The sequence below is a fragment of the Enterobacter sp. 22452 genome (assembly GCF_052045065.1).
Lineage (GTDB): Bacteria > Pseudomonadota > Gammaproteobacteria > Enterobacterales > Enterobacteriaceae > Enterobacter > Enterobacter mori.
On sequence record NZ_JBQEOB010000003.1, the window covers coordinates 115,344 to 171,484 of the forward strand.

A 56,141-nucleotide genomic window follows, 5' to 3' on the forward strand; every position below is an offset into this window, starting at 1 on the left:
CACACAGGGTCTGCTCGATGATCGGCTGCTCGTCCGGGATCAGGCGAGTCTGGATCTCAAACGGGGTGGTCAGCGCGCTGCCCAGCCACTCTTCAAGAGCGGGGATGCCTTTATCCTGATAAACACCGCTGGAGGCGCGGTCAGAAATCGACACCAGGCCGATGCGTAAGGTATTCATATCCATTCCATTCAAAAAGTACTGTTTAAGGGAATGATACACGCAGAGAGGAAATTCAGACAGAAGCGGGGGTAAGAGGCGTGACCGGGAGCCCGGTCACGCGGAATGATTACAGCAGGTCGCCGATCATTTTTTCCAGTTTGCCCTGGTCAACAGCAAACTTACGGATACCGTCCGCCAGTTTGTCTACTGCCATTGGATCCTGGTTGTGCTGCCACAGGAACTCGGATTCAGTGATGCGCTCTGGGCGTGCTTTCACTTCACCGGTGTAGGACAGTTTACGCTCAAGCGCGCCTTCGCTCTCTGCCAGCTCTTTCAGCAGCGCAGGGGCGATGGTCAGGCGGTCACAGCCAGCCAGCTCGATGATTTCACCGACGTTACGGAAGCTTGCGCCCATAACCACGGTCTCATAGCCGTGCTGTTTGTAGTATTCGTAGATTTCAGTAACAGAAACCACGCCTGGATCTTCAGCCGGTGCGTACTCTTTCTTGTCGGTGTTGGCTTTGTACCAGTCCAGAATACGGCCCACGAACGGAGAAATCAGGTATACGCCTGCTTCTGCACATGCGCGCGCCTGCGCGAAGGAGAACAGCAGGGTCAGGTTACAGTTGATACCGTCTTTTTCCAGCTGCTCTGCAGCGCGGATGCCCTGCCAGGTAGAAGCCAGTTTGATCAGGATACGGTCGTTGCTGATGCCAGCATCGTTGTACATTTTGATCAGACGTTTCGCTTTCGCGATAGACGCTTCGGTGTCGTAGGAGAGACGTGCATCCACTTCGGTAGAGATACGGCCAGGAACCAGTTTCAGGATTTCCAGACCGATGTTCACTGCCAGCTTGTCGGTAGCGTCCACAACCTGCTGCGCGCGGTCGTTGCTCTGTGCTTTCGCCCAGGTCACAGCGTCGTCAATCAGTTTGCGATACTCAGGGATCTGTGCGGCGTTAAGGATCAGAGAAGGGTTGGTTGTGGCATCCTGCGGCTGGTACAGCTTCATTGCCGCGATATCTCCGGTGTCAGCTACGACAGTGGTGAACTGACGAAGGGAGGTCAATTTATCCGTCATGATAGTGTTTCTCTTTTAACGTGCCCTGGATAATTCACGCTACCGACAGCATGCCTGCAGCGGAAAAATGACAGGTTTACTTGTTAGGGGGATGTAACCGGTCTGCCCTGATGATAACACGAGTGAGAGGCAGCGCAACCGCAGACAGTGCGCTTAGGCAGAGTATGATAAACTCAGAATATTAACAGGCTGCTAATCAACAGCATGTCCAATCAGTGGTAGCGCTTACATATTCACTTTGGCATCAACAAGAGGGACGTTAATGCCTGATTTCCTGTTCTTTATTAACGAAATTCTCTGGGGTTCGATAATGATATATCTGCTCCTGGGAGCAGGTATTTGGTTCACGCTGCGCAGTGGTTTTATCCAGTTTCGTTATATTCGCAAATTTGGCAGAAGTCTGAAAAATAGCCTCACCCCACAGCCGGGCGGATTAACCTCATTTCAGGCGCTCTGCACCAGTCTCGCCGCGCGGGTCGGAAGCGGTAATCTGGCGGGCGTTGCGCTGGCCATCAGTGCGGGGGGGCCTGGCGCCGTATTCTGGATGTGGGCCACGGCGATTATCGGCATGGCGACCTCGTTCGCTGAATGCTCGCTCGCTCAACTCTATAAAGAGAAAGACAAAAACGGTCAGTTTCGCGGCGGTCCGGCCTGGTATATGGCCCGTGGACTGGGAATGCGCTGGATGGGCGTCCTGTTTTCGCTCTTCTTACTGATCGCCTATGGCCTGATTTTTAACACCGTCCAGGCAAACTCCGTGGCGCATGCCATGCGATATGCCTTTGCCTGCCCGGAATGGATAACCGGTGCCGTTTTAGCGCTTCTCACCCTGCTGACGATATATGCCGGTCTCAAAGGCGTGGCCCGCCTGATGCAGTGGCTGGTTCCGATTATGGCCCTCCTGTGGGTAGCCGCCAGTCTGTTCGTGACCGTACTGCACATCGATCAGTTTCCGGACGTTATCGCCGCTATCTTTAAGAGCGCGTTCGGCTGGCGCGAAGCGGCCTCGGGCGCGCTGGGTTACACCGTCAGTCAGGCACTCACGGCAGGGTTTCAGCGGGGCATGTTCTCGAACGAAGCCGGTATGGGTTCAACGCCCAACGCAGCGGCGGCGGCGGCGTCCTGGCCTCCCCATCCTGCGGCGCAGGGCATTGTGCAGATGATTGGTGTGTTCACGGACACCATTATTATCTGCTCCGCCAGCGCGATGATCATTCTGCTGTCGGGGCCCCTTCCCCATCCCTCTGGCACCGTCGGGATACAGCTGGTTCAGCAGGCGCTGGTCAATCTTGTGGGTGGCTGGGGAGCCGGTTTTGTCTCATTGATCGTGGGTCTTTTTGCGTTTAGTTCGATCACGGTGAACTATCTCTACGCGGAGAACAACCTGATCTTCCTGAAGCTTGACTCGCGACATTCGCGCAACGTGCTTCGCGTAGGTGTCATCGCCATGATAATGACGGGCGCCCTGCTCAGCATGCCGGTGGTCTGGCAACTGGCGGACGTGATTATGGCGCTGATGGCGATCACCAACCTGACGGCAATTTTGCTGCTTTCTCCGGTGGTGACGCTCATTGCTCAGGACTATCTGCGTCAGCGCAAGCTGGGCCTTAAACCCGTGTTTGATCCCACCCGCTACCCCGAAATTGAGGCGCAAATTGCCCCCGGCTCCTGGGATGATTTGCCGCGGCAATAACAGCTATCGATCAATTCAGGGCGATTTTTTGCTAAAGTCGCTCTAAATTTCCTGCAAGGACTGGATATGCTGATTCTGATTTCACCTGCAAAAACGCTCGATTACCAGAGCCCGCTCGCCACCGAGCGCTATACCCAGCCAGAACTGCTGGACTACTCGCAACAGCTGATCCACGAAGCGCGTAAACTCTCTGCGCCGCAAATCGCCTCGCTGATGAGCATCAGCGACAAGCTGGCCGATCTGAACGCGACCCGCTTTCACGAATGGCACCCGGATTTCACCCCGGCTAACGCTCGCCAGGCGATTCTGGCCTTTAAAGGTGATGTCTATACCGGCCTGCAGGCGGAAGATTTTAGCGAAGCCGATTTCGATTTTGCCCAGCAGCATCTGCGTATGCTGTCAGGCCTGTACGGCGTACTGCGCCCGCTGGACCTGATGCAGCCGTATCGTCTGGAGATGGGTATCCGCCTGGAAAACACCAAAGGCAAAGATCTGTACCATTTCTGGGGCGATATCATTACCGACAAGCTGAACGCGGCGCTGCGCGCCCAGGGCGATAACGTGGTAATTAACCTGGCCTCCGACGAATACTACAAGTCAGTGAAACCGAAAAAGCTGGATGCAGAGATCATCAAACCGGTGTTCCTCGACGAGAAGAACGGTAAGTTCAAAGTGATCAGCTTCTACGCCAAGAAAGCACGCGGGTTGATGAGCCGCTACATCATCCAGAACCGCCTGACGAAGCCGGAGCAGCTGACCGGATTTAACAGCGAAGGTTATTTCTTTGACGAAGACGCGTCAGGGAAAGGCGAGCTGGTGTTTAAACGCCACGAGCAGTAAAAACAAACCCCGCCAGATGGCGGGGTTTTGCATTAATGGTGTTTCCAGTCCGGGCCGCGGTCGTCGCGGCGGTCATCGTGGTGATGGTCATCATGGCGATTGTCATGCTTACGCTTTTCATCATGCGGACGCCAGTGGTTATCGCGCCAGTCATAGTGCGCCTTCCACCAGTCGTGGTCGCGCCAGCGACCGCCGTCCCAGTAATGTCCGTTGTTATCCTGGTCGCCAATCTGCAGTTTTACCGCAGGGACGAGGGTGATTTCGGATGCCTGTACCGCCATGGGAGCGACCAGCATCAGTGAAAGCGCGATGAGTGCGGGTTTCAGGGTAGACATAGGTGACTCCTTCTTATACTTGCCCAACGTGGGCCGATGTAAGGAGATTACGCGAGGGGAACGGGGGATGTTATTCTCTGCAATCCTAAACGCTAAGTGACCGCATTTATTGGGAATTTCTACTTTTTTCCTGCTTTTTTTCTCCTTAATTTCTCCATAAAAAAGCCGGGTATCGGCTACGCCTTACCCGGCCNGTCGGGTAAGGCGTAGCCGCCACCCGACAAAAATCACGCTCGAACCATCATCAACTTACGCAGCGCGGCAAAATCTGCCGGCAATTCATGAGACAGCAGCGGCAGGTCGGCACGCTCGGCCAGCTCTTTCGGCAGCGACAGCGTTTCGCCCAGGATCTCTTCCACGCTCTCTTTGAACTTCGCCGGATGCGCAGTGCCCAGGAACAGGCCATATTCACCTGGATTGAGCTGATCGCGCAGCGCGCGGTAAGCAATCGCCGCGTGCGGTTCAGAGGTGTACCCCACCGCTTTTAACTCGCGCATGGTCGCTTTGGTGGTTTCATCCGTCACCGCAGCGTAACCCAGGTCACCCAGACGCCAGATCTTACGGCGGAACAGCTCTTCCACGCGCGGCCAGTTGTTTGGCTGCGATACATCCATTGCGTTAGAGAGTGTCGCCTGCGTGGCGTTCGGCGCCCACTTCCCATCTTTCAGGAAGCGCGGCACGGTGTCGTTGGCGTTGGTGGCGGCGATAAAGCGTTTCACCGGCAGACCCAGAGATTTCGCCAGCAGGCCCGCCGTCAGGTCGCCGAAGTTACCGCTTGGTACGGAAACCACCAGCTGGTTACGTGCTTCCTGCGGCAGCTGCGCCACCGCTTCGAAGTAGTAGCAAATCTGCGCCAGCAGACGGCTGATGTTGATGGAGTTAGCTGAGTTCAGCCCCAGGGCGACCTTCAGCTCTTCGTCGTCGAAGGCCTGCTTGACCAGCGCCTGGCAGGCATCGAAATCGCCGTCAATCGCCACGGTTTCAATGTTGCCGCCGAGCGTACAGAACAGTTTTTCCTGCAGCGGGCTGATTTTGCCTTTCGGGTAGAGGATCACTACGCGGACGTTTTTCAGTCCGTAGAACGCGTGAGCCACCGCCGCACCGGTATCGCCGGATGTCGCGGTCAGGATGGTCACCGGTTTGTCGCCGCTGATGTGGGTCAGCATCTGCGCCATGAAGCGGCCACCGAAGTCTTTGAACGCCAGCGTCGGGCCGTGGAACAGCTCCAGGCAGCCAACGTCAGGCTCAACCTGCTTCACCGGTGCCGGGAAAGCAAACGCCGCACGCACGCGCTCTTCCAGCAGCTCCTGCGGGATTTCGTCGCCGATAAACGCCGACAGAATTTTAGTGCTGCGGGTGACAAAGTCCTGCTTCAGCAGTTCGTCGATGTCGGTCAGCTGAAATTCCGGCAGGTCATGGGGAAAAAACAGCCCCTGATTTTTGCCCAGCCCCTGCGTTACCGCCTGCGCGAAGCTGACCTGCTCGTTATGATCTTTAAGGTTGTAGAGTTTCATTAATTATCCCAGTACTCGTGCGCCAGCCGTGTCCAGACGGCAAATATGAACAAAGCCTTCCTGATTTTGCAGGTAGTGTTTAGAGAGCCAGTCCGCCACGCGCTGCGCGGTGTCTGGCTTGTCGCACAGGGCGAACAGCGTCGGGCCGGAGCCGGAGATGCCGCACGCCTGCGCGCCGATATCCATCGAGGCCTGTCGCGCCTCGTTAAAGCCGGGCAGCAGCTTCGTACGGTACGGCTCGGCAATGACGTCTTTCATCAGCTTCGCCGCCAGCTGCGGCTGACGGGTGTAACAGGCGTGAATAAAGCCTGCCAGGTGACGCCCGTGGGCGATACAGTCCTGACGACGATACTGTGCAGGCAGGATCGCACGCGCTTCCGCGGTAGAGACCTTAATACCCGGATAGGCCAGCACCCACAGCCACTCATCAAACCCTGGCACCTGCTGGCTGATGATGCCATTTTCTTCGATCATCAGCTGCATGCCGCCAAGGAAGCACGGCGCCACGTTGTCATAATGAATGCTGCCGGAGATACGCCCTTCCAGCTCGCCCATCAGCCCCAGCAGACGGCTGTTGTTCAGCGGCTTGCCGCAGTGCTCGTTCATCGCCACCAGCGCGGCGACCACGGAACACGCGCTGGAGCCCAGGCCTGAGCCAATCGGCATACTTTTTTCCAGCGTCATGGCAACCGGCACGTTTTTGCCGATCTCCTGACAGAAGCGTTCCCAGCACTGATAAACGATATTTTCGCGCGGCTCAGACGGCAGCTTGCTGGCGAAGCGGCCCACGTTATTCAGGCTGAAGCTGTCTGCCGCTTCCACCGTAACCGTATCGCCCAGCAGCGAACCATCCACCGGCGTGACCGCCGCGCCCAGCACGTCAAATCCGACGCTCATATTGGCGCTGGAAGCCGGGGCATAAACTTTGACCATGTTAAACTCCTAACTTCCATGACAGGGTACGCAGCAGATCGGCAAACACACCCGCCGCCGTAACATCGTTCCCTGCGCCATAGCCGCGAAGCACCAGCGGCAATGGCTGATAATAGTGGCTGTAGAACGCCAACGCATTCTCGCCGTTTTTGACTTTGTACAGCGGATCGTTGCCATCCACTTCGGCAATCTTCACCCGGCACACGCCATCTTCTTCAATGTTGCCAACATAGCGCAATACCTTACCTTCATCACGGGCTTTCGCCACACGGGCGGCAAAAGCATCGTCAAGCTGCGGCAAATTCGCCATAAAGGCGCTGACGTCACCGCTGTCATCAAACTCTGCTGGCAGCACCGGCTCAATCACGATATCTGAAAGCTCAAGCTCGCGGCCCGTTTCACGCACGAGGATCAGTAGCTTGCGCGCCACGTCCATCCCGGAGAGATCGTCACGCGGATCCGGCTCGGTATAGCCCAGATCGCGCGCGGCGCGAGTGGCTTCCGACAGGCTCATCCCTTCATCCAGCTTGCCAAAAATAAACGACAGCGAGCCGGAAAGAATGCCGGAGAAACGCTGCAGTTCATCGCCCGCGTTGAGCAGGTTTTGCAGGTTCTCGATTACCGGCAGCCCCGCCCCCACGTTTGTGTCGTACAGGAACTTGCGGCGCGACTTGCTCGCCGCCAGACGCAGCTGGTGATAGTAATCCATCGACGAGGTGTTGGCCTTTTTGTTTGGCGTCACCACGTGGAAACCTTCGCGCAGGAAGTCGGCGTACTGATCGGCCACCGCCTGGTTGGAGGTACAGTCAACAATCACCGGGTTAAGCAGGTGATACTCTTTCACCAGACGGATCAGGCGGCCCAGGTTGAACGGCTCTTTCGCCTCGTTCATCTCGGCCTGCCAGTTTTCCAGGTTCAGCCCGTGAACGTTGGTCAGCAGCGCTTTTGAGTTCGCAATCCCGCAGACGCGCAGATCGATATGTTTCTTCTTCAGCCACGCCTGCTGACGCTTCACCTGCTCCAGCAGCGCGCCGCCTACGCCGCCCACGCCAATCAGGAACAGCTCGATCACCTGGTCGGTGTTGAACAGCATCTGGTGAACCACGCGCACGCCGGTGGTGGCGTCATCGTTGTCCACGACAACGGAAATTGAACGCTCAGACGAGCCCTGCGCAATCGCCACGATGTTGATATTGGCGCGCGCCAGCGCGGCAAAGAACTTGGCGGAGATACCGCGCAGCGTGCGCATGCCGTCGCCGACCACAGAGATAATCGCCAGACGCTCCTGAATGGAGAGTGGCTCCAGCAGTTCCTCTTTCAGCTCCAGATAGAACTCTTCCTCCAGCGCGCGACGGGCACGCAGGCAATCCGCCTGTGGCACGCAGAAGCTGATGCTGTATTCGGAAGAGGACTGGGTGATCAGCACCACAGAAATTCCGTTGCGGGACATGGCCGCAAAGACGCGCGCCGCCATGCCGACCATCCCTTTCATCCCAGGACCGGAGACGCTGAACATCGCCATGTTGTTCAGGTTGGAGATGCCTTTCACCGGCAGACCGTCTTCATCGGTACTCGCGCCAATCAGCGTACCCGGAGCTTGCGGGTTACCGGTGTTTTTAATCAGGCAAGGGATCTGGAACTGGGCAATCGGGGAGATGGTACGCGGGTGAAGCACTTTAGCGCCGAAGTAGGAAAGCTCCATCGCTTCCTGGTACGACATCGACTTGAGCAGCCTGGCGTCCGGAACCTGGCGCGGGTCGCAGGTATAGACGCCGTCAACATCAGTCCAGATCTCACAACAGTCTGCGCGTAAACAGGCGGCCAGCACGGCGGCGGAGTAATCGGAGCCGTTACGGCCCAGCACCACCAGCTCGCCCTTCTCGTTACCGGCGGTGAAGCCTGCCATCAGGATCATGTGGTCAGACGGGATTTTGCTCGCGGCGATACGGCGGGTTGATTCGGCAATATCAACGGTGGATTCGAGGTAGTGGCCCACCGCCAGCAGTTTTTCAACCGGGTCGATCACGGTCACGTTATGGCCGCGCGCTTCCAGCACGCCCGCCATGATGGCGATTGAGAGTTTTTCGCCCCGGCAGATCAGCGCCGCGTTGATGCTGTCCGGGCACTGACCGAGGAGGCTGATGCCGTGCAGGACGTGTTTGATTTGTGCAAATTCCTGCTCAACGAAGGACTTCAGTTGAGCGTGCGGGAAGCCGGGCAGCGCCTCTGCAAGCCCTTGCAGAAGGTCAGCGAAGATACGTTCGGCGTCGCTGATGTTCGGGAGTGCATCCTGGCCACCGATGGTTTTTTCAATCATCGCCACCAGATGGTTCGTGATTTTTGCCGGGGCAGAGAGCACGGTAGCAACCTGCCCCTGCCTGGCGTTGCTTTCCAGGATATCGGCAACACGCAGAAAACGTTCTGCATTTGCCACTGATGTACCGCCGAACTTCAACACTCGCATGGTTCTACCTCGTTTCCTTTAGCCGAAAAAAAAGCCCGCACTGTCTAGGTGCGGGCTTTTTTTTGTTTTTCCTGTACGCGTCAGCCCGCATCGTTACCCGTGGTAATGATGATGGTTGTGGTAATGGTGGTGATGCTGATGCGTTTCATGGATGTTGTGTACTCTGTCATTATTATCTGTCTGTGCTGTATTCTTTTAGGGTTAAAGGATCGGGCACCTTAAGTCAACGAATTTTTAATTTGATCACAATTCGGAGGACTCTCACGTCCCGCTGCCGTCGGATTTATTTTCATCCGAATACCCCAAAAGCAACCCTTAGCATCAGATGATTACACCATAATAAAAATGTATGACAGCACTTTACTCGGCCAATTTTTTTTCAATATCGTGCAGCAAACGGTGCAGCATTGCCGTATCGCGTTGCTCAAGACGGCCCAAACGCTGCTGTAGCCAGTCGACCATTTTTTGATCGTCAGCCACACCCAGCTGCATGAGCAGGTTTTCCACGCGCGCGCGAAGTGCAGCCAGCTGGTTTTCATCGGTACCTGTAACAGGCGGCTGCGGAATTTGTATTAAGGATGCTAATTGATAGCAATAGACCATCACCGCCTGGCCTAAATTGAGAGAAGGATAATCTGCAACCATCGGCGCGCCTGTCAGCACATCCGCCAGTTCCAGCTCTTCATTGGTCAGCCCGGAATCTTCACGCCCAAACACCAGCGCGGCTTTCTCCAGCCACTGGCTTTTCTCTTCCAGCATCGGCACCAGCTCCGCGGGCGTGGCGTAGTAATGGAACTTCGCCCGGCTGCGCGCCGTGGTCGCAACGGTAAAGGAGATGTCGTGCAGCGCGTCGGCAAGCGTAGCGTAAGTGGTTATATTATCGAGAATATCTCCCGAACCGTGCGCGACCCAACGCGCCGCAGGTTCCAGGTGCGCGGCGCTGTCCACAATACGTAAATCGGTAAAACCCATGGTCTTCATGGCACGCGCCGCAGCGCCTATGTTTTCGGGTCTTGCTGGGGCCACCAGCACAATCGACAGATGCATTTATGCTCTCTTTTTAAGCAGTTAGCGGGTAAAAATGTGATGCGCCTCAACATATTACGCAGCACGAATTTACAAAATTGCAACACAAATCACCGAAATAGCGTTTCATAACAAATTAAAAACGCTAAACTATTTTGTGGCTGAACAATCAGTTAGAATGTTAACAGACAGGTATTATCCCTATGTTTTATAATGATAATGACTGTGTGAATGCCTATTCTTAATTGGATTCGTATTGTTTATCAATCAATGTCCGCAACTAGTTGGTTTATTGAAAATTTGTGACAAAGGCTAGCATTCGGATACGATGATTTCATCAAACTGTTAACGTGCTACAATTGAACTTGATATATGTCAACGAAGCGTAGTTTTATTGGGTGTCCGGTGTCACTTAGCCTGTTATGTTGCTGTTAAAATGGTTAGGATGACAGCCGTTTTTGACACTGTCGGGTCCAAAGGGAAAGTACCCAAGACCAAGCTAATGATGTTGTTGACGTTGATGGAAAGTGCATCAAGAACGCAATTACGTACTTTAGTCACGTTAAGCCGATCATGTTAATTTGCGACATGCATCAGGCAGGTCAGGGACTTTTGTACTTCCTGTTTCGATTTAGTTGGCAATTTAGGTAGCAAACATGCAGACCCCGCACATTCTTATCGTTGAAGACGAGTTGGTAACACGCAACACGTTAAAGAGCATTTTCGAAGCAGAAGGCTACGATGTCTTTGAAGCGACCGATGGCGCAGAGATGCATCAGATCCTTTCTGAAAATGATATCAACCTGGTCATTATGGACATTAACCTGCCAGGCAAAAACGGCCTTCTTCTGGCGCGCGAACTGCGTGAACAGGCGAACGTCGCGTTAATGTTCCTGACAGGCCGTGACAACGAAGTTGATAAAATTCTTGGCCTGGAAATCGGTGCGGATGATTACATCACCAAACCGTTTAATCCACGCGAGTTAACCATTCGTGCACGTAACCTGCTGTCCCGCACCATGAACCTGGGAACGGTCAGCGAAGAGCGTCGTAGCGTAGACAGCTACAAATTCAACGGCTGGGAACTTGATATCAATAGCCGTTCACTGATCAGCCCGAACGGTGAGCAGTATAAACTGCCGCGCAGTGAATTCCGCGCGATGCTGCACTTCTGCGAAAACCCGGGCAAAATTCAGTCCCGTGCAGAACTGCTGAAGAAAATGACCGGTCGCGAGCTGAAGCCGCATGACCGTACCGTAGACGTGACCATCCGTCGTATTCGTAAGCATTTCGAATCTACGCCAGATACGCCGGAAATCATCGCCACGATCCACGGCGAAGGGTACCGTTTCTGCGGCGATCTGCAGGAGTAATCCCGCAGTTAACGCATTAAAAACGGCGCATTTGCGCCGTTTTTTTTATTTCCAGATCCGCATCGTATCGTCATCCGGTGCTGCGGGTGGCTCAGGTTGCTTCGGCTGAGAGAGCGAGTACCAGTCGAAATGACGGGTCAGGTACATGACGGCAAACAGCGCCAGCGCGAGAACCGCTGACCCCAACAGCAGCGCGCTGTCCTCCGAGCGCAGCAGGAACCACATCACCACGTCCAGCCCCAACAAGGCCAGCACAAATAGCCCGCTGCGCTTCCAGCTTTTCAACACGGCCTGCAGGTACATTCCGTTCATCGCTGCGCCCACCAGACTTGCAACAACCCAGGCTGGCGTAAACCCAACGTGTTCAGACAGTGCCAGCAACACCAGATAGAACAGCACCAGCGACAACCCCACCAGCAGGTACTGCATTGGGTGCAGACGCAGCCCGGTTAAGGTTTCGAAGACAAAGAAGGCCATAAACGTCAGCGCAATCAGCAAAATGGCGTACTTGATCGCCCGGTCAGTCAGCTGATACTGATCGGCGGGCGTGGCTACCGTAACGCTAAAGGCGGGGATCGACTCCCACGATGGCGATTCGCTCCCGCTGAACCAACTCTCAAGGTTGTTCGCAAACCAGCTGCTCTTCCAGTTCGCCTGGAAACCAGACTCGCCAATTTTGTGCTTAACCGGCAGATAGTTGCCCATAAAGCCCGGATGCGGCCAGTTGCTGTTGAGCGTCATTTCGCTATTACGCCCTACCGGTACCACTGCAAAACTGCCGGTTCCCGCCAGATTGAGTGACATCTCAAGTGCAAACGTTTTAGCTTCCAGCGCGTTGTCGGTCAGCGGGATGTGGATCCCTGCAAGCGCCCCGTAGACACCTGAACCGGGTTCCACACTTAGCGTCTCACCATTGATTTTAGAGATACTGACCGTGCCAATACCCCGCGCGTCGCCAACGCCCGTCACGATAAACGGCTGCCCTGTTGTTATCGTTTCCCCTCTCAACTGCTTCAGCTCTTCGGTATTAAACTGCGCTTTTATCTTCAGGTCAGTGTTCCAGATTTGCCCGTCGTAGATGCCAATATTTCGGGACTCCACGCGCTGGTTCCCTACCACAACCAGAGAGTCCGGCAGAATGAAATGCATATAGCTTTTCTTGTATTCGACCTTCTTCTCGTCCTCCAGCTTGTAAAAAATCTCCGTCACCGGAATGGCAATCAGCGGGCCGACCAGTTTTTGCGGTCCGCTGGTGCTCTGCCGAAGCGTATTTTCGACATCGTTACGATAGCTTTCACGCTCTGAAATGAGGTTACTGACCATAAACAGCGGGACTAACAGCAGCAGGATGCACCCCAACAGGGTGCTTACTTTCCAGAACAGGGGGGATTTCATCATTACGTCTCCTTTGTGATGAGGAGAGCGTAACCAGGCTGTGTGGGGTCAGTTTGAAGCTATGTGAAGGGACGGTGAAGTGCCAGCGTGGCCATCACGCCACCTTCATCGCGATTACGCAATGTAATCGCTCCCTGATGCAGACGCGCCACCTCCTGGACAAACGCCAGCCCGAGTCCGCTGCTCTTCAACCCGTTCTCGCGCGGCAGGGAATAAAAGCGCTCAAAAATACGCTCCAGCGCATAATCCGGGATACCGCTTCCGCTATCGGTCACCGTGAGCAGGGCCTGCGTTTGCGCTTCATACGCGGCCAGTGCAATAGCCCCACCGGGCGGCGTGAAATCGATGGCGTTATCCAGCAAATTACCCAGAGCCTGTTCGAGCAGTTCGGGATCGCCCGCAACACACAGAGAGGTGCTTTGGATCGTCAGCGTGATATTTTTCGCTGTCAGAACCGCCGAACGCGCGTCGGCCAGGCGGGTAAATAGCGTGTCGACGTCGACGCTGACCGGCACGATCTCGACCCGATTTTCAAGCCGCGCCTGGGTAAGCAGCTTTTCGACCAGCGACTGCATGCGCGCGTTTTGCACCAGAATATTATCGATAAACCGCGCAGCCACCTGCGGCGGCGGCTGCTCGGCGAGAATTTCCGCCGCGCCGCGTATCGCGGCGATGGGGCTTTTCAGCTCGTGGGTCAGCGCATGGACATAGTGTTCAATGTAGTTTTTCCCTTCCAGGCGAATGCGCATATTCTCCAACGCCTGGGCCAGCTTGTGCAGTTCGCTGCTGCCTGGATTAGGCAGCGGGAGAGGCGTATCCGTGGTCACCGAGTCGGCATAGCGCGATAACGTACTGATAGAACGATTGATCCACCAGGCGACGAGAAGACCGATCAGCAGGGCAATGCCGAGCAGCGCTCCGCCTGCCCACAGGATCCTTCGCTCGCTGCGGTGGATAACCGGTGCCATCGCGCTGTTAGGTTTCCCGACCGACAGCACGCCGATAATCTTGCCCTGCTCCACAACTGGCGCGGCAACATACATCACCGTGCTCTCCGGATCGTCGGGATGGCTCTGGGTACTGCGCGCGCCGTATTCACCGCGAAGCGTCAGCCAGACATCGTTCCAGCGCGAGTAATCTTTCCCCACGGCCAGACCGGCGGAATCAAACACTACTCTGCCCTGCGCATCGGTCATGTAGACGTGATACTCGTTACGCACTTTATGAATGCCGCCGATATTGGCGCGGAAAGGGCGCTGATGAAGCTGAGAAAAGGCCTGTGCCAGTTTGCCCTGCTGCGCATTGCCCGAAAGGAGATCCTCACGCCCGACTTCGGCGAGTAAGGTCGCAGTATCGATTAACGTACCCTCGGTTGCCCTGCGCACGCCGGGCTTTACTTCCTGAACAAAGATCGACAGCACAAACCACGCGGCGATGGCCACGATCAGGAAGTACCCCAGCAATAACCGCATCCCAATGCGCATCAGTAAAGGCCCAGACTGTAGCCCATACCGCGATGGGTGCTGATGGGTGAAAGTTCCTCGTTTACCGCCCGCAGCTTGGCGCGCAGGGTTTTGATGTGGGTGTCCACGGTGCGGTCGAAACTGTCGCCGTCTTCACCCCATACCATGTCCATGAGCTGCTGACGAGAAAAGACCCGTCCGGGGGCCTGTAACAAGGTTTTGAGCAGCAAGAATTCATAGCGGGTCAGGGGCAGTGCTTCACCGCACCAGCTAATCCGCGCGGCTGGCTCATTCAGCTCAAACTGCCCGATTCGGACGATGTCAGAAGGCGCAGCCGATTTTTGCATCCGCCGTAAAATTGTCCTTACCCGGGCGCACACTTCCCGTGGGGAGAAAGGCTTGGCAACGTAGTCGTCAGCGCCCATTTCCAGGCCGATGAGTTTATCCACTTCATCGCTGCGGGCCGTCAGAAACAGCACCGGCAGTGACGGATGCTGGGCCAGCAGCTGGCGGCACAGCTCAAAGCCGCTGATGTCCGGCAGCCCGACGTCCAGAATAGCCAGTGCCGGAGCCCGCTGCCGCGCCGCCTCCAGCACCGGTAAACCGCGCTCAAACGCCTTTACCGCAAATCCTTCCTGCTGAAGCATGTAGATCAGCGTATCGGCGATACTGGTTTCGTCTTCAACCAGCCAGACCACAGGTTGTTGCATGGTTCATCCCTGAATTAATGCCACGGCATAATCGGCACCGCGCTGATCGCGTTTTTCGGCGAGCCTTCCACCACTTTGTCGGAATAGGCCAGGTAAGCCAGCGTATTGCGTTTCGCATCGTAGAAACGCACCACCTGCAGCTTTTTGAATACCAGCGAGGTCCGTTTCTGGAACACCACGTCGCCCTGCGCTTTACCGTTTTTAATTTTATCGCTCAATTCAACCGGGCCCACCTGCTGGCAGGAGATCGCCGCATCGGAAGTATCTTCCGCCAGCCCCAGCCCGCCTTTGATACCGCCCGTTTTCGCGCGGCTCACGTAGCAGGTGACGTTTTTCACGTCCGGATCGTCAAACGCCTCCACCACGATTTTGTGGTCCGGACCAAACATTTTGAACACGGTATCGACGGAACCAATCTGTTCCGCCTGCGCGGCGCGGCCGACCATCAGCAGCAACGCGGTGAAGATCAAAGTCTTGTATTTCATATTGTTACCATTCTTTAAAATTGCACTGGGCGATTATTCAACACTTTAGACAAAAATGTAGCAAGATCACAGGATTAGAATATATTCGCCCAAAACGAGCCGTAAAAGGCATTAATGCGCAAAAAAAACACTGAATGCTAAAACATCAAAAAATGCTATTATCCGCTAACCTGTTATCAGGCACCTGCTGTTTTAAGGATGAGGATAGTATATGGATCAGGCTGGAATTATTCGCGACCTGCTCACCTGGCTGGAAGGTCATCTCGACCAGCCTTTGTCACTGGATAATGTGGCGGCTAAAGCAGGCTATTCCAAGTGGCATCTGCAAAGGATGTTCAAGGATGTCACCGGTCATGCTATCGGTGCCTATATTCGCGCACGTCGTTTATCTAAATCTGCTGTGGCATTGCGCCTGACCGCGCGGCCGATTCTGGATATTGCCCTGCAGTATCGTTTTGATTCGCAGCAAACGTTCACCCGCGCCTTTAAAAAACAGTTCTCGTTGACGCCAGCGCTTTATCGTCGTTCGCCTGACTGGAGCTCGTTTGGCATGCGTCCGCCGCTGCGTCTGGGCGAGTTCGCGATGCCGAAATATGAAATTGTCGCGCTGCCGGAAACCCATCTGATCGGCACAACCCAGAGCTACTCCTGTTCTCTGGAGCAGATTTCTGAGTTCCGTCATCAGATGCGCGTCCAGTTCTGGCGCGACTTCCTGAGCCATGCACCGGCAATCCCGCCAATTCTGTACGGTCTGAACGAAACGCGCCCAAGCCAGGAAAAAGACGACGAGCAGGAGGTGTTCTACACCACCGCGCTGACGCCAGAGATGGCGAATGGTTATATTCAGGGTTCGAAACCGGTCGTGCTGGAAGGCGGCGAGTACGTGATGTTCTCGTATGAAGGGCTGGGAACGGGGGTTCAGGAGTTCATCCTGACCGTTTACGGGACCTGCATGCCAATGCTGAATCTTAATCGCCGTAAAGGTCAGGACATTGAGCGCTACTACCCGGCGCAGGATGCCAAACCGGAAGAAGGCCCAATCAATCTGCGTATGGAATTCTTGATTCCTATCCGCCGTTAACGCTGCAGTTCGTCAAGCGCAGGGGCATCGAGATGCGAAATGTCCCCTGCCATCTCCACTACCCAGCCCGACGCCAGCCATGCGCTTTCCTGATAATCAATTCGGGAAATGGAGCAGTTGCGCAGACGCAAACGGCGCTCAGCGTAAGCCGGTAACCCCAGAATGGTGCTCACCAGGCAGCCCAACGCAATCCCGTGACTCACCAGCAGCGGACGGCTTCCCGCCGGGAGCTTCAGGCATTCCGCCAGTGCGGCATGCATACGCACGCTCAGCTCCTGCATGGATTCCCCCTCTGGAATACGGCCATCTTCGGTACCGTTCACCAACGTGCGACGCCAGCCCTCTTCCGTTTCCGTCAGCGTATCGATATGGCGTTTTTCCAGCACGCCCATATCCAGCTCGCGCAGGCGCGGCTCCAGCATGACATCACAGCCACAGGCATCTGCGATGATGCGCGCCGTCTGCTGTGTGCGACCTAAATCGCTGGTAATCACGTGAGTAATGCCCAGCGTTCTGGCGCGTTCTGCCACCTGCCACGCTTGCTGCACACCCTTTTCGGTGAGAGGACTGTCTGACTGGCCTTGAATACGTCGCTCGGCGTTCCACTGCGTTTCACCGTGGCGAACAAGGTAAACCTGTAACATGTTTTTTTCCGTTATACTGCGATGAGTTTTTTTTGAATCGAGCTTAATTATGCACCATGTCGTCTCTGCTACCACTAATCCTGCCAAAATTCAGGCAATTCTAAGGGCATTTGACGAGATCTTCGGCGCAGGATCCTGCCATATTGAGGCCATCGGCGTCGAGAGTGGCGTTCCTGAACAGCCGTTTGGCAGCGAGGAAACGCGCGCTGGCGCACGAAATCGCGTGGCAAACGCCAGGGCCGCAGCACCGGATGCTGACTTTTGGGTAGCGATTGAAGCAGGTATCGACGAAGGCGCAACCTTTAGCTGGGTGGTCATCGAAAGCCGCGAGCAGCGCGGTGAAGCGCGCTCGGCCACCCTGCCGCTGCCGGAAGTCATTCTGGAAAAAGTGCGTGCGGGTGAAGCGCTCGGGCCTGTGATGTCGCAGTACACCGGCATCGATGAGATTGGCCGTAAAGAAGGGGCGATTGGCGTCTTTACCGCAGGCGCGCTGACGCGTTCTGGCGTTTACCACCAGGCGGTGATTTTGGCGTTAAGCCCGTTCCATAACGCGATTTATCGGTAAGTGTCCAGGCCGGATAAGGCGTAGCCGTCATCCGGCGTTTTTCAGCAATACCGCTTCCAGCCACTGGCGCAGCTCAACCGGCGCAGACTTCAGGCTGTTCGAGCCGCGGGTGATCGTTGCAATGCCCGCGCCGAGCTCATTTTTCAGCTCGCGCTGGCTCATCTCACCGCGCAGCAGCTCTTCAATGATCCGCACGCGCGTGCCCAGCGCCTCACGCTCGTCCGGCGTGAGCATCAGCTGCATGAGGGGTAGGTGCAAATCCTGCTCGTAAGACTGGCGAAGCAGCTCTACAAAACGAAGCCACTCCTGATGACGTTGTTCGGCCATTGCCGAGGAATACGGGGAATGCTGGGTCATGTTATGCTGCCTCTTGTACTCATTAGCGAGTACAGCATAACACAACCCGCGACGATCAGTAACGCCTCTGCCACTCGGCATCGCTCATCAGGGTATCTTTCTGCCCCATGAAGTAGCGATAGTAGGCGTCATAGGCCAGCACGTTCTTCACGTAGCCGCGCGTTTCCGAGAACGGGATACTCTCGACAAACGCCACCGCGTCGATGCGTCCGGCGCTGTTGCCAAGCCAGGTGCGCACGCGTCCCGGTCCCGCGTTATACGCCGCCGAAGAGAAGATGCGGTTTTTGCCAAACTGCTGGTAGACGTACTGCAAATAGCTGGTACCGATGTTGATGTTGGTATCCGGATCGAGAAGCTGCGACGGGCTGCTGTACCCGGGAATATTAAACATCTTCACCGTGTGCGTCGCGGTGCCGGGCATGATCTGCATCAGGCCGCTGGCCCCCACCGGGGAGCGCACTTTCGGGTTCCAGGCACTCTCCTGACGGGCTATCGCCATCGCGTAGCTTTTCGGAATGTCTTTGCCGCTGGTGTAGCGATCGAACAGATCCTTGTACGCCAGCGGGAAACGCTCTTCGAGATGATCCCACAGTTTGCCGGCGATCGTCGCCTGCACGCTCAGATCCCACCAGCGATTATCGAACGCGTAGCGGGCAAGCTGGGCTTTCTCGTCGGTGGTGCGGCTGGTGACCAGATTAGCCCACTCGCTGCGCGCGGTGTTGTCCATATTCCAGTACATCAGCTCGCGCACGCGCGCCATCTCCGGCCCCTGCGTCAGCGCCGGGTTCGCGTTGGCGGGCGCTTTGTCGATCTTAAGCGTGTACTCCTCGCCCAGCCGCTGCGCCGCCGCCATCGGGTAGAATCCGCGCTGTTGCATCAGAGCGTGGAGGATAGCTTTGGCCTCATCGTCACGGCCACGCTCCAGCAGCAGGTCGGCCTGCCAGTAGCGCCATTCATCTTTCTCTTTGGCATCCATCGGCAGACGCGCAAGCCAGGTATTCAGCCCACGACGATCGCCCGTGCCCAGCGCCATTCGCACGCGGCGCTCGACAAGCGAGGTGGAGTTTGAACGCATGATCGCGTCGTCACGCCAGCGCGCCTGTTCGTCGGTCACATCGGTGCCCATCAGTCGCCACGCCACGATGTCGCGCAATTCCTGCGTTTGTTCTTCATTAAGCTGCTGCGCCTGCACCAGCTGCGGGATCATCAGCCGCGCGTTTTCCACATCGTCACGCGCCACGCTGGTAAAGGCGACCGCCACCATTTGTCGCGTGAAATCTGTCGCGCCCGTACTGCGGGCAAAGGTCAGCACGCTGTTCGGATCGTTTGCCAGCCCAATGACGGCAGACGAAATGGTTTGATAGTCGGACGGCATCTGCCCCGCCAGCGCAGTGACCAGACGCGTGTTACCGGCCTTCATCGCCAGGCGAATGCGTTCAAGATAAGCCAGCGGATCCTGTTTGCCCGATGCGCGCCATGCGCCGAACAGCGAATCACAGGCGTTAGGCTGGCTTTTGCCCGTCAGCCAGAGATCTTTGGCACCGACCCAGGCCTCTTCCTGCTGTCCTGTGGCCCATTTGGCGTAGTAGTAATTACACTGCGCTTCCGTCGTGCCCGGTTTTTCCGGGCTAAACGCCAGCAGCCCGCGCCAGTCTTCACGACGCGCCAGCTCATTCACAAAACGAGACTGGAGATTACGGGCAGGCGGCAGGGTCGGGTTCGCCTGAATGAAGTTGTTCACGGTGACGGTGGGTTGGTTCATGAGATCGTCGGTTATCTGGCGGTACTCCAGATACGGATACAGCGGATAATCCTTTAGCGTCGGCATCAGGGCCTGCACGGTATCCATCTGCTTGTTGTCCCACGCCTGTTTAATCTGGGCGTAGCGGTTACGTTGTTCATCCAGTGAATCGGCATGCACCGCCTGGCTTACCGCCATTACGCATACGCTGGCAGCCAGCAGACGCCAGACCACCCGTTTGGCTTTTTCCACAAGCTCTTCCTCATTGTTTTTCGTTAGTTGCAGCGTCTTGCCACGTCAATGTTGCATTCACTTATGCTAACCAGGCATCCTGCAACGCGCCACGTTATGGACACTTTTTTACCTTTCCTGCGCGTTTTAACACTCCCGGCGTTCCTGACTGGGATTAGGTCATGAAAAAGGCTACACTTCGAGGCTGAAATTCCTTCTCATTACGATAAAAGAGGCGAAGTCCAACGTGGCTCAATTCGTTTATACCATGCATCGTGTCGGCAAAGTTGTCCCGCCGAAACGTCATATTCTTAAAAATATCTCGCTGAGCTTCTTCCCGGGCGCAAAAATCGGTGTTCTGGGTCTCAACGGTGCCGGTAAGTCCACCCTGCTGCGCATCATGGCGGGCATCGATACAGACATCGAAGGTGAAGCCCGTCCGCAGCCTGGCATCAAGATTGGTTACCTGCCGCAGGAACCTCAGTTGAACCCGGAACACACCGTTCGCGAATCCGTCGAAGAAGCGGTGTCCGAAGTGGTTAACGCGCTGAAAGGTCTGGATGAAGTGTATGCCAAATACGCCGAGCCGGATGCGGACTTCGACAAGCTGGCCGCTCAGCAGGGCAAGTATGAAGAGATTATCCAGGCGCACGACGGTCACAACCTGAACGTGCAGCTGGAGCGCGCGGCTGATGCCCTGCGTCTGCCGGACTGGGATGCAAAAGTTGAGAAGCTCTCCGGTGGTGAACGTCGCCGCGTCGCGCTGTGCCGCCTGCTGCTGGAAAAACCAGACATGCTGCTGCTCGACGAACCAACGAACCACCTGGATGCAGAATCTGTCGCCTGGCTGGAACGCTTCCTGCACGACTTCGAAGGCACCGTTGTGGCGATTACCCACGACCGTTACTTCCTCGACAACGTCGCTGGCTGGATCCTGGAGCTGGACCGCGGTGAAGGTATTCCGTGGGAAGGCAACTACTCCTCCTGGCTTGAGCAGAAAGATCAGCGTCTGGCGCAGGAAGCTTCTCAGGAAGCGGCCCGTCGTAAGTCTATTGAGAAAGAGCTGGAGTGGGTGCGTCAGGGCGCGAAAGGCCGTCAGTCTAAGGGCAAAGCCCGTCTGGCACGCTTCGAAGAGCTGAACAACACCGAATACCAGAAACGTAACGAAACCAACGAACTGTTTATTCCGCCTGGGGCACGTCTGGGGGATAAAGTGGTTGAAGTCAGCAATCTGCGTAAGTCTTACGGCGACCGCCTGCTGATTGACGACCTGAGCTTCTCCGTACCGAAAGGCGCTATCGTCGGGATCATCGGTCCGAACGGTGCGGGTAAATCGACCCTGTTCCGCATGATGTCCGGTCAGGAACAGCCTGACAGCGGCTCTATCACCCTGGGTGAAACCGTGAAGCTGGCCTCCGTTGATCAGTTCCGTGACGCAATGGACAACAGCAAAACCGTGTGGGAAGAAGTCTCCGGCGGTCTGGATATCATGCGTATCGGCAACACCGAGATGCCAAGCCGCGCCTATGTTGGCCGCTTCAACTTCAAAGGCACCGACCAGGGCAAACGCGTGGGCGAGCTATCCGGCGGTGAGCGCGGTCGTCTGCACCTGGCGAAGCTGCTGCAGGTGGGCGGTAACGTACTGCTGCTCGATGAACCAACCAACGACCTGGACATCGAAACCCTGCGCGCGCTGGAAAACGCCCTGCTGGAGTTCCCGGGCTGCGCGATGGTTATCTCGCACGACCGCTGGTTCCTGGACCGTATCGCGACCCACATCCTGGACTATCAGGACGAAGGTAAAGTCGAGTTCTTCGAAGGTAACTTCACCGAATACGAAGAGTACAAGAAACGCACGCTGGGCGCAGACGCGCTGGAGCCGAAGCGTATTAAGTACAAGCGTATTTCGAAATAAAAGCAAAACGGCAACTTCGGTTGCCGTTTTTTATGTTTGTTCCCTCTCCCCGTGGGAGAGGGACAGGGTGAGGGCATCAGGCCGCACAAAATCATCCCCCCACGTAATACCGCTTCACCTCATCAAACTGCATCGCAAACTCGATATAGCTCATCAGCGCAGGTGAATTCAGCTTGCGGCTTGGATACGCCAGCCACAGATCGTTACCTTCAACATTCCACTCCGGCAGCACCTTCACCAGCGCACCCTTATCGATCTTATCCTCCAGCAGAAATGCGGGTAACAGCGTGATCCCCACGCCGGCAATCGCACATTCGCGGGCATACACCAGATTATCGGTCATGTGCGCGTTATCAGGCAGGTAGCGGTAATCTTCGCTCTCGCTTCGCAGAAGCCACTCTGACCACGCCCGGTGCGTAATGCAGCGGTGCTCCACCAGCTGACGGGGATGAATTAACGGCTCCCGACGCGCCAGATAGTCCGGCGAAGCCAGCATATAACGCGGGCAGTGCCCGATCATTCGGCCAATCAGGGAGGAGTCCTGCGGTTTGCCGGTACGCAGCGCCACGTCAAAGCCGGATTCGACCAGATCCACAACGTCGTCAGAGATCGACACGTCCAGCGACACGTCAGGATAGCGAAGCTGGAACTCGGCATTCATATGCGCCAGCAGCGTCGCGCCAATCCCCGCCGGACAGGTGATCCGCAGCCGCCCGCTCGGGTTTTCGCGCAGCCGCTGAATGGCGTACTCCGCCCGCTCGCTGGCCGCCAGCATCTCACGGCAGTGCACCAGATAGTGCTCGCCCGCAAACGTGAGGCTGATCCTGCGCGTGGTGCGGTTGAGCAGGCGAATGCCTACCTGCTGTTCAAGCTGACTAATCCGCTGGCTCACGCTGGATTTTGGCAGTTCCGCTTTCTGAGCGGCAGCCGTAAAGCTGCCCATCTCCGCCACCAGCGCGAACAGCGCCATATCCTGCAGCTGTTTAAACATGATTGTTCACCCTGTACGAACGCTGAGTTCTTGATTGTCCATCTTATCACGCAGCTGTCCACTTTATAGACTAGCCTCAACAAAACGCATTCCATTGAGGAGCACACCATGTCTGTTAAAGCCATTGCCGTTAACCCAGCGAACCCTGCTGTTTTTATTGAAATCACCCCGCCGATGCCGCAGCCCGGCGAGCACGATCTGCTGGTGGAGGTGAAAGCCGTCTCCATAAACCCGGTAGACACCAAGGTGCATGCAGGCATTGCCCAAAATGGGCTGAACGAGCCGCGCGTGCTCGGCTGGGATGCCAGCGGGATCGTCAAAGCGGTTGGAACAAACGTTACCGGCTTTAAACCGGGCGACGAAGTGTGGTACGCAGGCGATATCACCCGACCGGGCAGCAATACCACGCATCAGCTGATCGATGCGCGGATTGTCGGGCACAAGCCTGCCAGCCTCGGCTGGGCGGCTGCCGCTGCACTGCCCTTAACCGCGCTCACCGCGTGGGAAGGCCTGTTTGAACGGCTGAACATTCAGGATGCAGGGGCGGACAAAACACTGCTGATCATCGGCGGTGCGGGCGGGGTGGGATCGCTGGCGATCCCCTTTGCGAAACACAACAGCAAGGTGAAAATCATCGCAACCGCTTCGCGAGAAGATTCCGCCCAGTGGTGTCGCGATCGCGGGGCCGACGTGGTCGTCAACTACCGCGACCTGAAAGGTGAACTGGCGAAAGAGGGGCTGACCTTCGTGGATTACATTTTCATCCTCAACGACACCGACGGGCACTGGGATGCAGTCAGCGAACTGATTGCGCCACAGGGGCATATCTGCTCTATCGTCGAGAATGAACGTCCGCTGGATCAGGACAAGCTGAAGTCCAAATCCGCCGCCCTGCACTGGGAATTTATGTATACCCGCAGCATGTATCAGACGGCGGATATGGCGCGTCAGGGAGAGATCTTAGACGAGGTCGCGAAGCTGGTGGATAACGGCGTGGTGGAAAGCTCGCTGAGTGAAACGCTGCACGGGCTGAGCGTGGAAAGCATTACCGAGGCGCACCGCAAAGTGCTGGAGGGGCATATGCGTGGGAAAGTGGTGGTTGAGTTCTGAGTGGTTTGTTCCCCCTCTCCCCTTTGGGGAGAGGGTTAGGGTGAGGGGTAAGTTTTTTACCCCTGCTCCCCCATCATCTCCTTCACCAGCTCGACGCAGCGCAGGAAACGGGAGTCGTAGTCCGACTCTTCCACATGCACAAACTCAACGTTATTTTCGTTGAGCATCTCCACCAGCATGGACTGGAATTCCCGCCTGTCCACGGAGCTGCCGAGGCTGCGCATGCCGTCAGCCACCCACGGGGTGTTGTTCTCCAGCAGGATCACCAGGTCAAAGCGGTATTCGTCAATCAGCGCCTGCACGAACGGGTGCTCGCGCCCTTCGTACTTTTTACAGAACGCCTGCGTGGTCACGAAATCGGTATCGATAAACGCCACTTTGTTGGCATATTTCACGGCAAAATCAATGTACTGGGCATGTCCGAGCGCAATTTTGTCGTAGTCGGAATACTGCAGTGCCATCTCGTCGCCACCGAGGTGCGAGAAGACATAATCGCGGCCGTACTCCCACGCGCTGGTGGTGTTGAAGATGTTCGCCAGCTTGTTGACCAGCGTTGATTTGCCGCTCGACTCGCCGCCCAGAATCGCCACCGTACGCACAAAGAACGGCTTAACTTCGGTCGGAATGTAATCCCAGTAGCGGAACGGGTTTTCGCGGATCTGCGCCCCACTGATGTTCATAAAGGTGCGTTTCGGATCGATCAGCACCGTCTCGATACCCAGATGCTCGCGGAACTGTGGCGCATCGGACTCTTCAGAGGTGTAGATCCAGTTCGGCGCAATCCCCTTGTCTTCCATAAAGGTTTTTACACCGTTGCTCCACACGTCCCAGCCGTGCGGATACGGCTCCATGCCCTCTTCGTTAAAGGCATGGATACGAATGTTTTTCTGATATTTAAAGGTCTGAAGCAGCCAGCGCAGGCGGTCTGACACGGTGGGCTGCTGCGACATGGCGCTGTCTTCGAACAGCTGACGGTCGCGGGTTTCATCGTAGCCCATGATGATGTGCAGCTCGTCCACCTGGCTACAGGCGCGCTGGATCAGATAGATATGCCCGGTATGCAGCGGGTAAAACTTGCCGAACACCACGCCGATGTTCTTTTGCATACGCGGGAATTCCAGCCCCAGAAAGCGGTGCAGCGCTTCGAGCTTCTGCGCGCTGGGGCTTTTGATTTTGGCGTTCAGCAGCTGGCTCAGGTAGCCTTTGGTCATGCCGCTGGCGTCCGCCACCTGCTGCAGCGTGCAGCCCTTCTGGCGGATCGCGGTCTTGATGTAGTCAAATGATGACATAAATTACGGTGCCTCCTGCAAAATCGAATACGTAATTATAAGTCGTCAAAGACATTTAACGCATCTGCGAGTTTTTTCACGCCAAATACCTGCATCCCTTCCGGGATTTTTTTCGGCACGTTGGCGGCGGGAACGATCGCCCGGCGGAAGCCGTGTTTTGCCGCCTCGGAGATACGCTCCTGCCCGCTGGGCACCGGACGGATTTCCCCGGCGAGGCCAACTTCGCCGAAGACGACCAGATCCTGCGGCAGCGGTCTGTCGCGCAGGCTGGAGACCATTGCCAGCAGCAGCGCCAGGTCTGCGCTGGTCTCAGTAACTTTGACGCCGCCGACCACGTTCACGAAAACGTCCTGATCCGCCATCTGCAGCCCGCCGTGACGGTGCAGTACCGCCAGCAGGATCGCCAGACGGTTTTGTTCCAGACCGACCGCCACGCGCCGCGGGTTGCCCATCATCGACACGTCCACCAGCGCCTGAATTTCGACAAGCAGCGGGCGCGTCCCTTCCCACAGCACCATCACCGAGCTGCCGGAGGTGATCTCATCGCCACGGCTCAGGAAGATGGCCGACGGGTTGCTGACTTCGCGCAGCCCCTGTTCGGTCATGGCAAACACGCCCAGTTCGTTCACCGCCCCAAAGCGGTTTTTATGGCTGCGCAGGGTACGGAAGCGGGAATCCGCGTCGCCGTCGAGCATCACAGAGCAGTCGATACAGTGCTCAAGCACCTTCGGCCCGGCCAGCGAGCCGTCTTTGGTCACGTGGCCGACCATCACAATCGCCACGCCGCGCGTTTTGGCAAAGCGCGTCAGGTATGCCGCGGTTTCACGCACCTGCGCGACGCTGCCCGGCGAGGACTGAATGTCCGCCATGTGCATCACCTGGATGGAGTCAATCACCATCAGCTTCGGCTGCTCTTCTTCGGCGATCATGCAGATCTGCTCGATGCTGGTTTCGGAGAGCATGTTCAGGTTGCCGGTCGGCAGACCCAGGCGGTGCGCGCGCATCGCCACCTGCTGAAGTGACTCTTCGCCCGTGACGTACAGGGTTTTCATCTGTTCGGCGAGCTTGCAGAGCGTTTGCAGCAGCAGGGTCGATTTACCCGCGCCCGGATTACCGCCAATCAGGATGGCGCTGCCCGGCACCACGCCGCCGCCGAGCACGCGGTCAAACTCTTTGAACCCGGTGGAGAAGCGCGGCAGCTCTTCGAGGCTGATGTCCGAGAGTTTTTGCACCTTCGCCACGCCCGCGTTACCGGCATAGCCACTCAGGCGCTCGTTGCGGGCCACGCTCGGCGAAGCCGCCACACCACGCACTTCGGTGATGGTGTTCCAGGCATGACAGGCGCTGCATTGCCCCTGCCAGCGCGGATAATCCGCACCACATTCATTACAGACAAATGCGCGTTTTGGAGCTTTCGCCACGGTTTACCTCGTTATTTCTGTGCGGCCTGCGCGCCGGGTGGCGCTTAGGCTTACCCGGCCTACAAAGCAGACCGTTATTTCTGATTAAGGCTGCCGGAGAGAATGCAGAACACCCCCATCAGGTCAGCGTGACGGATAGTCACTTCCGTCTTTTCATTCACTTTTGGCTTGGCGTGGTAGGCAATGCCAAGCCCTGCCGCTTTGATCATCGGCAGGTCGTTCGCGCCGTCCCCGATGGCGACGGTCTGGACGACCGGAATTTCATATTTTTCCGCCAGACGCGTCAGCGTATTGGCTTTGTACTGGGCGTCCACGATATCGCCAATCACCTGGCCGGTCAGCTTGCCGTCCATGATCTCTAGCTCGTTGGCCACCACGGTGGTCAGGTGCAGTTTTTCCCGCAGGTAATCCGCGAAGAAGGTAAAGCCACCAGAGGCAATCGCCACTTTCCAGCCCAACGACTGCAGCTTCAACACCAGCTGTGTCAGCCCTGGCATCAGCGGCAGCACATCGCGCACCTGGCGCAGGATGTTAGCGTCGGCCCCTTTCAGGGTCGCCACGCGCTGTCTCAGGCTGGCGGTGAAGTCCAGTTCGCCGCGCATCGCACGTTCGGTGACTTCCGCCACCAGCTCGCCGCTGCCCGCCAGTTTCGCAATCTCGTCGATACATTCGATCTGGATCGCCGTAGAGTCCATGTCCATGACCAGCAGACCTGGGGTTTTCAGGTGCGGAATTTTACCGAGCGGCGCGACGTCCAGCCCGGCGTCATGCGCCAGACGCGTTGCGCGCTGCGTCAGGGAACCCGCCAGGCGGATGACCTGGTAATCTTCCACACACCAGGCGGCGACAATCACCATCGCAGCCCCCAGTTTGCTTTGGTACTGGGTCAGGCGTTGCTTGTCCAGACCGCGTCCGTACAGCAGCCAGCCGCTACGACCGGCGTGGTAATCCAGAGGCATCACCTCATCGCCACTTAAAGAGAGCGGCAATCCTGGCCATAAAGAGACATCCGTTGGCAGGTCGCACCAGGTAATGTTCGGCATTAAAGCTCCTGTAAATTCGTTCGCGCCGGAAGGTTCCAGAGGGAAAATAACGCATGAGGCTACCCTGTAACCATCACTTCTGGCAACATTAAGCCGTAAATTTTCAGCAGGTGGAATATGGCTCGCGCAAAACTGAAATTCCGGCTTCATCGCGCCGTGATTGTCCTGATCTGTCTCGCACTTCTGGTGGCGCTGATGCAAGGGGCATCGTGGTTTAGCCAGAACCATCAACGGCAACGTAACCCGCAGTTTGAAGAGCTGGCCCGCACGCTGGCGCGTCAGGTCACGCTCAACGTTGCCCCCTCAATGCGTACTGAAACGCCGGACGATAAGCGGATAGGCCAGGTTTTACGTCAGCTCACTGAAAACAGTCGTATTCTGGATGCCGGCGTCTATGATGAGCAAGGCAACCTTATTGCCCGCGCGGGCGAGCACGTTAATGTGCGCGACAGGCTGGCGCTGGACGGCAAAAAAGCCGGGGGCTATTTTAACCAGCAGATCGTCGAACCCATTCAGGGCAAGAATGGCCCGCTGGGTTACCTGCGCCTGACGCTCGATACGCATACTCTGCCGACCGAAGCCAAACAGGTCGATAACACCACCAACATTTTGCGTCTGATGCTGCTGCTCTCGCTGGCTATTGGCGTTGTGCTGGCGCGTACCCTGCTTCAGGGCAAGCGTACCCGCTGGCAGCAGTCACCGTTCCTGCTGACCGCCAGCAAGTCGGTTCCCGAAGACGAAGAGAGCGAGAAGAAAGAATAATGATAAAGTAGGCGAATGACTCAGAAAAGGAACTTTGCCATGACGACGTTACGCCTGCTTATCTCTGACTCTTACGATCCCTGGTTTAATCTCGCGGTGGAAGAGTGCATCTTCCGCCAGATGCCCGCCACCCAGCGCGTGCTGTTTCTCTGGCGCAATGCCGACACGGTAGTTATTGGCCGCGCGCAAAACCCGTGGAAAGAGTGCAATACGCGGCGTATGGATGAGGATAACGTCCGCCTGGCGCGCCGCAGCAGCGGCGGCGGCGCGGTGTTTCACGATCTGGGCAATACCTGTTTTACCTTTATGGCGGGTAAACCGGAATACGACAAAACCATCTCTACCTCGATAGTGCTCAACGCGCTGAATTCACTCGGCGTGACGGCGGAAGCGTCCGGGCGTAACGATCTGGTAGTGAAAACCCCCGAGGGCGACCGGAAGGTCTCCGGCTCCGCCTACCGCGAAACGATGGATCGCGGCTTCCACCACGGCACTCTGTTACTGAACGCTGACCTGAGCCGTCTGGCAAACTACCTGAACCCGGACAAGAAAAAACTCCAGGCTAAAGGGATTACCTCCGTGCGTGGGCGCGTAGCGAATCTGGTAGAACTGCTGCCGGGGATTACGCACCAGCAGATTTGCGATGCGATCCGTGACGCGTTCTTTGCACATTACGGCGAGCGTGTGGAAGCAGAAGTGATCTCTCCTGACAAAACTCCGGACCTGCCCAACTTCGCCGAGACCTTCGCCCGCCAGAGCAGCTGGGAGTGGAACTTCGGTCAGGCGCCTGCGTTTTCCCATCTGCTGGATGAGCGTTTTACCTGGGGCGGCGTGGAGCTGCATTTTGACGTCGAGAAAGGCCATATCACCCGCACGCAGGTGTTTACGGACAGTCTGAATCCGGCGCCGCTGGAAGCACTTGCGGCACGTTTGCAGGGCTGTTTGTACCGGGCGGATATGCTGCAGCAGGAATGCGACGCGTTGATTGGGGATTTCCCGGAGCAGGAAAAAGAATTAAGGGATTTGTCAGCATGGATTGCACAGGCGGTACGCTAAGTGCGGTTTGATGCCCTTACCCCGGCCCTCTCCCACAGGGAGAGGGAGGGAAGAGACAGAATTACTCTTTATCGCCCAGCAGAACAGATTCCAGCGCGATTTTGATCATGTCGTTGAAGGTGGTCTGACGCTCGGCAGCGGTGGTCTGCTCGTGGGTACGGATGTGGTCAGACACGGTGCAGATGGTCAGCGCTTTCGCGCCAAACTCAGCCGCCACGCCGTAGATACCCGCCGCTTCCATTTCCACGCCCAGGATGCCGTATTTTTCCATCACGTCGAACATCTCGCCGCCGTCCGGTGCATAGAACAGGTCAGCAGAGAAGATGTTACCCACGCGTGCTTCAACGCCCAGCGCTTTTGCCGCGTCAACCGCGTCACGCACCATGCCGAAGTCAGCAATCGCTGCGAAGTCATGGTCTTTAAAACGCATGCGGTTAACTTTGGAATCGGTGCAGGCACCCATGCCGATAACAATGTCGCGCAGCTTAACGTCCATGCGCACCGCGCCGCAGGAGCCCACGCGGATGATTTTCTTCACGCCGAAATCGGTGATCAGCTCTTTGGTGTAGATAGAGCAGGATGGGATACCCATACCGTGGCCCATTACGGAGATTTTGCGGCCTTTATAGGTCCCGGTGAAGCCGAGCATGCCGCGAACGTTGTTCACTTCACGCACGTCTTCCAGGAAGGTTTCTGCAATGTGCTTCGCGCGCAGCGGGTCGCCCGGCATCAATACGACGTCAGCGAAATCACCCATTTCTGCATTAATGTGAGGAGTTGCCATCTTCAGTTCCTTTTACATTGTCGTTTTTGCCGGGTGGCGGCTACGCCTTACCCGGCCTACATTCTGTTCTCCCTCTCCCTGTGGGAGAGGGTTGGGGTGAGGGCATCAGGCCGCACCCAATTCATTCAGAACATGGCCTTGCCATATTCCATGTCAGACGTACCAAAGTATTTCGCGATAGTCTGGCCGATGTCCGCGAAGGTTTCACGGTGCCCCAGCGAGCCGGGCTTCACTTTCGGGCCGTACACCAGCACCGGAATGTGCTCACGGGTGTGGTCGGTACCGGTCCAGGTTGGGTCGCAGCCGTGGTCCGCGGTCAGGATCAGAATGTCATCTTCACCCACCAGCTCCATCAGCTCTGGCAGACGGCGGTCAAACAGTTCCAGACCGGCCGCATAGCCCGCGACGTCGCGACGGTGCCCCCACGAGGAGTCGAAGTCCACGAAGTTGGTGAAGACGATAGTCTTGTCGCCCGCTTCTTTCATCTCTTTGATGGTGGCATCGAACAGCGCATCCAGACCGGTGGCTTTCACTTTTTTGGTGATGCCGCAGTTAGCGTAGATGTCCGCGATTTTACCCACGGAAACCACGTGGCCGTCTTTCTCTTCAACCAGCTTCTGCAGCACGGTCGGTGCCGGTGGCTCAACGGCCAGGTCGTGACGGTTACCGGTACGCTGGAAGTTACCCGCTTTGTCGCCGATAAACGGACGTGCGATCACGCGGCCAATGTTGTAACCACCTTCGGTCAGCTCTTCACGGGCAATTTCGCACAGCTCGTAGAGTTTATCCAGGCCGTAAGTCTCTTCGTGGCAGGCAATCTGGAACACGGAGTCGGCAGAGGTGTAGAAAATCGGCTTGCCGGTTTTCATGTGCTCTTCGCCGAGCTCATCCAGAATCACGGTACCGGAAGAGTGGCAGTTGCCGAGGTAGCCAGGCAGATTGGCACGCTTAACCAGCTTATCCAGCAGCTCCTGCGGGAAGCTGTTCTGGTGATCGGAGAAGTAGCCCCAGTCAAACAGAACCGGCACACCGGCGATTTCCCAGTGACCAGACGGGGTATCTTTACCGGAAGAGAGCTCGTGCGCCCAGGCGTAGGCACCCACGACTTCCGCGTTGCCGTCCATACCGGCTGCGATTTTACCGGTAGAGCCTTCGTGCGCTTTCACCAGCCCGAGGCGGGTCAGGTTTGGCAGGGTCAGAGGACCTTTACGACCGTTGTCCGCTTCGCCTTTGGCACAGGCTTCCGCGATGTGACCCATGGTATCGGAACCCACGTCACCAAAACGATCTGCATCTTCGGTTGCGCCGATGCCGAATGAGTCCAGCACCATAATAAATGCACGTTTCATAATTGTTCTCCGTACGTAGTGCTTCAAAAAATAGCGATCAGATCAGTATACAGTTATTCAGTGATGCGGCGATAGACAGTCGGTGTGGTTTCCGGTGCTTTATCGTCAAGCGTAATTGCCGCTTTCACCGCTTTTGCCGCATCCTGCCAGCTGGCTTCGTCTTTCGCGTGGATCACCGCCAGCGGACGTTGACCGTCAACGCTGTCGCCCAGACGCGCCATATCGGTAAAGCCGACGCTGTAATCAATGGTGTCCGATGCCTGACGGCGTCCGCCGCCCATCGAGACCACCGCCATGCCGAGCGCGCGGGTGTCCATTGCGGAAACGAAACCTTCGGTATCTGCGTAAACGGCTTTGCTGAGCATCGCGGTTGGCAGGTATTTCGCGTAGTTTTCGACGAAATCGGTCGGGCCTTTCTGCGCCGCTACCATGCGGCCAAAGATCTCCGCCGCTTTGCCGTTGTCCAGCACCGCCTGCAGCTTCGCGCGCGCTTCCGCATCGTCTTTGGCAAGCTTGCCGGAGATTAACATCTCAACGCACAGCGCCATGGTAACGTCGAACAGACGCGGGTTACGGTATTCACCCGTCAGGAACTGCACGGCTTCACGCACTTCGACCGCGTTACCGGCGCTGGAGGCCAGCACCTGGTTCATGTCGGTCAGCAGCGCGGTGGTGCGCACGCCTGCGCCGTTGGAGACGCCAACGATCGCTTCGGCAAGCGCAGCAGAAAGCTCATAGGTTGGCATAAACGCGCCGCTGCCCACTTTTACGTCCATCACCAGCGCGTCCAGCCCTTCAGCCAGTTTCTTCGCCAGGATAGAGGCAGTGATCAGCGGGATGGAGTCAACGGTCGCGGTAATATCACGCGTCGCGTAGAAACGCTTGTCTGCCGGAGCAAGAGAGCTGGTCTGGCCGATAATCGCCACACCAACGTCTTTAATAATGTCGCGGAAGCGGCCGTCATCCGGGAAGATATCGAAGCCCGGAATGGCTTCCAGTTTGTCGAGCGTACCGCCGGTATGACCCAGGCCACGCCCGGAGATCATCGGGATGTAACCGCCGCAGGCTGCCACCATTGGGCCGAGCATCAGGGAGGTTACGTCGCCCACGCCGCCGGTGGAGTGTTTATCGACAATCGGGCCGTTAAGGTTGAGGCTCTTCCAGTCCAGAACGGTTCCTGAATCTCGCATCGCCATGGTCAGCGACACGCGCTCAGGCATCGACATATCGTGGAAGAAAATGGTCATCGCCAGAGCCGCAATCTGCCCTTCAGAGACGGTGTTATCACGAATGCCATTGATAAAGAAGCGGATCTCTTCGTCGCTTAATGCATGACCATCACGTTTTTTACGAATAATTTCTTGTGCGAGAAACACGGTAACCTCCATGCGGAATCGGGGGAGTTGTGGCGGGNCCACCCGGCAATTCAAACTTAGTAGCTGCTTGCGCTCTTACCGTCGCCGTGACCCAGCGCTTTCAGCAGGCTTGCCAGCAGGCTGGACGCGCCGAAGCGGTAGTGACGGGAGTCGGCCCAGTCGGCACCAAACAGCTCGTCGGCAATCGCCAGGAACTGCTGCGCGTCTTCAGCGGTACGCACGCCGCCCGCAGGTTTGAAACCAACCGTTTTGGACACGCCCATATCACGAATGACTTCCATCATGATGCGCGCGCTTTCCGGGGTCGCATTCACCGGCACTTTGCCGGTAGAGGTTTTAATGAAATCCGCACCGGCTTTGATGGAGATTTCAGACGCCTTACGAATCAGCGCCTCTTCTTTCAGCTCGCCGGTTTCGATGATCACTTTGAGCAGCACGTTTGCCGCCGCACACGCGTCTTTACAGGCTTTCACCAGGTCAAAACCGACCTGCTCGTTGCCCGCGATCAGCGCGCGGTACGGGAACACCACGTCCACTTCGTCTGCACCGTAAGCAATCGCCGCGCGGGTTTCTGCCAGCGCAATCTCGATATCATCGTTGCCATGCGGGAAGTTAGTTACGGTTGCAATGCGCACATCCGGCGTGCCCTGCTCTTTCAGCGTCTTACGGGCAATCGGGATAAAGCGCGGGTAGATACAGATGGCTGCGGTGTTACCCACCGGCGTTTTCGCCTGATGGCACAGGGCGATGACTTTTTCATTGGTGTCGTCATCGTTCAGGGTGGTCAGGTCCATCAGTTTCAACGCGCGCAGGCTGCTTGCAGTTAAATCGGTCATAACATTCTCCAACGGCTGTGCCGTATAAATTTTACCTTGCGGGTCTGTGAGTATTCTAACATTCACCCGCATCCACACTTCGACATTCATCACAGTTAATGAAAACTGCATACAAATTTGCATTACTGTAATGAGATCTTCTTCAAATTTTATCGCGCTAACTGCTGACTAAAGCAGCGATACCCCCTGTCGGATCAAAAGCCCCAACAGGCTGGCTTTCTACAATCTGTTCATCATCCGCAGAATACTAAAGGAAGCGCACATGCCCCACTCCAGCCTCGACGCCCTGCAACAACGTTGCCAGCACATTGTGACAAGCCCGGTGTTAACGCCTGAGCAAAAACGTCATTTTCTGGCGCTGGAGGCGGAAAACGATCTGCCCTATCCCGCCCTGCCGCAGGCGGCACGCACCGCGCTGGACGAGGGTTTTATCTGCGACATGTTCGAAGGCCATGCGCCTTACAAACCGCGCTACGTTCTGCCGGATTATGAAAAATTCTTGGCTAACGGTTCAGAATGGCTGGAGCTGGAAGGGGCGAAAGACTTTGATGACGCCCTCTCGCTGTTAACCATCCTTTATCACCATGTTCCGTCCGTCACATCGATGCCCGTCTATCTGGGACAGCTGGATGCAATTCTGAACCCTTATGTTAGAATTCTAACACAAGAAGAGATCGATAGCCGAATAAAACGTTTCTGGCGCTATCTCGACAGAACCCTGCCGGATGCCTTTATGCACGCCAATATCGGCCCGGCGGATACGCCCGTCACACGCGCCATTCTGCGAGCCGATGCAGAGCTGAAGCAGGTTTCGCCGAATCTGACCTTTATCTACGATCCAGATATCACCCCGGACGATTTGCTGCTTGAGGTGGCGAAAAATATATGTGAATGCAGTAAACCGCATGTTTCCAATGGTCCGGTGAATGATAAAATTTTCACAAAAGGTCGCTATGGCGTGGTGAGTTGTTACAACACTCTGCCGCTTGCAGGCGGTGGCAGCACCCTTGTACGCCTTAACCTTAAGGCCATTGCCGAACACAGCGCTTCTGCCGAAGATTTCTTTACCCGCACGCTCCCGCACTACTGCCAGCAGCAAATCGCCATCATCGATGCGCGCTGCGATTTCCTGTATGCGCAATCTGGCTTCTTTGAGAATAGCTTCCTGGTGAAAGAGGGGCTGATTAACGCCGATCGGTTTGTGCCGATGTTTGGCATGTACGGTCTGGCGGAAGCGGTGAATGTGCTCTGCGAGAAGGAAGGCATCGAGGGGCGTTACGGTAAAGACGAACAGGCTAACGCGCTGGGGTATCGCATCAGCGAGCAGCTCGCGGCATTCGTTGAAAACACGCCGGTGAAGCACGGCTGGAAGCATCGCGCGATGCTGCATGCGCAGTCGGGGATCAGTTCGGACTCGGGCACCACGCCGGGCGCGCGTCTGCCTTACGGCGACGAGCCGGATCCTATCAGCCATCTGCTGGCTGTTGCGCCGCATCACAAACACTATCACGCCGGGATCAGCGATATTCTCACCCTGGAGGAGACGGTCAAACGCAACCCTCAGGCGGTGGTTCAGCTTTGTTTGGGCGCGTTCAGGGCCGGTATGCGTGAATTCACCGCTAACGTGGCGGGTAACGATCTGGTGCGCGTCACTGGCTATATGGTGCGATTATCTGATCTGGAGAAATACCGGGAAGCGGGTTCGAGAACCAACACCACGTGGCTGGGGGAAGAAGCCGCACGCAATACCCGTATTCTGGAACGTCAGCCGCGCGTGATAAGCCATGAACAGCAGATGCGCTTTAGTTAGTCAGGTCATTCCTTTTTCCTGCGTGGACGGGCCGGGCAGCCGCCTGGCGCTGTTCCTGCAGGGCTGTAACCTGCGCTGCAAAACCTGCCATAACCCGTGGACGATCGGTCGCTGCAACGACTGCGGCGACTGCGTACTCCACTGCCCGCACGATGCGCTGACCATCCAGGCCGGGCGCGTCTGGTGGCAGGAGAGTGACTGCCACCAGTGTGATACCTGCCTTCACCTGTGCCAGCAGCAGGCAACGCCCATGGCGCAACGCTTCAGCGTAGAAGAGATCCTCACCCGGGTCCGCAAATCCGCCCCCTTTATTGAAGGGATCACCGTGAGCGGCGGTGAAGCCACAACGCAACTGCCGTTTTTGATTGCCCTGTTCACCGCGATCAAAGCCGATCCCGCCTTGTGCCACCTGACCTGCCTGGTCGACAGCAACGGTCTGTTAAGCGAAACCGGCTGGCAAAAGCTGCTGCCGGTACTGGATGGCGCGATGCTGGATCTCAAGGCGTGGGGGAACGAGCATCACCGCTTCCTGACCGGGCGCGAAAACCCGCAGATTAAGCAGAGCATCCGCTGGCTGGCAGATCGCCACCGTTTGACGGAACTCCGCTTATTGGTCATCCCAGAGCAATGTGATTATCTGGAACATCTCAAACCGCTGACGACATTTATTCACGGGCTTGGAAACATTCCTGTGCGAATCAACGCATTTCACGCGCACGGCGTTTATGGTGAGGCGGCCTCATGGCGTAGCGCGACGCCGGACGACGTGGAACCGCTGGCTGTGGCGCTGGAAGAACAGCGGATCGCCGTGATCCGCCCGTCGCTCTATCTATAGCGTGATGCCAAATAGCGTACGCGTGTTCTCAAGCAGCGCATCGGCAATCACCGCCGCCGGCTCCGGACGCAGTTCACACAGCGTAGTAAACACACGTGCAGCCTGTTCAGGACGATTAGGCTGCCCCTGAAAACCATTCAGCGGCATATCCGGCGCGTCGGTTTCCAGTAGCAGCGCCGACAGCGGTAGCTGTGCCATCACGTCACGGGTTTTACTGGCGCGCGGATAGGTAATAGTACCGCCGACGCCAATGTGATAGCCCAGTTCAATAAAACGCTGCGCCTGCTGCAGGCTGCCGGAGAAACCGTGTACGACGCCCCTTCGCGGCAGATCGATGCGTTTCAGGTGCATCGCCAGCTTATCGTGCGTGCGTCTCGAATGGAGGATCACCGGCAGATCGTGACGCTTCGCCAGCCTGAGCTGCGCGTCGAGGATCGTCTGTTGACGTTCAAAATGCGGATTCTCACGATAAAGATCGAGGCCGATCTCACCGATGGCAACCAGTTTTTTCTCCGCCGTCTGCAAAACAGCGTCCAGCCTGTCGAGATGTTCGTCCAGATGATGTTCGATGACGATAGGATGCAAACCCAGTGCGGCATACAACGCGTCGTGACGGCGGGCGAGATCGAGAACGCGTTCGAAATACGCCGCTTCAATCGCGGGCACAATAATCGCGTCGACGCCCGCCCGTGCGGCGCGATCAATGCTCAGCACCTCGTCGCCGGTGAAGGGGGGAAAATCAAAGTGACAATGGGTATCGACAAAGCGGTGCGTCACGCCAGATCCTCGTTATCCAGTGGAACATCGTTCGCCTGGGGAATATCCACCAGCGGCATAGTCAGCGGGTCGTTGGCGACAATCGCTGGCGGAGTGATAATGCGTTTATGCCGATGAAGCGGCGGTTGCTCCGCCAGCATTTTTCCCACCGTCGCCAGGAAGTAACGTCCGCACAGCCGCCCCGTCTTGTAATCCATGCGCAGCGCAGGAATACGGCTGCCAAGCGCCATGCTCAGCAGCGGTTTCGGGGGATAAATTTCGAAGATACGCAGTTTTCCCGGCGGTTTTTCAATGAAACGCTGCATCGCGCCGTAGGTGGTTTCATGCTGCTTCGCGATGTTCACTAGCGGCTGCAGACTGCTGTCGCCCAGCCAGCGCTCCATGCGTTTGAACCACTGCGGCGTGTAATACATTTGCGACGGTACGGTTCGGATCACCACGATGGTTTTCGCCCCGCGTCGGGCAGCCTCCTGTACCGGCACCGCGTCACTGATCCCACCGTCCAGATAGCTGATGCCGTCCAGCAGCGCACCGGTTCGATAAAAACCGGGAATCGCGCTGGAGGCGCGGATAATATCCAGCCAGTTCTCTTTCTGCGGCGAAAAGTAACCCGGCGAATAATCATCACCCCGACTGGCGCACATCCAGAACTCTTTTCCGGCATCAAACAGACGGGCGGCGGTGTCCATCGCCAGCGGCATCTGACTGGACGTGGAATCCAGTAGCCAGTCGAGATCGATCAGGTTCCCGCCGCGTACGAAGCGCACCGGGTTAAAAAATTCTTTTGCCGTGGTGTAGCGCATAATCACTTTGCGCGCGTAGCCGGGCTGGTTGCAGACATAAGCGGAGAGGTTCTGTGCCCCGGCAGAGGTACCGAAGTAGAGGTCAAACGGGTTGAACTGCGCGCGCATAAATTCATCGAGCACGCCCGCGGTGAAAATGCCGCGCTGGCCGCCACCTTCACAAACCAGTGCAAGTTGACCCGTGCGGAACGGTTTTAACGTCAGCGGCGCAATATTGCCGAGCGTAACGGGAATTCGCTGCCCCACCTCTGCCTTCCTGTTTTCATTATTGTGTTCAGACACAGTAACGCCATCCCATCAGGTTCTCAAACGAGAAAAAGCCAGTCACGAGGACTGGCTTTACTTTGTTTATGAAATATTGCGTTTTGCTAAGGACGGCGTCGACCTGTAAACAGGCTGACCAGGAACAGAATAATACCAACGACGAAGACAATTTTTGCTGCCCATGCCGCTGTACCCGCCAATCCACCAAAGCCCAAAGCGGCGGCAATTAACGCGATAACCAGAAATATAATGCCCCAACGAAACATAAGCCTCTCCTTTACCATAGTTAATGTCGGCCGCTAAACGTGAGCGCTCAGGTCACTCACCGGCGTTTTTCCAGAGTCGTTCTTATTTCGCCCGCAGGCCTCAGCCAGACGGGCGAATGGTGAAGATTTACTTCGCTTTCAGATCGTTTTTAACGCTTTTCACACCATCGATCGCTTTCGCAATAGACTCGGCACGTTCAATTTGTGCCTGGGAATCAACCGTGCCGGAAAGCTGCACCACACCATCAGTGGTTTCCACTTTCACCTTGCGGGAAGGCACGATGTCATCTGCTAACAGTTTAGCTTTGATTTCGCTGGTGGTTGCCGCATCCCCGGCATAACCCTTCACGGAGGTGTCTTTAGCGTCGCGAACGTGCAGCTTATCGCTAACCGATGCGACACCTTCGACACCCTTGGCCACGTTAACAGCCTTTTCGGCCTGGGCCTGGCTTTCCACGAAGCCGCTCAGGGTGACGACTTTCTTGTCGGTCTTAACGGAAATATCGGTGCTCTTGATGGCTTCATCATCCACCAGTGCGGCTTTCACTTTTGCTGTGATGGAGCTGTCATCCATGAAATTACCGACTTTATTCATAGAGCTATCGATTTTTTCCCCTGCGGTGTTGGCAGTGGACTGTGCTTTATCCATGGTGCTGCTTTCCGCCAGGGCAGAACCGCTAACCAGAACGCTACCCAGAGTCACAGCCAGCAGAGTTTTAGAAATCTTAAGTCTTGTCATATTCATCGATGTATTCCTGTGTTTTGCTCGTCATTCGAGCGACAAACGTCCTTTATTACTAGTTTTATATTTCGCGAATAAGCACACGGGTGAAATGGAGAACCTAAAGTCATGCATTGAACAGTTTATTCATCCACGCCCGGTGCTAAACACTGAGTTAAATATAGATCACTCTCACAGTGTCGCTTTCAGAATCGGATAGAAAATGAGCAAAAGGCGTGAAATTGCCGTGAATTAAGAACATTCCGCAAGGGATTAATAAGACAGGAATTAAAGAAGAGCACGGCGGTAGCCGTGCTCTGAGAGGGAATTAGTGCTCGCGGGTTTTGCGGAACTGAACGTCAGGATAACGTTCCTGCGTCAGGTTCAGGTTTACCATGGTTGGGGCGATATAGGTCAGGTTATCGCCGCCATCCAGCGCCAGCTGGATCTCATTCTTACGCTTAAATTCTTCGAATTTCTTCACGTCAGAACACTCAACCCAGCGCGCCGTCGCCACGTTTACGGATTCGTAAATCGCTTCCACGTTGTACTCGCTCTTCAGACGCGCAACCACCACGTCGAACTGCAGCACACCGACCGCGCCAACGATCAGGTCGTTGTTCGAAATTGGGCGGAACACCTGCACGGCGCCCTCTTCGGAGAGCTGAACCAGGCCTTTCAGCAGCTGTTTTTGCTTTAGCGGGTCGCGCAGGCGAATACGACGGAACAGTTCCGGTGCGAAGTTCGGAATACCGGTGAACTTCATCATTTCGCCCTGGGTGAAGGTATCACCGATCTGGATGGTGCCATGGTTATGCAGACCAATGATATCGCCCGGATAGGCTTCTTCAACGTGCGAACGGTCGCCCGCCATAAAGGTCAGCGCGTCGGAGATCACCACATCTTTCCCGGTACGCACCTGGCGCAGCTTCATGCCCTTCTCATACTTGCCGGACACCACGCGCATAAAGGCCACGCGGTCGCGGTGTTTCGGATCCATGTTGGCCTGAATTTTAAAGACGAAGCCGGTGAACTTCTCTTCCTGCGCTTCCACTTCACGCGTGTCGGTTTTACGCGGCATCGGGCGTGGAGCCCACTCCACCAGACCGTCGAGCATATGGTCAACGCCGAAGTTACCCAGCGCGGTACCGAAGAAGACCGGGGTGATTTCACCCGCCAGGAACAGCTCTTTATCGAACTCGTGGGAGGCGCCTTTCACCAGCTCCAGCTCGTCGCGCAGCTGCGCGGCCAGCTCTTCACCGACGGCAGTATCCAGTTCTGGGTTATCCAGGCCTTTGACGACGCGGACGTCCTGAATGGTGTGACCTTTACCGGTCTGATACAGGTAGGTTTCGTCTTTATAGAGGTGATAAACCCCTTTAAACAGCTTACCGCAGCCGATGGGCCAGGTGATTGGCGCACAGGCGATCTTCAGTTCGCTTTCGACTTCGTCCATCACTTCCATCGGGTCACGGATGTCACGGTCGAGTTTGTTCATGAAGGTGAGGATCGGCGTATCGCGCAGACGGGTGACTTCCATCAGCTTACGGGTACGATCTTCTACCCCTTTCGCGGCGTCGATCACCATTAAACAGCAGTCAACCGCCGTCAGGGTACGGTAGGTATCTTCAGAGAAGTCTTCGTGGCCCGGGGTGTCCAGCAGGTTCACCAGGCAATCGTGATACGGGAACTGCATCACGGAGGTGGTAATCGAAATACCACGCTGCTTTTCCATCTCCATCCAGTCAGATTTTGCGTGCTGGCTGGAGCCACGGCCTTTAACGGTACCCGCAGTCTGGATCGCCTGTCCGAACAGCAACACCTTCTCGGTGATGGTCGTTTTACCGGCATCCGGGTGCGAGATAATGGCAAAAGTGCGGCGCTTGGCCACCTCTTGCAGATAAGGAGACAACGTCATAATTAAATCTTCTTTTATAAGCGCGGCAGCACGCCACGCATCATGGAATACAAAATTGCGGCTATTTTACCCATCAATAGGGGGCAGGCAATCATTGTTTACACAGGAGCTGCTCCAGTTCGTTCAATGACGTGACGGTCCAGGTCGGCTCGATGCCTTCCGGCTGCACGCGACCATGCGCATTCAACCAGACCGTCGACAGGCCGGAGTTGATGCCGCCAAGAATATCAGACTCTGCGGTATCCCCCACCATCAGGACGCGATCGCGGTCAGGATTGCCAGCCTGCGTCAGCGCGTAGTCAAAAATACGCGGGTCCGGCTTCGGTACGCCCACCTCTTCGGAAATCACCAGCGCGTCGAAATAATCGCGCAGGCCGGTGCGCTCGAGGCGGATCTGCTGCAGGGCGGTAAAACCGTTGGTGATGATCCCCAGTTTTGCCTTGCCTTTTAACGCATTAAGCAGAGAAACCGCGCCCGGCAGTGGCGCACAGATATCCGCCATCGCGTTCAGAAACGCCTCGTTCAGCGTCCCCGGACTGACCTTTAAACGTTCCGCCCAGACGTCAAAGCGCTGGTGCTGAAGTTGTAACGCAGTGATGGCACCGTTCTGGTAATCCACCCACAGCGGTTTGTTCACCGCCTGATAGTCCTGAAAATCTTCAGCGGTGAAGGTCACGCTATAGTCGAGAAACATCCGCTGTAGGCCGCCAAACGAATCGAACGTAAACAGCGTTTCGTCGGCATCAAAGAAAATCCAGTCCCATTTCATCGTTACAACCTTATTTTTCGTTATCCAATCGGCAGGGCCATTATGATGGCGTCTTCACGTCCCTCTGCGGTGGGGTAGTAGTTACGGCGGATTGTCGCCTCGTTAAAGCCTAAGCTCTCATAGAGCGCGATGGCGGCGACATTCGATGCGCGCACCTCCAGCCACAGGGTGAAAACGTCACGGGTTTCGAGCTCCCGGATGAGGTGCTCGAGCAGTTCTCTTCCCAGCCCACGGCGCTGAAACGCGGGATCAACGGCGATGTTAAACAGCGTCGCTTCATCAAGAACAACCTGCGTAATCGCGAAGGCGGCCAGGGTGCCGTCAACGTCCAGGCGGTAGTTCAGGTACCGTTCGCCCTGGTTGCTGGCGAAGGTTTTTTCGCTCCACGGAAAGGCGTGGGCGCGTGTTTCAATCGCAAACGCGGTGGTCAGGTCAGACGTCGTGAGGGAAGAAATCGTGTTCATATTCGCAGATTTGTTGCCATAGCGCGCTTCGCGCTTTTGGGTTGGCTTTCAGTTCGTCCAGCGCTGGCGAGCAGATCTGGCTCCCCTGGAGAGGCATGTCGTTTACCTCCCCGATGCGCCAGCTGTTACAGCGGCTTTCGGGAGGAAGCATCGCGACACGCTCTGGCGTCAGCTGTAAAACCTCGTCGGCCGTCAGCTTCAGGCTGCGAAGGACATCACCGATAAGGGGTTCATTCAGGGCAGGCAATTCCTCCGCCACCATCACCAGCCGAACGTGCGCAGGGATGGAAATGGCGATTTCGCCCTGCAACGCCGTCGGGCGACGCAAGGCCCACTGGGTGATGCCCAGCTGCTGCAACTGCCAGTCTCGTCGGGATGTCATAGGGAAAACTCCTGTCTCTCAGGCGCGCAAATATAGCAAATGTGTCGAAAGTGCGCCATCTACCTACTATAATCCCCGCCTGAGTTTATTGAGGAACAATTCATGTCTGCATTTACCCCGGCAAGTGAAGTCTTGCTGCGCCACAGTGATGATTTCGAACAAAGCCGTATTCTGTTTGCCGGAGATATGCAGGATGACCTGCCTGCGCGTTTCGACTGTGCTGAAAGCCGTGCCCATACGCAATACTACCACCACTGGCAGGTGCTGAGCCGCCAGATGGGCGAGCGTGCGCGCTTTAGCCTGGTGGCAGAACAGAGCGACGTTGCTGACTGCGACACGCTGATCTACTACTGGCCGAAGAACAAACCGGAAGCCCAGTTCCAGCTGATGAACCTGCTCTCCCTGCTGCCCGTTGGCTGCGATATTTTCGTGGTCGGTGAAAACCGCAGCGGCGTGCGCAGCGCTGAACAGATGCTGGAAGCGTTCGCACCACTGAATAAAGTCGATAGCGCGCGTCGCTGTGGTCTGTACCATGGCCGTCTGGAAAAACAGGCAACATTTGATGCCGATGCATTCTGGGACGAATATCAGTTAGACGACTTAACCATCAAAACCCTGCCGGGCGTGTTCAGCCGCGACTATCTGGATGTGGGTAGCAAGCTGCTGCTGTCTACCCTGACGCCGCACACCAAAGGCAAAGTGCTGGACGTAGGCTGCGGCGCGGGCGTGCTGTCAACAGTGCTTGCCAGCCATTCGCCAAAAGTGCGTTTAACCCTGTGTGATGTCAGCGCCCCGGCGGTAGAAGCCAGCCGCGCAACGCTTGCCGCAAACGGCATTGAAGGGGAAGTGATTGCTAGCAACGTCTTCTCTGACATTACCGGTCGTTTCGACATGATTATCTCCAATCCGCCGTTCCACGACGGTATGGAAACCAGCCTTGAAGCGGCACAAACGCTGATCCGTGGTGCAACCCGTCACCTTAACAGCGGCGGCGAGCTGCGTATCGTTGCGAACGCCTTCCTGGCGTACCCGAAAGTGCTGGACGAAACCTTTGGCTTCCATGAAGTGATCGCCCAGACCGGTCGCTTCAAAGTCTACCGCACCGTCATGACGCGTCAGGCGAAGAAATAATTCGCCATGCAATGCAGGCCGGATGAGCGCAAGCGCCATCCGGCAAGCAGGCGTCTCAGTTCCGGCCATTTTTGCAGCAATCAATAAAAGGTGCGCACTTTTCAGTTGACGTAAAGCTGAAAACATCTAGAATGCGCCTCCGTGGTTACGATACTTTTACAGTATCGATGGTATGCGAAGGTGGCGGAATTGGTAGACGCGCTAGCTTCAGGTGTTAGTGTCCTTACGGATGTGGGGGTTCGAGTCCCCCCCCTCGCACCATAAATCACGTTGATATTGCTCGCACTGGGCGAAGGTGGCGGAATTGGTAGACGCGCTAGCTTCAGGTGTTAGTGTCCTTACGGATGTGGGGGTTCGAGTCCCCCCCCTCGCACCAACGAGGCGATATCAAAAAGAGTAAGATGACTGTGCGAAGGTGGCGGAATTGGTAGACGCGCTAGCTTCAGGTGTTAGTGTCCTTACGGATGTGGGGGTTCGAGTCCCCCCCCTCGCACCAATTATCTTACGTTCCTCTGAAGTACCTCTTGTTTTTCCTGTTATTTCAAACTCATCAGAATTACCAATATTCCACTGACCAGCGCAACGCATGAAGGCAGCAGCACAAAGTGCCGTAATTGCTTATGCCAGATCATCCCTGACGTGACTAACAGCCCTGAAGCAATAATGGCTTTCCAGATATCGATGGAGAGGTCGGCAAACAACAGACCGCCAATAATTGCCCCAGGCAGCAACACTCCCCAACCACTTCCCAGCGCTTTGCTCAACATGGTTTGCCCTTTTGCATCAATAATGATAACCAATATCATATGATAACAATTATCATTTGTCAGCATTCATCATCAAAATCCATCGACTTTACCTTTCCCATAATGACAGGAAATGTCTAAGGTGATAAATTGCTCACCTGTTAACTCCCTATAAAGATTTTCTGATAATTACTATTCATCTTTTTTTGCTTTTACTATTTTCTAACAACACCTATTCATTTGTTTTAATTAAATATTAATAAAAAAGCATTACTATGACATCACAATCCTGGCGGTCTTTGGTCAACAGCAAATATCAATTATCTTTACGTTTATTTCTCTTTCTGAATGCAGCCTCAGCGGTGTTCTCGGTAACAAACCCGCTCTATTCTGTACGCCTGTTCTCATTCCCCCTGGTGGCTATTTTTATTCTCAGCACGGGATTGTTCGCCTGGCACTGGAAAGAGAGAGCCCGGAAAATCAATATTCCCGTCGTTTCAGCGATCTTCGGTATTTTGTGGGCCTGGCAAATTGTCTCGAAATTTTCGTTAATTACGCACGATCGGGCGACCTATTTAGTCATGGCACTGTTAACGGTGCTTTTTATTGGCTCCCTGGCATTTGCCAGTAATATCAAGGCATTTACCCTTCATTCATTACCCGCCTTTATTGCCTGCCTGTGGTTAGGCAGTCATGAAAGCTGGCTGAGAATGATCTACTCCTTTGCCCTCCCGGTGGCGGCGATTGGCATACATAACATCCTGCAAAAACGTAACGATCGCTTTGCTCAGACGCTTCTTTCCCAACTCCTGGAAGAACGCGAGACGCTTTCCGATCTCAGCATGATGGACCCGCTCACCGGCCTGTATAACCGTCGCGGCCTGCAAAGCCGACTGGAAAACCTGCCGAGAGTCGATAACGGTGAACACTTCGTTCTGCTGCTGGATATCGACCATTTTAAAGCATACAACGACCATTACGGCCACATGATGGGCGACCAGGCACTGATCCGCGTCTCAGCGGCGATCCGTGATGCCGTACGCTCGCGTGATATCGTCGCGCGCTTTGGCGGTGAGGAGTTTATGGTATTGCTGACGAGCATCTCGCTCGATCATGCCCGCCAGACGGCTGAGCGCATCCGCCAGAAGGTCTACGATTTAAAAATCCCGCATATGTTCAACGAAAGCGTGGCAACAAACGTCACCATCAGTATCGGTATTGCCATCTATGATGACGATGACCCGGAAGGCGCGCTGGAGAAAGCGGATAAAGCCCTCTACGAAGCGAAGCACATGGGGCGTAATAACATCCTGCTCAGCGAAGAGTTGCAGACAGCTTAAGCCCGACATCCCACATTCAGGACAAAAGGCTTGCGATCGTTTTTATCTATAGTTAGGATTGGCAATCATTATCATTTAGATTCCTATCCTTATGGCGACACGTACCGCACAAGCCGTTGACTCACTTCTCTGGCGAGCCCCTCTCTCCACAGGGAGCGCTACGCTTGCGGATGCTATTCGTGACAGGATTGCCGATACCCGCGCCCATCTGCTGGATTTTATCAAGCTGGATGAGCCTCACCCGCATAACACCATGACGCTTGCAGAATGGCAGCGTCCGGCAGAACGCCAGTCACTGCTGGCGGCGTATTCCGACCATATCTATCGCAATCAACCGACCCTTGCCCGGGAAAATAAACCCCTGCTCTCTCTTTGGGCGCAATGGTACATCGGGTTGATGGTCCCGCCGATCATGGTGGCCTTGTTGACCCAGGACACGATGATGGATCTCTCCCCGGAACATTTCCACGTTGAGTTCCACGAAACCGGGCGTGCGGCCTGCTTTTGGATTGACGTTCACGAAGATATGCATGCCGGGCAACGCTCAGCTCAGGAGCGCATGGAACAGCTCATCACTCAGGCATTGATGCCGGTAATTGACGTGCTTGAGCAGACGGGAGAAATTAATGGAAAGCTTATCTGGAGTAATACCGGTTATCTGATCCACTGGTATTTGACAGAGATGAAACCCTTGCTGGGCGATGAGAAAGTGGATGCCCTGCGCCAGTCCTGCTTCTTTGCAAAACAGCTTTCTGATGGGCGGGATAACCCTTTATTCCGTACTGTCGTCCCGCGTGACGGCCTTCTGGTGCGTCGGACCTGCTGTCAGCGCAATCGCCTGCCTGACGTTCAGCAGTGCGGGGATTGCACGCTGAAGTAGTGCCGTTTATTGCCCGGTGGCGCTTCGCTTACCGGGCCTACAGACCCTCAAAACGTAGGCCGGGTAAGGCGCAGCCGCCACCCGGCACAAACGACTCAGGCTACCTGCTGATTTTCCTCTTCCGCGTTACGCTGCGCTTCTTCCGCTTCCTGTTCCAGCAACTGCTTCTCGTACACTTTAAAGAACGGGTAGTAGATAATGGCCGATACGCAGGCCAGCACAACGACGAGAATAGCCGCGCGGAAGTCCCAGCCCAGCGCCCATGCCGCGCCTATCGGAGCAGGTGCTGTCCAGGGAACCACTGAGATAACGCGACCAATCAGATCAAACGTCATCGCCGCCCAGGCCAGCACGGCGTTTACCATCGGTGCCAGCAGGAACGGAATAAAGAACACCGGGTTCATTACAATCGGCGTACCAAAAATGACGGGTTCGTTGATGTTAAAGAAGCTGGGCACCACGCTCAAACGTCCAATTGAACGCAGGTGTGCAGAGCGGCTACGCAGATAGCAGATCACCAGCCCCATCGTTGCGCCAGAGCCACCAATCACGATAAAGAACGTCCAGAATGCTTCCATAAAAATGTGTGGCAGAGGTTGGCTTGCCGCCAGCGCGGTCTGGTTAGCGCCCAGGTTGGTCAGCCAGAACATCTGCAGCATCCCGGAGACAATGGCAGCCCCGTGGATACCGGCAAACCACAGCAAGTGACCGATCAATACCGCCAGCAGGATAGCAGGCAGCGAGTCAGCAGCGGAAACCAGCGGTTTGAAGATCGACATAATAGCCTGTGGGATCAGCATACCAAACTGAGACTGAATCAGCAGACTCAGCGGGTACAGCGTCAGCACAACCACCAGCACCGGGATCAGCAGATCAAAGGAGTTTTTGATCATCGGTGGCACCTGGTCTGGCAGGCGAATACCGATGTTGTGCGATTTCAGGAAACGCATCATTTCAACGCAGTAAACCGCCACCAGAATGGCGGTAAAGATCCCCGTTCCGCCGAGGCTGTCGACAGGCAGAGTGCCTTTGGTTTTCGGCGCAGCAACCAGCAGAAACGCCATCAGCGACAGCATGGCGCACATGAACGGGTCAAGCTGATGAGATTTCACATAATGCTTGCCCAGGTTGTAGGCGATGGCCGCACAGATATAAATGGACATAATGCCCATCGTCATATCAAACGGGGTGAGAATTTGCCCTTCAAATTGCTTCGCCATATCCAGCCAGGCGCGAGCAAAACCCCAGGTCGTATCAGGTGAGAACGGTGGGTAAGCAAACACCAGCAAGAATGACCCCACAATCATGAACGGCATCGCAGAGATAAATCCATCACGAATAGCCATAACATGACGCTGGGAAGAGATTCGCCCGGCAATCGGGCTGACGTAATTTTCAACGAAACGGAATATCAGATTAAACGCAGCATGGTTGGCAGACATAGCAGCTCTCCTGTCAGACGTTCGTTACGGGCGAATTCGCGCCACACGTTGTTCCATAAATCAGCTTCACAACCTTGCCGGCTTGCGTACCAGCGGTACTGCTCAGAAGAAATGGTTTCATAATTAGCTCTTATTATTGGATACAGGGGACGTTACATTCTCAGTATTAATCTCTGATTCACGCTCTGCAACCGGTTACTGTAACCGGTTTCCGTGAATGTGAAGGCGATCCATAAATCGGCCCAACAGGATAATTGTTACTGAAGAGATATTTACAGAACCTAAAGGCTTATGACAGATTACGCAGGATATTTGTCAGGAGGAAACAATGAGTTTGCAGTCTGTACAGCAGTTTTTTGCCGACAACGCACCCGATGTCGAAATCATCGAGCTTAGCCAAAGCACCGCGACCGTGGCCCTGGCTGCTGCAGCGCATAACGTTGAACCGGGTCAAATCGCCAAGACGCTATCGTTAAAGGTTAAAAACGAAGTTATTCTCGTGGTGGCCAAAGGTGACGCGCGGCTGGATAACAAAAAACTGAAAGATGCATTCGGCGCAAAAGCGCGCATGCTGAGCAGTGATGAAGTGGTCACCGTTACGGGTCATCCCGTGGGTGGCGTCTGCCCTTTCGGGCTGGAGAATCCCCTTTCCGTTTTCTGCGACGTTTCACTGAAACAGTACGCTGAAGTGCTGCCTGCTGCCGGTGCAATTCACAGCGCCGTACGTATTTCTCCCGACAGAATGGCAGAACTGACTGCAGCAAAATGGGTGGATGTCTGCATTTGATTGTTGCGCCAGAAGCGTTCTGGCGCATGACAAACGGCTAAGAGAAGGAAGGAACACTCAACGCCGAGCGACGCGGCTCCCGGGCGGGAAGATGAGCGAGGATATCTGCTGCATCCAGTAATCCCACATCAGAATTGACCCCGAGCTTTACCATCGCATTGAACTTGTGCGCCCTGATAGTCTTAATATTGCGCTCAAGCTGTGTGGCGATTTCAGGGATGGAATAGCCCGACGACATATAACGCAAAATTGCCCGTTCGGTGGGGCTCAACATGCGGTTCTGATTCACATACCAGTGATTGTACATGTTGTCATTTACACGATGCGTTTCGTTAAGAAAGATCACCATTCCTTCGATCAGCTGCTCAAGCGACACCGATTTACTGATAATCCCGTGCAGGCGTGCCGGAGAAAGATGGCAAATCAGCCTCGCTTCTACATCATCTGACGCCAGGACAATACGCTGAATATTGCCGTGTGAGAACATCAGGTCACGCAGACTCGCAAGACAGTTACGACGCTCCTCACGCGCGTCGGATAATGAGTAAATAACCGAATAAAACGCGGTCTGGGAAAGTGCCTCTTTAAAACTGTCGAATCGACTAAACAGGTGGACCTGATAGCTGCTGAATGCAGGCAAAGCAAAAATATGCTGCAGCCCAACAGCACTCATTACGCAATTTTCGATGACGGCGATATGTCTTGTTGCTGCGGTCTCTTCCATTCCTCAAACTCTCCATAGGCCGACATTAAACTCAGTTCTCGCATCCCCTGTGTACTGCTGATCCAGGCATACATATCGGCATTGCTTCGCAGGGACAACCTGCGCATCGCACTGTTCTTCTGTGCACTGATCGTTTTGTTACTCTTCTTCAATAACGTCGCGATTTGGTTAATACACCAGCCTTTCCCCAGCAGTCGCAATACTTTGCGCTCCGAGTGAGTTAGCGCGATAAAGCTCTCGGACTCGTCTTCAGGCTCTGGAGTGTCTGGCATTAACAACGTCTGGCTAATTCGTTCTGCGCGTTCACTTCCGGCACGAATAGCATTAATGACCCCGTCGATAGGTTCCATATCTGACAGCAAGGTGCTTTCAGGACGCATGAGTAATTCTACCGCCAGAGGGTAAAGGGGGCGGGAAACTAAAAAGATCCAATGGATATCCCGATACTGATTCAGCAACCCGTAATATTGTTCGAGCGTACCGCGAGGATTACGATAATCACCAGAAATATCAGCAACAACCACACTGGCGCGGCGGAGTTGCAGCAGTGTTAGCTCCTGAATCGAGCGGCAAAAGGTCAGTTCATACTCGGGGAAATGGCGTACCATCACCCCACCAAGCCCGGATTGCATAACCGGTATCTTACTGATCACAACTCCGTGTTTACCTTTCAATGGCAACATAGAACCTCCGAGTCCATTCTTCATTTTCTAAATAGCGATAAAACGCATTGAGATAAAATTATTTCATCCCTGAGTGCACACAACATAAATAATGGAAATTTTAAGAAAATCTTTACAAGATTAAGAAATGCCCAAAACAGGGTTAATATCTCATAAATAACAACCGAATTTAATTACAGTTACCTGAAAAGAACGAAAATATAAAATTAGAAATACTTAATATATGCGAGATATATTTCTAACCCCTAAACATTCATAAAATAAATATTATTAATCGCTTTCCTTCACTCTCGCTCATGAGGCTGTTTGCACAAATCTTGATCTGACCCAGAGCAAGTGGCACCGCACTTTGTGCTAAAAATAGGCATTTCGGGCCACCAGGCAAGCTATCCATCCTCTCTTCAGGGCAATACATGCAAGATCAGTCAACGCAACGCGCAACGACGCGGATATGTATTCAATGCGGGCTTTTTCTCTTACAGCACGGGGCAGAAAGCGCCCTCGTCGAGGAACTCTCAACGCGTCTTGGCGTGGCGCTCGGCATGGACAGCGTCGAAAGTTCCATCTCGTCGAATGCCATTGTACTGACCACCATAAAAGACGGGCAGTGCCTGACGTCCACCCGTAAAAATCACGATCGCGGCATCAATATGCACGTCGTGACGGAAGTGCAGCACATCGTCATTCTTGCTGAGCATAAGCTACTGGATCTGAGAGAAATTGAGAAACGGTTCGCGCAAATTAAACCGTTACGCTATCCGCGCTGGCTGGTGGTGGTCATGGTTGGGCTGTCGTGCGCCTGTTTTTGTAAACTCAACCAGGGCGGATGGGACGGTGCCATCATCACCTTTTTCGCCAGCAGTATCGCCATGTATGTCCGCCAGCTGTTGACCCACCGGCAACTGCACCCGCAAATTAACTTCTGCGTTACCGCTTTTGTTGCCACCACGGTTTCTGGCCTGCTGTTGCGCCTGCCGCAATTTGCAAACACCCCGACGATTGCCATGGCCGCCAGCGTGCTTCTGTTGGTCCCGGGCTTTCCGCTGATTAACGCCGTGGCCGACATGTTTAAAGGGCACATCAATACCGGCCTGGCGCGCTGGGCGATTGCCAGTCTTCTGACGCTCGCCACCTGCATCGGCGTGGTCATGGCGATGACGCTGTGGGGGTTACGCGGATGGGCATAATCGAATTTCTCCTTGCGCTGGCGCAGGACATGCTTCTGGCCGCCATTCCCGCCGTCGGCTTTGCAATGGTGTTCAACGTGCCGCAGCGGGCGTTGCCCTGGTGTGCACTGCTGGGTGCCATTGGTCACGGTTCACGTATGGTCATGATGACGGCAGGTTTCAATATCGAATGGTCAACGTTTATGGCCTCGATGCTGGTCGGCAGCATTGGCATTCAGTGGTCGCGCTGGTATCTGGCGCATCCAAAGGTCTTTACCGTGGCGGCCGTTATTCCGATGTTTCCGGGCATCTCCGCCTATACCGCGATGATTTCAGCGGTAAAGATCAGCCATTTTGGTTACACCGAGCCGCAAATGATCCTCCTGCTGAGCAACTTCCTGAAGGCGTCTTCCATTGTCGGGGCGCTCTCCATCGGCCTGTCGATTCCCGGCTTGTGGCTTTACCGCAAGCGCCCGCGCGTTTGAGATTTGTGTTATCACGCTGCCATGGTAATAATCCCTGCATTCTGTTTGGTGACGATAAGGAAAGGATGTGGCTAACCCTGGCAGCGAAAACCCGGAACACAATGAAGGATCCAGCCTGAAGGAAAACATTTTCCAGAGTGCCATTGCGCTGTTTGCCGAATATGGGCTAAACGGTGCCCGCATGGAGCAAATCGCCGAGAAAGCCGGCACGACCAAACGGATGGTGGTGTATCATTTTAAGAATAAAGAAAACCTGTATCTTCTGGCCCTGGAGTACGTTTACACCCAGATCCGCGCCAGTGAGAAACGGCTCAGCCTTGCCGGTATGCCGCCGGTAGAAGCGCTGGTTCATCTTGTTGAAGCGACCTTTGACTACCACGCCGACCACCCGGACTACATTCGCATCATCTGTATGGAGAACATGCAGCGCGGCCGCTTCATGCAGCAGTCCAACTACCTGCGCCAGGTAAACCGCAGCGCGCTGGAACTGCTGGAAGCCATTCTGCAGCGTGGAAAAGAGAAGCAGCTGTTCAATCAGACGGTAGACGCGCGCGACCTTCACCGCCTGATCAGCAGCTTCAGCTTCCACTATGTCGCCAACAGCTATACCTTTACGCTGTTGTTCGAAGAGGGAGCAGACGAAGCCGCGCAGCGTCAGCACTACCGGAAAATGGCGGTCCAGGTGGCACTTCGCTATACGTGCCCATAAAATAGCTTGCAATTATATCGCGCACTATCTATATTCATCTCATGAACGCAAAAACGAACGACACCAATGCGGCGCTGCTGCTGGATAACCAGCTCTGTTTTGCCCTCTACTCGGCAAACCTGGCGCTTAACAAGCTGTACCGGCAACTGCTGGCACCGCTGAACCTGACCTACCCGCAGTACCTGGTCATGCTGGTTCTGTGGGAGCAGGATGACGTGACGGTGTCGGACATTGGCGAACGGCTGTTTCTTGACTCAGCCACGCTGACGCCGCTGTTAAAGCGTCTGGAAAGCGCCGGGTTGATCAACCGCCACCGTTCCCGTAAGGACGAACGCCAGGTTGCGGTCACCCTGAGCGATGCCGGGCGTGCACTCCAGCAACAGGCCGTGGGGATCCCTCACGCGGTTGGGTGCGCAGCGCAATGCGATACCGACACAATGCTGGCGCTTAAGCAGCAGCTTGAGCTTTTGCGACAACAGTTACACCACGCGTAAGGCTATACTTTACGCGTCTTTCTTTACCTATATATATCGCACGCTATTTAATAGCACACATAAATGTAAGATGAGGAACCTGCCATGTCTTTAGAAAAAGTTGTCTACACTGCCAAAGCCAAAGCCACCGGAGGCCGTGACGGCCGCGCGACCTCTTCCGACGGCGTCCTGGACGTTAAACTGGGTGTGCCAAAAGAGATGGGCGGCATGGGCGGCGAAGTGACCAACCCGGAACAGCTGTTCGCTGCTGGCTACTCCGCCTGCTTCCTGGGCGCGATGAAGTTTGTGGCCGCTCGTGACAAATTCGCGCTGCCGAAAGAGGCGTTTATCGAAGGTGAAGTCGGCATTGGCCCGCTGCCAACCGGTTTTGGTATCGAAGCGAAGCTGAACATTCACGTTGAAGGAATGGATCCTGCGGAAGCGAAAAAACTGGTGGATGCGGCGCACATCGTTTGCCCATACTCTAACGCCACGCGCGGCAATATCGACGTCACGCTGAACATCATCGCGTGATAACTGCCTGATGGCGCTGCGCTTATCAGGCCTACGGCTGTAGCCCCGGTAAGCGCAGCGCCACCGGGGAAATCCCCTCCTTTCCTTTCCCCTCTCTGTGCTACCATAAGCCCATATCACGCCCGTAGTAACCCAGTAGAGAAAGCGTTATGTCCTCCAGAATCCTGACCACCAGCATTGCTGGCATTGATGCCTTTATGCGCGATCCCCGCGGCGTGCTGACCAATGCCGAAGGCGGTACCCTCGCCGTGTTTGCCGACAACGCCCCGGCGTTTTACGCAATTACGCCGGAACGTCTGGCGCAGCTGTTGGATATCGAAGCGCGGCTGTCGCGCCCGGCCAGTGATGTCACCCTGGATAACCAGTTATTCGACGAACCGGGAAACGCGCCCGTTGCCATACCGATGGGGAAATTCCCCATGTACGCGGGCTGGCAACCGGATGCCGATTTTCAGCGCCAGGCGGCACTGTGGGGGATTGCGCTCTCGCAGCCGGTCACGCCCGAAGAGCTGGCCGCGTTTACCGCATACTGGCAGGCGGAAGGAAAAGTGTTTCACCATGTGCAGTGGCAGCAAAAGCTCGCGCGCAGTATTCAAATCAACCGCGCCAGCAACAATGGCCAGCCCAAGCGCGATATCAACGCGTTTTCTGAACCGGACAAACAGATCCCTAATGGATTCCGAGGTGCGAAATGAAGAACGTCGGCGACCTGATGAAACGTCTGCAAAAAATGATGCCAGCCAACGTGAAGCCAGCCTTCACAACGGGTGAAGAGCTGTTGGCATGGCAAAAAGAGCAAGGTGAAATACGTGCGGCGGCGCTCGCCCGAGAGAACCGTGCGATGAAAATGCAGCGCACCTTTAACCGCTCGGGTATCCGCCCGCTTCATCAGAACTGCTCGTTTGATAATTACAACGTCGAGTCTCAGGGACAAATGAATGCGCTGAGTCAGGCACGTCAGTACGTGGACGAGTTTGATGGCAACATCGCCAGCTTCATTTTCAGCGGCAAGCCCGGCACCGGGAAAAACCACCTTGCAGCAGCCATCTGCAACGAGCTGCTGCTCCGGGGCAAATCCGTATTGATCATCACCGTGGCCGATATCATGTCAGCCATGAAAGAGACGTTCAGCAACCGCGAAACCAGCGAAGAACAGTTGCTTAATGACCTGAGCAACGTTGACCTGCTGGTCATCGACGAGATTGGCGTTCAGACGGAATCCCGCTATGAAAAAGTCATCATCAACCAGATTGTTGACCGCCGCTCTTCCTCCAAGCGACCAACCGGAATGCTGACAAACCACAATATCGACGAAATGACCCGTCTGCTGGGAGAACGCGTGATGGATCGCATGAAGCTTGGCAACAGTCTGTACGTGATCTTTGACTGGGAAAGTTATCGCAGCCGCGTCACCGGCAAAGAGTATTAAGACAGTTCCAGGAATCGCGCGCGGCGCGGAGGTATATACTGGAACCACTTCCGGCCCTAAACGGACCTTTTTGAGAAAGCCATTATGAAAAAACAGTTACTTATCAGCACACTTTTCGGTGCACTGCTGGCAACCAGCGCGGCGCAGGCAGCGTCATGGCAGGAGTCACTTTCCAGCGCGGCCAACGAACTGACCAAAGAGAGCGGCAGCACGCAGGGTGGGCTGTCTGCCTCCTCCCTCACCAGCCTGCTGGGTAACAGCTCCCAGAGCCTGAGCGCGGGTACGATGAACAACGCGGCGGGGATCCTGGAATATTGTGCGAAGCAGAAGCTGGCTTCCGTCACCGATGCGCAAAACGTAAAAAACCAGGTGCTGGGCAAGCTGGGTCTGGACACGCAGGAGCAGAAAGCGGACACCAACTATATGGACGGTATTCAGGGCCTGTTGAATGCGCAAAACGGTCAGCAGCTGAACCTGAGCACCATCGGTAACTCCTCTCTGGCAAAACAGGTGAAAACCAAAGCCTGCGATCTGGTGCTGAAACAAGGCGTTAATTTCATCTCCTGATTGACCCCATTTT

The 56,141-nt window shown here is 55.5% G+C and carries 59 protein-coding genes, 3 tRNA genes and 1 other annotated feature (1 of these 63 only partly in view); of the genes, 26 read left to right on the forward strand and 36 right to left on the reverse strand.

Translation table 11 applies throughout. From position 1 onward, the window contains the following. Positions 1–178 carry the beginning of a molybdopterin adenylyltransferase gene (mog, locus tag ACTJJA_RS10385; protein WP_431139690.1) on the reverse strand. Its footprint begins 410 nt before the window's first position, so only the first 178 of its 588 coding nucleotides appear in the window; the start codon lies at positions 176–178; its stop codon lies beyond the left edge, outside the window. Between the two features lie 109 nt (positions 179–287). Beyond that, a complete protein-coding gene (gene tal, locus ACTJJA_RS10390) occupies positions 288–1,241 on the reverse strand; it encodes a transaldolase (RefSeq protein ID WP_010427077.1) in 954 nt (317 codons plus the stop codon). A gap of 262 nt (positions 1,242–1,503) precedes the next feature. Here tal and ACTJJA_RS10395 point away from each other — a divergent pair, with 262 nt between their 5' ends. Beyond that, a complete protein-coding gene (locus ACTJJA_RS10395) occupies positions 1,504–2,934 on the forward strand; it encodes an alanine/glycine:cation symporter family protein (protein WP_440667832.1) in 1,431 nt (476 codons plus the stop codon). A gap of 66 nt (positions 2,935–3,000) precedes the next feature. Then, positions 3,001–3,774: a peroxide stress protein YaaA gene (gene yaaA, locus ACTJJA_RS10400; RefSeq protein ID WP_420984823.1), complete on the forward strand. Its 774-nt coding sequence runs from the start codon at positions 3,001–3,003 to the stop codon at positions 3,772–3,774. 32 nt (positions 3,775–3,806) lie between these two features. On the opposite strand, the gene ACTJJA_RS10405 is transcribed toward yaaA, so the two are convergent. From ACTJJA_RS10405 to yjjY, 7 genes are all read right to left on the reverse strand, one after another. Then, the gene (locus ACTJJA_RS10405; RefSeq protein ID WP_089599221.1) at positions 3,807–4,109 is read right to left on the reverse strand and encodes a DUF2502 domain-containing protein; all 303 of its coding nucleotides are present in this window, start codon (positions 4,107–4,109) and stop codon (positions 3,807–3,809) included. Between the two features lie 227 nt (positions 4,110–4,336). Continuing rightward, a complete protein-coding gene (gene thrC / locus ACTJJA_RS10410; RefSeq protein WP_420984822.1) occupies positions 4,337–5,623 on the reverse strand; it encodes a threonine synthase in 1,287 nt (428 codons plus the stop codon). A gap of 3 nt (positions 5,624–5,626) precedes the next feature. Next, on the reverse strand, positions 5,627–6,556 hold the full coding sequence (gene thrB / locus ACTJJA_RS10415) for a homoserine kinase (protein WP_010427087.1): 930 nt from the start codon (positions 6,554–6,556) through the stop codon (positions 5,627–5,629). 1 nt (position 6,557) lies between these two features. Next, a complete protein-coding gene (gene thrA, locus ACTJJA_RS10420) occupies positions 6,558–9,020 on the reverse strand; it encodes a bifunctional aspartate kinase/homoserine dehydrogenase I (protein WP_440667835.1) in 2,463 nt (820 codons plus the stop codon). A 24-nt stretch (positions 9,021–9,044) separates the two neighbouring features. Next, positions 9,045–9,162, reverse strand: a sequence feature (Thr leader region). Next, positions 9,101–9,169 carry a thr operon leader peptide gene (gene thrL, locus ACTJJA_RS10425; protein WP_015572623.1) on the reverse strand — a complete coding sequence of 23 codons (69 nt, stop codon included), beginning with the start codon at positions 9,167–9,169 and terminating at the stop codon, positions 9,101–9,103. (Overlaps the previous feature by 62 nt.) A 211-nt stretch (positions 9,170–9,380) precedes the next feature. Further along, entirely contained in the window at positions 9,381–10,067 is a 687-nt protein-coding gene (locus tag ACTJJA_RS10430; protein ID WP_148401104.1) for a tRNA/rRNA methyltransferase, read from the reverse strand. A gap of 399 nt (positions 10,068–10,466) precedes the next feature. After that, positions 10,467–10,607, reverse strand: coding sequence for a protein YjjY (gene yjjY, locus ACTJJA_RS10435; RefSeq protein ID WP_085928893.1), 141 nt, complete (start codon positions 10,605–10,607; stop codon positions 10,467–10,469). A 95-nt stretch (positions 10,608–10,702) separates the two neighbouring features. On the opposite strand from yjjY, the gene arcA reads away from it, so the two are divergent. Continuing rightward, positions 10,703–11,419 (forward strand): two-component system response regulator ArcA, encoded by a 717-nt coding sequence (arcA, locus tag ACTJJA_RS10440; protein WP_003856501.1) that lies wholly within the window; start codon positions 10,703–10,705, stop codon positions 11,417–11,419. A 45-nt stretch (positions 11,420–11,464) separates the two neighbouring features. Here arcA and creD read toward each other — a convergent pair whose 3' ends face one another. Genes creD through creA form a run of 4 tightly spaced genes read right to left on the reverse strand, consistent with a single transcriptional unit; the run spans position 11,465 to position 15,472 of the window. Then, complete coding sequence (gene creD / locus ACTJJA_RS10445; RefSeq protein ID WP_440667837.1) at positions 11,465–12,817, reverse strand: cell envelope integrity protein CreD; 1,353 nt, start codon at positions 12,815–12,817, stop codon at positions 11,465–11,467. Between the two features lie 56 nt (positions 12,818–12,873). Continuing rightward, the gene (gene creC, locus ACTJJA_RS10450) at positions 12,874–14,298 is read right to left on the reverse strand and encodes a two-component system sensor histidine kinase CreC (RefSeq protein WP_440667839.1); all 1,425 of its coding nucleotides are present in this window, start codon (positions 14,296–14,298) and stop codon (positions 12,874–12,876) included. Further along, positions 14,298–14,987: a two-component system response regulator CreB gene (gene creB, locus ACTJJA_RS10455; RefSeq protein ID WP_440667841.1), complete on the reverse strand. Its 690-nt coding sequence runs from the start codon at positions 14,985–14,987 to the stop codon at positions 14,298–14,300. Before creB ends, creC begins: the two co-directional genes overlap by 1 nt. Before the next feature lie 14 nt (positions 14,988–15,001). Further along, positions 15,002–15,472: a protein CreA gene (gene creA / locus ACTJJA_RS10460; RefSeq protein WP_010427098.1), complete on the reverse strand. Its 471-nt coding sequence runs from the start codon at positions 15,470–15,472 to the stop codon at positions 15,002–15,004. Positions 15,473–15,683: 211 nt separating this feature from the next. Here creA and robA point away from each other — a divergent pair, with 211 nt between their 5' ends. Then, the gene (robA, locus tag ACTJJA_RS10465) at positions 15,684–16,553 is read left to right on the forward strand and encodes an MDR efflux pump AcrAB transcriptional activator RobA (RefSeq protein ID WP_010427100.1); all 870 of its coding nucleotides are present in this window, start codon (positions 15,684–15,686) and stop codon (positions 16,551–16,553) included. On the opposite strand, the gene gpmB is transcribed toward robA, so the two are convergent. Then, complete coding sequence (gpmB, locus tag ACTJJA_RS10470; protein ID WP_008502057.1) at positions 16,550–17,197, reverse strand: 2,3-diphosphoglycerate-dependent phosphoglycerate mutase GpmB; 648 nt, start codon at positions 17,195–17,197, stop codon at positions 16,550–16,552. The genes robA and gpmB overlap by 4 nt on opposite strands. Positions 17,198–17,246: 49 nt before the next feature. Here gpmB and yjjX point away from each other — a divergent pair, with 49 nt between their 5' ends. Then, on the forward strand, positions 17,247–17,762 hold the full coding sequence (gene yjjX / locus ACTJJA_RS10475; RefSeq protein ID WP_010427103.1) for an inosine/xanthosine triphosphatase: 516 nt from the start codon (positions 17,247–17,249) through the stop codon (positions 17,760–17,762). Between the two features lie 27 nt (positions 17,763–17,789). Here the strand turns inward: yjjX and trpR are convergent, their stop codons facing one another. Further along, positions 17,790–18,119 (reverse strand): trp operon repressor, encoded by a 330-nt coding sequence (gene trpR, locus ACTJJA_RS10480; RefSeq protein ID WP_010427104.1) that lies wholly within the window; start codon positions 18,117–18,119, stop codon positions 17,790–17,792. 55 nt (positions 18,120–18,174) lie between these two features. Then, positions 18,175–20,112: a murein transglycosylase gene (sltY, locus tag ACTJJA_RS10485; RefSeq protein ID WP_440667844.1), complete on the reverse strand. Its 1,938-nt coding sequence runs from the start codon at positions 20,110–20,112 to the stop codon at positions 18,175–18,177. Positions 20,113–20,338: 226 nt separating this feature from the next. Here sltY and ettA point away from each other — a divergent pair, with 226 nt between their 5' ends. Then, positions 20,339–22,006, forward strand: coding sequence for an energy-dependent translational throttle protein EttA (gene ettA, locus ACTJJA_RS10490; protein WP_042716511.1), 1,668 nt, complete (start codon positions 20,339–20,341; stop codon positions 22,004–22,006). 91 nt (positions 22,007–22,097) lie between these two features. Here ettA and ACTJJA_RS10495 read toward each other — a convergent pair whose 3' ends face one another. Continuing rightward, positions 22,098–22,997, reverse strand: coding sequence for a LysR family transcriptional regulator (locus tag ACTJJA_RS10495; protein WP_440667847.1), 900 nt, complete (start codon positions 22,995–22,997; stop codon positions 22,098–22,100). Between the two features lie 108 nt (positions 22,998–23,105). On the opposite strand from ACTJJA_RS10495, the gene ACTJJA_RS10500 reads away from it, so the two are divergent. Beyond that, positions 23,106–24,107 (forward strand): zinc-binding alcohol dehydrogenase family protein, encoded by a 1,002-nt coding sequence (locus ACTJJA_RS10500; protein ID WP_440667849.1) that lies wholly within the window; start codon positions 23,106–23,108, stop codon positions 24,105–24,107. 56 nt (positions 24,108–24,163) lie between these two features. Here the strand turns inward: ACTJJA_RS10500 and nadR are convergent, their stop codons facing one another. The 3 genes from nadR to serB form a co-directional block, all read right to left on the reverse strand. Beyond that, entirely contained in the window at positions 24,164–25,396 is a 1,233-nt protein-coding gene (gene nadR / locus ACTJJA_RS10505; RefSeq protein WP_010427112.1) for a multifunctional transcriptional regulator/nicotinamide-nucleotide adenylyltransferase/ribosylnicotinamide kinase NadR, read from the reverse strand. A gap of 35 nt (positions 25,397–25,431) precedes the next feature. Further along, positions 25,432–26,817, reverse strand: coding sequence for a DNA repair protein RadA (gene radA / locus ACTJJA_RS10510; RefSeq protein WP_014068810.1), 1,386 nt, complete (start codon positions 26,815–26,817; stop codon positions 25,432–25,434). Between the two features lie 74 nt (positions 26,818–26,891). Beyond that, positions 26,892–27,860 (reverse strand): phosphoserine phosphatase, encoded by a 969-nt coding sequence (serB, locus tag ACTJJA_RS10515; RefSeq protein WP_025757501.1) that lies wholly within the window; start codon positions 27,858–27,860, stop codon positions 26,892–26,894. 117 nt (positions 27,861–27,977) lie between these two features. Here serB and ACTJJA_RS10520 point away from each other — a divergent pair, with 117 nt between their 5' ends. Both ACTJJA_RS10520 and lplA read left to right on the forward strand, forming a co-directional pair. Further along, positions 27,978–28,622: a YtjB family periplasmic protein gene (locus ACTJJA_RS10520; protein WP_089599233.1), complete on the forward strand. Its 645-nt coding sequence runs from the start codon at positions 27,978–27,980 to the stop codon at positions 28,620–28,622. A gap of 39 nt (positions 28,623–28,661) precedes the next feature. Beyond that, entirely contained in the window at positions 28,662–29,678 is a 1,017-nt protein-coding gene (lplA, locus tag ACTJJA_RS10525) for a lipoate--protein ligase LplA (RefSeq protein WP_440667853.1), read from the forward strand. Between the two features lie 61 nt (positions 29,679–29,739). On the opposite strand, the gene deoD is transcribed toward lplA, so the two are convergent. The 4 genes from deoD to deoC all read right to left on the reverse strand — a co-directional run bounded on the left by deoD (position 29,740) and on the right by deoC (position 34,023). Then, complete coding sequence (gene deoD, locus ACTJJA_RS10530; RefSeq protein WP_010427122.1) at positions 29,740–30,462, reverse strand: purine-nucleoside phosphorylase; 723 nt, start codon at positions 30,460–30,462, stop codon at positions 29,740–29,742. 125 nt (positions 30,463–30,587) lie between these two features. Continuing rightward, positions 30,588–31,811: a phosphopentomutase gene (deoB, locus tag ACTJJA_RS10535; RefSeq protein ID WP_420984816.1), complete on the reverse strand. Its 1,224-nt coding sequence runs from the start codon at positions 31,809–31,811 to the stop codon at positions 30,588–30,590. 53 nt (positions 31,812–31,864) lie between these two features. Then, the gene (gene deoA / locus ACTJJA_RS10540) at positions 31,865–33,187 is read right to left on the reverse strand and encodes a thymidine phosphorylase (protein ID WP_042716514.1); all 1,323 of its coding nucleotides are present in this window, start codon (positions 33,185–33,187) and stop codon (positions 31,865–31,867) included. Between the two features lie 56 nt (positions 33,188–33,243). Beyond that, positions 33,244–34,023 carry a deoxyribose-phosphate aldolase gene (deoC, locus tag ACTJJA_RS10545; protein ID WP_023310320.1) on the reverse strand — a complete coding sequence of 260 codons (780 nt, stop codon included), beginning with the start codon at positions 34,021–34,023 and terminating at the stop codon, positions 33,244–33,246. Between the two features lie 262 nt (positions 34,024–34,285). Between deoC and ACTJJA_RS10550 the strand changes: the two genes are divergently transcribed. Next, positions 34,286–35,833, forward strand: coding sequence for a YjjI family glycine radical enzyme (locus ACTJJA_RS10550; protein ID WP_440667856.1), 1,548 nt, complete (start codon positions 34,286–34,288; stop codon positions 35,831–35,833). Further along, positions 35,808–36,668, forward strand: a complete 861-nt coding sequence (locus tag ACTJJA_RS10555) for a YjjW family glycine radical enzyme activase (RefSeq protein WP_440667858.1) — start codon at positions 35,808–35,810, stop codon at positions 36,666–36,668. The genes ACTJJA_RS10550 and ACTJJA_RS10555 overlap by 26 nt, the downstream gene beginning before the upstream one ends. Here the strand turns inward: ACTJJA_RS10555 and ACTJJA_RS10560 are convergent. The 8 genes from ACTJJA_RS10560 to ACTJJA_RS10595 form a co-directional block, all read right to left on the reverse strand. Further along, on the reverse strand, positions 36,663–37,445 hold the full coding sequence (locus ACTJJA_RS10560) for a TatD family hydrolase (protein WP_440667860.1): 783 nt from the start codon (positions 37,443–37,445) through the stop codon (positions 36,663–36,665). The genes ACTJJA_RS10555 and ACTJJA_RS10560 overlap by 6 nt on opposite strands. Next, entirely contained in the window at positions 37,442–38,494 is a 1,053-nt protein-coding gene (locus ACTJJA_RS10565) for a patatin-like phospholipase family protein (protein WP_108417145.1), read from the reverse strand. Before ACTJJA_RS10565 ends, ACTJJA_RS10560 begins: the two co-directional genes overlap by 4 nt. Positions 38,495–38,616: 122 nt before the next feature. Continuing rightward, on the reverse strand, positions 38,617–38,778 hold the full coding sequence (locus ACTJJA_RS10570) for a DUF1328 domain-containing protein (RefSeq protein ID WP_003856556.1): 162 nt from the start codon (positions 38,776–38,778) through the stop codon (positions 38,617–38,619). 127 nt (positions 38,779–38,905) lie between these two features. Continuing rightward, the gene (gene osmY, locus ACTJJA_RS10575; RefSeq protein WP_108417146.1) at positions 38,906–39,523 is read right to left on the reverse strand and encodes a molecular chaperone OsmY; all 618 of its coding nucleotides are present in this window, start codon (positions 39,521–39,523) and stop codon (positions 38,906–38,908) included. 304 nt (positions 39,524–39,827) lie between these two features. Further along, a complete protein-coding gene (prfC, locus tag ACTJJA_RS10580) occupies positions 39,828–41,417 on the reverse strand; it encodes a peptide chain release factor 3 (protein ID WP_010427141.1) in 1,590 nt (529 codons plus the stop codon). 91 nt (positions 41,418–41,508) lie between these two features. Further along, positions 41,509–42,186 carry a pyrimidine 5'-nucleotidase gene (yjjG, locus tag ACTJJA_RS10585; protein ID WP_126545167.1) on the reverse strand — a complete coding sequence of 226 codons (678 nt, stop codon included), beginning with the start codon at positions 42,184–42,186 and terminating at the stop codon, positions 41,509–41,511. Positions 42,187–42,206: 20 nt separating this feature from the next. Further along, positions 42,207–42,650: a ribosomal protein S18-alanine N-acetyltransferase gene (rimI, locus tag ACTJJA_RS10590; RefSeq protein ID WP_042716490.1), complete on the reverse strand. Its 444-nt coding sequence runs from the start codon at positions 42,648–42,650 to the stop codon at positions 42,207–42,209. Continuing rightward, complete coding sequence (locus ACTJJA_RS10595) at positions 42,619–43,032, reverse strand: DNA polymerase III subunit psi (protein ID WP_440667863.1); 414 nt, start codon at positions 43,030–43,032, stop codon at positions 42,619–42,621. The genes rimI and ACTJJA_RS10595 overlap by 32 nt, the downstream gene beginning before the upstream one ends. Positions 43,033–43,134: 102 nt before the next feature. On the opposite strand from ACTJJA_RS10595, the gene rsmC reads away from it, so the two are divergent. The 4 genes from rsmC to ACTJJA_RS10615 all read left to right on the forward strand — a co-directional run bounded on the left by rsmC (position 43,135) and on the right by ACTJJA_RS10615 (position 44,659). Next, positions 43,135–44,163: a 16S rRNA (guanine(1207)-N(2))-methyltransferase RsmC gene (gene rsmC / locus ACTJJA_RS10600; protein WP_411777182.1), complete on the forward strand. Its 1,029-nt coding sequence runs from the start codon at positions 43,135–43,137 to the stop codon at positions 44,161–44,163. Between the two features lie 174 nt (positions 44,164–44,337). Then, positions 44,338–44,424: transfer RNA gene (locus ACTJJA_RS10605), tRNA-Leu, on the forward strand. Positions 44,425–44,452: 28 nt separating this feature from the next. Further along, positions 44,453–44,539: transfer RNA gene (locus ACTJJA_RS10610), tRNA-Leu, on the forward strand. 33 nt (positions 44,540–44,572) lie between these two features. Continuing rightward, a tRNA-Leu gene (locus ACTJJA_RS10615) sits at positions 44,573–44,659 on the forward strand. 40 nt (positions 44,660–44,699) lie between these two features. On the opposite strand, the gene ACTJJA_RS10620 is transcribed toward ACTJJA_RS10615, so the two are convergent. After that, positions 44,700–44,969: a DUF1435 domain-containing protein gene (locus ACTJJA_RS10620; protein WP_182403023.1), complete on the reverse strand. Its 270-nt coding sequence runs from the start codon at positions 44,967–44,969 to the stop codon at positions 44,700–44,702. 215 nt (positions 44,970–45,184) lie between these two features. Here ACTJJA_RS10620 and ACTJJA_RS10625 point away from each other — a divergent pair, with 215 nt between their 5' ends. Both ACTJJA_RS10625 and fhuF read left to right on the forward strand, forming a co-directional pair. After that, entirely contained in the window at positions 45,185–46,249 is a 1,065-nt protein-coding gene (locus tag ACTJJA_RS10625; RefSeq protein ID WP_440667866.1) for a GGDEF domain-containing protein, read from the forward strand. Positions 46,250–46,340: 91 nt separating this feature from the next. Further along, positions 46,341–47,129, forward strand: a complete 789-nt coding sequence (gene fhuF / locus ACTJJA_RS10630) for a siderophore-iron reductase FhuF (RefSeq protein ID WP_420984814.1) — start codon at positions 46,341–46,343, stop codon at positions 47,127–47,129. Positions 47,130–47,224: 95 nt separating this feature from the next. Here fhuF and ACTJJA_RS10635 read toward each other — a convergent pair whose 3' ends face one another. Beyond that, positions 47,225–48,571 (reverse strand): PTS sugar transporter subunit IIC, encoded by a 1,347-nt coding sequence (locus ACTJJA_RS10635; protein ID WP_126816022.1) that lies wholly within the window; start codon positions 48,569–48,571, stop codon positions 47,225–47,227. Between the two features lie 328 nt (positions 48,572–48,899). On the opposite strand from ACTJJA_RS10635, the gene ACTJJA_RS10640 reads away from it, so the two are divergent. Next, the gene (locus tag ACTJJA_RS10640) at positions 48,900–49,358 is read left to right on the forward strand and encodes a YbaK/EbsC family protein (protein WP_042714997.1); all 459 of its coding nucleotides are present in this window, start codon (positions 48,900–48,902) and stop codon (positions 49,356–49,358) included. A gap of 37 nt (positions 49,359–49,395) precedes the next feature. Here the strand turns inward: ACTJJA_RS10640 and bglJ are convergent, their stop codons facing one another. Further along, positions 49,396–50,031: a DNA-binding transcriptional activator BglJ gene (bglJ, locus tag ACTJJA_RS10645; protein WP_440668256.1), complete on the reverse strand. Its 636-nt coding sequence runs from the start codon at positions 50,029–50,031 to the stop codon at positions 49,396–49,398. Beyond that, positions 50,031–50,765, reverse strand: a complete 735-nt coding sequence (locus ACTJJA_RS10650) for a helix-turn-helix transcriptional regulator (protein WP_182402959.1) — start codon at positions 50,763–50,765, stop codon at positions 50,031–50,033. The genes bglJ and ACTJJA_RS10650 overlap by 1 nt, the downstream gene beginning before the upstream one ends. Before the next feature lie 413 nt (positions 50,766–51,178). On the opposite strand from ACTJJA_RS10650, the gene ACTJJA_RS10655 reads away from it, so the two are divergent. From ACTJJA_RS10655 to ACTJJA_RS10690, 8 genes are all read left to right on the forward strand, one after another. Further along, the gene (locus ACTJJA_RS10655; protein WP_042713989.1) at positions 51,179–51,952 is read left to right on the forward strand and encodes a threonine/serine ThrE exporter family protein; all 774 of its coding nucleotides are present in this window, start codon (positions 51,179–51,181) and stop codon (positions 51,950–51,952) included. Next, positions 51,943–52,416: a threonine/serine exporter gene (locus tag ACTJJA_RS10660; RefSeq protein WP_010427167.1), complete on the forward strand. Its 474-nt coding sequence runs from the start codon at positions 51,943–51,945 to the stop codon at positions 52,414–52,416. Before ACTJJA_RS10655 ends, ACTJJA_RS10660 begins: the two co-directional genes overlap by 10 nt. A gap of 67 nt (positions 52,417–52,483) precedes the next feature. Continuing rightward, positions 52,484–53,125 carry a TetR family transcriptional regulator gene (locus ACTJJA_RS10665; protein WP_100165520.1) on the forward strand — a complete coding sequence of 214 codons (642 nt, stop codon included), beginning with the start codon at positions 52,484–52,486 and terminating at the stop codon, positions 53,123–53,125. A 41-nt stretch (positions 53,126–53,166) separates the two neighbouring features. Continuing rightward, positions 53,167–53,619 carry a MarR family winged helix-turn-helix transcriptional regulator gene (locus ACTJJA_RS10670; protein WP_010427171.1) on the forward strand — a complete coding sequence of 151 codons (453 nt, stop codon included), beginning with the start codon at positions 53,167–53,169 and terminating at the stop codon, positions 53,617–53,619. An 84-nt stretch (positions 53,620–53,703) separates the two neighbouring features. Continuing rightward, positions 53,704–54,132, forward strand: coding sequence for an organic hydroperoxide resistance protein (locus ACTJJA_RS10675; RefSeq protein ID WP_010427173.1), 429 nt, complete (start codon positions 53,704–53,706; stop codon positions 54,130–54,132). Between the two features lie 149 nt (positions 54,133–54,281). Continuing rightward, positions 54,282–54,827, forward strand: coding sequence for a primosomal protein DnaT (dnaT, locus tag ACTJJA_RS10680; protein WP_440667870.1), 546 nt, complete (start codon positions 54,282–54,284; stop codon positions 54,825–54,827). Continuing rightward, positions 54,824–55,561, forward strand: a complete 738-nt coding sequence (dnaC, locus tag ACTJJA_RS10685) for a DNA replication protein DnaC (protein ID WP_010427177.1) — start codon at positions 54,824–54,826, stop codon at positions 55,559–55,561. Before dnaT ends, dnaC begins: the two co-directional genes overlap by 4 nt. A gap of 84 nt (positions 55,562–55,645) precedes the next feature. Beyond that, entirely contained in the window at positions 55,646–56,128 is a 483-nt protein-coding gene (locus ACTJJA_RS10690; protein ID WP_100165522.1) for a DUF2501 domain-containing protein, read from the forward strand. Positions 56,129–56,141: the final 13 nt, after the last annotated feature.

Coding starts and splice junctions, on each gene's coding strand:
- tal (WP_010427077.1), bottom strand. CDS start 1,241: ATGACGGATAAATTGACCTCCCTTCGTCAGTTCACCACTGTCGTAGCT.
- ACTJJA_RS10395 (WP_440667832.1), top strand. CDS start 1,504: ATGCCTGATTTCCTGTTCTTTATTAACGAAATTCTCTGGGGTTCGATA.
- yaaA (WP_420984823.1), top strand. CDS start 3,001: ATGCTGATTCTGATTTCACCTGCAAAAACGCTCGATTACCAGAGCCCG.
- ACTJJA_RS10405 (WP_089599221.1), bottom strand. CDS start 4,109: ATGTCTACCCTGAAACCCGCACTCATCGCGCTTTCACTGATGCTGGTC.
- thrC (WP_420984822.1), bottom strand. CDS start 5,623: ATGAAACTCTACAACCTTAAAGATCATAACGAGCAGGTCAGCTTCGCG.
- thrB (WP_010427087.1), bottom strand. CDS start 6,556: ATGGTCAAAGTTTATGCCCCGGCTTCCAGCGCCAATATGAGCGTCGGA.
- thrA (WP_440667835.1), bottom strand. CDS start 9,020: ATGCGAGTGTTGAAGTTCGGCGGTACATCAGTGGCAAATGCAGAACGT.
- ACTJJA_RS10430 (WP_148401104.1), bottom strand. CDS start 10,067: ATGCATCTGTCGATTGTGCTGGTGGCCCCAGCAAGACCCGAAAACATA.
- arcA (WP_003856501.1), top strand. CDS start 10,703: ATGCAGACCCCGCACATTCTTATCGTTGAAGACGAGTTGGTAACACGC.
- creD (WP_440667837.1), bottom strand. CDS start 12,817: ATGATGAAATCCCCCCTGTTCTGGAAAGTAAGCACCCTGTTGGGGTGC.
- creC (WP_440667839.1), bottom strand. CDS start 14,298: ATGCGCATTGGGATGCGGTTATTGCTGGGGTACTTCCTGATCGTGGCC.
- creB (WP_440667841.1), bottom strand. CDS start 14,987: ATGCAACAACCTGTGGTCTGGCTGGTTGAAGACGAAACCAGTATCGCC.
- creA (WP_010427098.1), bottom strand. CDS start 15,472: ATGAAATACAAGACTTTGATCTTCACCGCGTTGCTGCTGATGGTCGGC.
- robA (WP_010427100.1), top strand. CDS start 15,684: ATGGATCAGGCTGGAATTATTCGCGACCTGCTCACCTGGCTGGAAGGT.
- gpmB (WP_008502057.1), bottom strand. CDS start 17,197: ATGTTACAGGTTTACCTTGTTCGCCACGGTGAAACGCAGTGGAACGCC.
- yjjX (WP_010427103.1), top strand. CDS start 17,247: ATGCACCATGTCGTCTCTGCTACCACTAATCCTGCCAAAATTCAGGCA.
- trpR (WP_010427104.1), bottom strand. CDS start 18,119: ATGACCCAGCATTCCCCGTATTCCTCGGCAATGGCCGAACAACGTCAT.
- ACTJJA_RS10495 (WP_440667847.1), bottom strand. CDS start 22,997: ATGTTTAAACAGCTGCAGGATATGGCGCTGTTCGCGCTGGTGGCGGAG.
- ACTJJA_RS10500 (WP_440667849.1), top strand. CDS start 23,106: ATGTCTGTTAAAGCCATTGCCGTTAACCCAGCGAACCCTGCTGTTTTT.
- nadR (WP_010427112.1), bottom strand. CDS start 25,396: ATGTCATCATTTGACTACATCAAGACCGCGATCCGCCAGAAGGGCTGC.
- serB (WP_025757501.1), bottom strand. CDS start 27,860: ATGCCGAACATTACCTGGTGCGACCTGCCAACGGATGTCTCTTTATGG.
- ACTJJA_RS10520 (WP_089599233.1), top strand. CDS start 27,978: ATGGCTCGCGCAAAACTGAAATTCCGGCTTCATCGCGCCGTGATTGTC.
- lplA (WP_440667853.1), top strand. CDS start 28,662: ATGACGACGTTACGCCTGCTTATCTCTGACTCTTACGATCCCTGGTTT.
- deoD (WP_010427122.1), bottom strand. CDS start 30,462: ATGGCAACTCCTCACATTAATGCAGAAATGGGTGATTTCGCTGACGTC.
- deoB (WP_420984816.1), bottom strand. CDS start 31,811: ATGAAACGTGCATTTATTATGGTGCTGGACTCATTCGGCATCGGCGCA.
- deoC (WP_023310320.1), bottom strand. CDS start 34,023: ATGACCGATTTAACTGCAAGCAGCCTGCGCGCGTTGAAACTGATGGAC.
- ACTJJA_RS10550 (WP_440667856.1), top strand. CDS start 34,286: ATGCCCCACTCCAGCCTCGACGCCCTGCAACAACGTTGCCAGCACATT.
- ACTJJA_RS10555 (WP_440667858.1), top strand. CDS start 35,808: ATGAACAGCAGATGCGCTTTAGTTAGTCAGGTCATTCCTTTTTCCTGC.
- ACTJJA_RS10570 (WP_003856556.1), bottom strand. CDS start 38,778: ATGTTTCGTTGGGGCATTATATTTCTGGTTATCGCGTTAATTGCCGCC.
- osmY (WP_108417146.1), bottom strand. CDS start 39,523: ATGAATATGACAAGACTTAAGATTTCTAAAACTCTGCTGGCTGTGACT.
- prfC (WP_010427141.1), bottom strand. CDS start 41,417: ATGACGTTGTCTCCTTATCTGCAAGAGGTGGCCAAGCGCCGCACTTTT.
- yjjG (WP_126545167.1), bottom strand. CDS start 42,186: ATGAAATGGGACTGGATTTTCTTTGATGCCGACGAAACGCTGTTTACG.
- rimI (WP_042716490.1), bottom strand. CDS start 42,650: ATGAACACGATTTCTTCCCTCACGACGTCTGACCTGACCACCGCGTTT.
- ACTJJA_RS10595 (WP_440667863.1), bottom strand. CDS start 43,032: ATGACATCCCGACGAGACTGGCAGTTGCAGCAGCTGGGCATCACCCAG.
- rsmC (WP_411777182.1), top strand. CDS start 43,135: ATGTCTGCATTTACCCCGGCAAGTGAAGTCTTGCTGCGCCACAGTGAT.
- ACTJJA_RS10620 (WP_182403023.1), bottom strand. CDS start 44,969: ATGATATTGGTTATCATTATTGATGCAAAAGGGCAAACCATGTTGAGC.
- ACTJJA_RS10625 (WP_440667866.1), top strand. CDS start 45,185: ATGACATCACAATCCTGGCGGTCTTTGGTCAACAGCAAATATCAATTA.
- fhuF (WP_420984814.1), top strand. CDS start 46,341: ATGGCGACACGTACCGCACAAGCCGTTGACTCACTTCTCTGGCGAGCC.
- ACTJJA_RS10635 (WP_126816022.1), bottom strand. CDS start 48,571: ATGTCTGCCAACCATGCTGCGTTTAATCTGATATTCCGTTTCGTTGAA.
- ACTJJA_RS10640 (WP_042714997.1), top strand. CDS start 48,900: ATGAGTTTGCAGTCTGTACAGCAGTTTTTTGCCGACAACGCACCCGAT.
- bglJ (WP_440668256.1), bottom strand. CDS start 50,031: ATGAGTGCTGTTGGGCTGCAGCATATTTTTGCTTTGCCTGCATTCAGC.
- ACTJJA_RS10650 (WP_182402959.1), bottom strand. CDS start 50,765: ATGTTGCCATTGAAAGGTAAACACGGAGTTGTGATCAGTAAGATACCG.
- ACTJJA_RS10655 (WP_042713989.1), top strand. CDS start 51,179: ATGCAAGATCAGTCAACGCAACGCGCAACGACGCGGATATGTATTCAA.
- ACTJJA_RS10660 (WP_010427167.1), top strand. CDS start 51,943: ATGGGCATAATCGAATTTCTCCTTGCGCTGGCGCAGGACATGCTTCTG.
- ACTJJA_RS10670 (WP_010427171.1), top strand. CDS start 53,167: ATGAACGCAAAAACGAACGACACCAATGCGGCGCTGCTGCTGGATAAC.
- ACTJJA_RS10675 (WP_010427173.1), top strand. CDS start 53,704: ATGTCTTTAGAAAAAGTTGTCTACACTGCCAAAGCCAAAGCCACCGGA.
- dnaT (WP_440667870.1), top strand. CDS start 54,282: ATGTCCTCCAGAATCCTGACCACCAGCATTGCTGGCATTGATGCCTTT.
- dnaC (WP_010427177.1), top strand. CDS start 54,824: ATGAAGAACGTCGGCGACCTGATGAAACGTCTGCAAAAAATGATGCCA.
- ACTJJA_RS10690 (WP_100165522.1), top strand. CDS start 55,646: ATGAAAAAACAGTTACTTATCAGCACACTTTTCGGTGCACTGCTGGCA.